Source organism: Aeromonas sp. QDB34 (assembly GCF_027705405.1).
Lineage (GTDB): Bacteria > Pseudomonadota > Gammaproteobacteria > Enterobacterales > Aeromonadaceae > Aeromonas > Aeromonas hydrophila.
In genome coordinates this window covers 565,848-623,518 of record NZ_JAPDBT010000001.1, presented here as the reverse complement: position 1 = coordinate 623,518, position 57,671 = coordinate 565,848, and the positions used below count along the sequence as shown (strand labels likewise).

Below are 57,671 nucleotides of genomic sequence, written 5' to 3'. Positions count from 1 at the left end.
GTGTCGCTAAAACGGGGGTGACTGGCCAGCGCACAGGCCAGTTGCCTGACATAGCCCTGGGTGCGCAAGATGTGATTGCCGGTCTCGGGGTCGCGGATCTCCGCCAGATGGGCGAGCGCCCGGATGGAGACTTGCTGGATGAGGTCGTTCTCGGTCATCCGGCGTGCCACCTCGGCCTCCAGCGCCGCGTTCTGATGCTGCAGGCCGTCGCGGGCCTGTTTGGCCTCCAGCTGGGTGCGTACCCGCGCCTGGACGATGGCCGGTTTGATGGGCTTGGTAATGTAGTCGGCGGCTCCCAGCGACAAGCCGTACTCCTCGCTCTGGGGGTCGGCGAGGGCGGTGAGCAGCACCACCGGAATGCGACTGGTGGCAGGGGTAATACGCAGCTGTTTGAGCACCTCATAGCCGTCCATGCCAGGCATCATCACATCCAGCAGGATGAGATCCGGGATTGTCTTGCCAGTGGCGATCCGCAGACACTTCTCCCCGCTCTGGGCGGCGAGCACCCGATAGGTGGGAGAGAGCAGGTCGGTCAGCACCATCAGATTTTCGGGTGAGTCATCGACAATCAGGATGGTGGCGGAGTGAGATGTAAACATAGGTCCTCCGTGACGTTGTCTCAGTGAATTCGAGTATAGAGTCAATTGTTACCAAGTAATAAGGACTTACCTCGATTTACCCCTTGATGAAGAGGCTTCCGGCCGGACGGCCCGGCAGGGAGCCTCTCTCTCAATCGACGTCCTGATGGCGACGCTGCGGCTTGCTTACAGGCTGCCATTTCCCCAGCAGGCGATGGCATCCCCTACCGAGAACTTGCCCTCCAGCAGGGCGCGGCCGAGGATGATCCCCTTGACCCCTGAACCCTTGAGCGCCTCGATGTCTTCGATGCCGCCAATGCCGCCGGAGGCCTGAAAACCGACGCTCGGATAACGGACGCAGAGATCCCGGTAGAGCTCGACGTTGGTGCCTGAGAGGGTGCCGTCACGGCTGATGTCGGTGCAGAGCACGTGCTTGAGCCCGGCGGGCAGAAAGCGCTCGATCAGCGCTTCTATGGTCACCCCGCTGTTCTCCTGCCAGCCGGCCACCGCGATATGGCGATTGCCCTGGGCATCAATGTTGACGTCCAGCGCCAGCACGATGCGCTCGGGGCCATATTTTTCCATCCAGCTGGCCACCAGATCCGGCGATTTGACGGCGGTGGAGCCGATCACCACCCGGCTGGCGCCGGCGGCCAAGAGGTCTGCCACATCCTGCTCGCTGCGCACGCCGCCCCCCACCTGCACCGGCGCTTCGGTGGCCGACAGCAGCTGGGCGATGAGGGGGAGCTGGCGCGCCTTGGCATCCTTGGCACCATCAAGGTCCACCAGGTGCAGTTGCACCGCCCCCTGGGAAACATATTCGTCGAAACGGGCCTGCGGGCTGTCGCTGTAGGCGGTCTTCTGGCCGTAGTCGCCCTGATAGAGCCTCACGACTTGGCCGTTAATCAGATCAATGGCTGGAATAATCATCCTTGTTACAGCTCCAAAAAGTTTTGCAGTAGGCGGGCACCGGCCGCGCCGGAGCGCTCCGGGTGAAATTGGGCGCCAAAGAAATTGCTGTGCTCTGCAACCCCGCCCACGATCGCGGTGAAAGGCTTGCCATAGTCACAGGTCGCCAGCGTTGCCTCGGTCACCTCCAGCGCATAGGAGTGCACGAAGTAGAAGTAGCTGCCGCTCGGGATCCCCTTGAGCAGAGGATGGCTCTCGTCGTGCTCAATCTGGTTCCAGCCCATGTGGGGCAGGCGCAAGTTGCCCACCTCCATCAGCTTGATCCTGCCCGGTACTATGCCAAGACAATCGATCAAGGCATGGGTTTTGCCATCGGCCGCCATGCTCTCTTCGGACGCCTCCGCCAGCATCTGCATGCCGAGGCAAAAACCCAGCAGCGGCTGCTTGGCGGCGCGAATGAGCGGCACCAGCCCCCGTTCGTTGAGATTCTTCATGGCGGCCACCGCGGTGCCGACGCCGGGCAGGATCAGCTTGTCCGCCTGCTCGATGTCGGCAGCCTCACGGGAGACCTGCGGCTGCACGCCGAGACGCTCGAATGCCATGCGCACCGAGGCCAGATTGGCACAGCCGGTGTCAATAATGACCAGCTTCTGCTTGCTCACATCCATCACAGCACTCCCTTGCTGGAGGGAAGCTCGCTCCCGTCCACCCGAATGGCCTGGCGCAGGGCGCGGCCAAAGCCCTTGAACAGCGCCTCCACCTGGTGGTGGGTGTTGCCGCTGCCCACCTTCATCTGCAGGGTGATGGCCATGGCGTCCGAGAGGGAGCGGAAGAAGTGGGGCACCATCTCGGTGGCCATCTCGCCCACGCTGTCGCGGCCAAAACCGCTCGGGCAGTCGAACACGAAGTAGGGGCGGCCGCTCAAGTCGAGCGCGGTGGCCACGTCCAGCTCGGTCAGCGAGGGGACCTGGGTGCTGTCATTGGCGCCGTCAACCAGGCGGGGGCGACCGTCGATCACCGCCTGCACCTCGTCCATCGCCAGCACGAAGCCGAAGCGTCCGATGCCGCGCTTGCTGCCAAGGGCCTGGCGCAGCGCCTGACCCAGGGCCAGTCCGACGTCTTCTACCGTGTGGTGATCGTCGATGTGCAGATCGCCGCTCACTTTGAGCTTGAGCCGAAAACCTGCGTGAGTCGCTATCTGATCCAGCATGTGATCAAAGAAGCCGATGCCGGTGGCGATCTGGTTGCCGCCGCTCTTGTCCAAGTCCACCGCAACCTGAATGCGGGTCTCCTTGGTGTAACGCTCCACCTCGGCCACGCGCCCCTTGGACAGCAGCTGATCACGGATGGCGAGCCAGTCGTGATCCTGCGGGTGGTAGCGAATACCGCGAATGCCCATGTTGTCGGCCAGCTGCAGATCGGTCTGTCTGTCACCAATCACGAAGGAGTTGGCAAAGTCGATGCGACCGGAGGCGAGATACTCCTTCACCAGCCCGAGGTGGGGTTTGCGGCAACTGCAGCCATCGGTGGGGAAGTGCGGGCAGATCAGCACCTGCTCCCAGTTCACCCCTTGTGATTCGAACAGGTGCATCATCAGGTCGTGGGGGGGCTGGAAGTTCTCCAGCGGCAGGCTGGCGGTGCCCAGCCCGTCCTGGTTGGTCACCATCACCAGCACGTAGCCGGCGGCCTGTAATTCGCGCAGCACCGGGATCACCATGGGCTCGAAGCGAAGCTTGGCGAGGGTGTCCACCTGCTTGTCGGTCACCGGCTCTTCAATCAGGGTGCCGTCGCGGTCGATAAACAAAAACGGGGTCTTCATCGCTACATCCTTGTCTTAAAAAGAGGGAGAGGGCAGGTCACGCAATACGGCCAGCACGGCATCCATCTCGCCCTGATAGCCGATGGTGACGCGAATGCTGTTGTCCAGGCCCGGCTTGCTGGAGAAATCCCGCAAGATGATGCCGGCGGCCTTCATGGCGGCAAAGATGGCGGCGCCATCCACAAAGCGCACCAGTACGAAGTTGCCCTTGTCCTCGAACACTTCCTTCACGCTGGGCAGGGTTGCCAGCGCGGCCTTGAAGGCGGCTTTTTGCTTGTTGAGCTCCACCACTCGCTCCTGCATCAGTTCCAGTCCCATGGGGGAGAGGGCCTGCGCCGCGATCTGGGCGATGGGCTCGGGGATGGGATAGGGAGCGATCACCTTGGCCAGCATGGCGATCACCTCGGGACCGGCCAGAGTAAAGCCGCAGCGGATCCCCGCCAGGGCAAAGGCCTTGGAGAGGGTGCGGGTCACCACCAGATTGGGGAAGCGGGTCAGCAGGTCTGCCACGGATGCCTCTGGGCAGAACTCGATATAGGCCTCGTCTACCACCACGATGGCGCGATCCCGGGCTTTTTCCAGCAGGGCGATGAGACCGTCGCGGCCCACTAGATCCCCGGTGGGGTTGTTGGGGGAGCAGAGGAACACCAGTTTCACGTCGGACAGGCGATCGGCAATGGCGGGCCAGTCTGGCTGGCGGCTGGCGGTCAGCGGCTGCTCGACGATGCCGACGCCACAGGTTTCGGCGCTGATTGCGTACATGCCGTAAGTGGGCGGGCAGATCAGGATCTGATCTTCACCCGCTTCGCAGAAGGTGCGGATCAAGAGCTCGATGGCCTCGTCGGCACCGCGGCTGACCAGCACCTGATCGGGATTGACCCCGGCGTAGGCGGCATAACCGTTCACCACCTCGGCCGGCTGGCACTCGGGGTAGCGGTTGAGACGGCTGCCCTCGATGGTGAAGGGATAGGCCTGCGGCGCCTCGTTGGCGTTGAGCCAGACGTGGCCCTTGCCGCCGATGCGGCGAGCGGATTGATAGGGGGTGAGGGCCCGCACCACGCGGCGCGCCAGGTTGGCAATGCTCATGACAAATCCTTCTGCTGTGCTGTTAGTTGGGGCGCGGCGGCCAGGGCGTTCAACCTGAGGGTGACGGCATTCTTGTGGCCATCGAGCCCTTCGGCCTCTGCGATGCGCTCGACGATGGGGCCAAGGCCGCGAATACCTTCGGCGCTCAGCTCCTGCACCGTGTAGCGGCGCTGATAATCGGCGAGGCCCAGGCTCGAGCAGGTGCGGGCATAGCCATAAGTGGGCAGGGTGTGGTTGGTACCGCTGGCGTAATCGCCGACCGACTCCGGCGTCCATGCCCCGAGGAAGATGGAGCCGGCATTCTCAAGCTGATCCAGTAGATCACGGGGAGCGCGGGTCTGCACGATCAGGTGCTCCGGTGCGTAGGCGTTGGAGATAGCGCAGGCTGCTGCCAGATCGTCACAGAGGATCACCAGACTGCTGCCGAGCGCCTGCGCGGCGATATCGCGCCGAGTCAGCTTGGCCAGCTGGCGTTTGATCTCGCCGTTGATGGCGTCGGCCAGCAGCGGCGAGGTGGTGACCAGCACTACCTGGCTGTCGGGGCCGTGCTCGGCCTGGGAGAGCAGATCCGCCGCCACGAAGGCGGGGTTGGCGCTCTCGTCGGCGATCACCAGCACCTCGGAGGGGCCGGCGGGCATATCGATGGCGGCGCCGCGCCAGTCGCGTGACACCTGGCCCTTTGCTTCGGTCACATAGGCGTTGCCCGGGCCGAAGATCTTGTCCACTTTGGGAATGGTCTCGGTGCCATAGGCCATGGCGGCGATGGCCTGGGCGCCGCCGATGGCGAACACCTTCTCGACCCCGCAGGCGCGGGCGGCGAACAGGATCTCGTCGCTGGCGGGGGACGGGGTGCAGAGCAGCACTTCACGGCAACCGGCCAAGCGGGCCGGAATGGCCAGCATCATCACGGTGGAGGGGAGCGGTGCGCTGCCCCCGGGTACGTAGAGGCCGACCCGGCTGATGGGCTGGGTGCGGAGCTCGCACACCACCCCGGGCTGAGTCTCCACCCGCACCACGGGTTGCACTTGGGCGGCGTGGAAGGTGCGAATGTTGGCGATGGCCGCCTCGATGGCGCCCTTGATGTCGTCATCGAGGCGCTCGCAGGCAGCCTCGATTTCGGCATCGCTCACTTGCAGTTGCTGGCGCGGAGCGCGCTCGAAGCGCTGGCTCAGCTCGCGCAGGGCCTCGTCGCCCCGGCTGCGCACCGCAGCGATGATCTCCCGTACCACGGCGCCGATGTCGGCTTCGTCACTCAGGGCCGGCCTGGTCAGCACGTCGGCCTGCTGGGCGGGGGAGAGGGTCTTCCAGATCAGGGTCTGCATGATGTCCCTTCCTTATTCCATCATTTTTTCGATGGGCAGCACCAGAATGGAGCTGGCACCCAGCGCCTTGAGCTGTTCCATGGTCTCCCAGAACAGGGTCTCGCTGGAGACGACGTGCAGCGCCACCTGGTTGGTCTCGCCCGCCAGCTGCATGATGGTGGGACGTTCGGCGCCCGGCAGCAAATCGGTGATGGCATCGAGCTTGTCCTTGGGCGCGTGCAGCATGATGTACTTGCTCTCGCGCGCCTGCTGCATCCCCTGAATGCGGGGCAGCAGGGTGTCGATGATCTTCTGCTTGGCATCGGACAAGGGGTTGGGCGCCTGTACCAGTACCGCCTTGGAGCGGTAGATCACTTCCACCTCTTTGAGGCCGTTGGCCTCAAGAGTCGCGCCGGTGGAGACCAGATCGCAGATGGCATCGGCCAGGCCCGCGCGGGGTGCTACTTCTACCGAGCCGCCCAGCATCACGCTCTTGAAACCGAGCCCTTTTTCGTCGAAGAAGCGCTTGAGCAGCCCCGGGTAGGAGGTGGCGATGCGCTTGCCGGCGAGGCTCTGTGGCCCGGTGTAGGTGACGTCGTCCGGTACCGCCAGGGAGAGGCGGCAGCCGCCGAAGTCGAGCTGCTTGAGGGTCTTGACCGCAAAGGGCTGGCCCTGGGAAGCGCGGATGAGCTGCACCTCTTCCAGCACGTTCTCGCCGATGATGCCAAGGTCGACCACCCCTTCCATCACCAGCCCCGGGATGTCGTCATCACGGACCCGCAGGATGTCGATGGGCATGTTCTCGACATGGGCGATGAGGCGCTGTTCGCGCAGGTTGATCTTGAGGCCGCAGCTCTTGAACAGGGCCTGGGAGTCTTGGCTCAGGCGACCGGATTTTTGCATGGCGATGCGCAGACGTTGTGTTTCCATTGCTCGATTTCCTTCTAGTCAAAAACGAAAAAGCCCTCGGAAGTCAGTGCTTCCGAGGGCTTATGAATCTTGCGGTCCTTTTGGAAGTCACCAGTTAAGTGTCTTCCAGCAGTCAACCTCCTGAAAGACTATTCGGGATGATGATGGTGGTGAGTCTTCAGGCTGGTGAACTGCATGTAATCAATCCTTTACAAATAAGATGTCGTAGTTGACGCCCGATTTAAACTACCTGCCTTGACGGAAAAAGCAACCTGAAAATGTGATTTGGTCGATTAAAGTTGAGAAAACGGTTTTCTGGTCGATAACTAGACAAGGTGAGCCAGAGGAGGCGACATCATGCCCAGTCAGGACCTGTTATTCCCCATTCTGCCCCGGGCACCGGCCGCCCCGAGCAGTGACGACATCAAGCGGGAAGTGACCCAGATCAGCCAGAAGCATCAGCTGCGCAAGACCAGCACCGACAACGGTGACTCCCAGCAGCGCCAGCAGCCCTATCCATCGGCCAAGCGTGATCAGCCAGCACCTGAAGAGGATGATCACAAACCGGATCCCGATCACCAGATCGATCTCTTCGTCTAGGCGCAGAATCAGTCCCGCTTTTGCCACACTTTTGGCATAATGCCCCCTTTTGCTGCGGGACGCCCTTTTGACCATCCAGACCCTGTTCAAGCCAGACGGCCCTCTGGCCAGCCATATCGACGGCTTCAAAGCCCGTGCCCCGCAACTGGAGATGGCCGAGGCGGTGGCGCGTGCCATCAAGGAGCATGGTCGCTTGCTGGTGGAGGCGGGCACCGGCACCGGCAAAACTTACGCCTACCTGGTGCCGGCGCTGGAATCCGGCAAACGGGTGGTGATCAGCACCGGCTCAAAGAACCTGCAGGAGCAGCTTTTCTACCGGGATCTCCCTACCATCACGGGGGCGCTCTCCTATACCCCGCCGGTGGCCCTGCTCAAGGGGCGCAGCAACTATCTGTGCATCGAGCGGATGAACCGGCTGCTCAGCGAATCCCACCTGCAAAAACCGGAAGTACTCAATGACCTGGTCAAGGTGAAGTCCTGGTCCACCGCCACCGACAACGGCGACGTGGGGGATATTCCGGGGCTGCAGGAGAACGCCGAGATCCTCGCGCACGTCACCAGCACCAATGAAAACTGCCTCGGTCGCGACTGTCCCTATTACGACGACTGCCATCTGGTGGTGGCTCGCCGCCGTGCCATGGATGCCCAGGTGGTGGTGATCAACCACCACCTCTTCTTCGCCGACATGGCGGTGAAAGACACGGGATTTGGCGAGCTGGTGCCCGAAGCGCAGGTCTACGTGTTTGACGAAGCGCACCAGTTGCCCGAGATCGCCACCAACTACTTCGGCAAATCGGTGGGCAGCCGCACCATTCTGGATCTGGCGCAAGATATCCAGCTCGCCTATCGGGCCGAGGCCCACGACATGGCCCAGCTCGGCAAGGCGGCCGACCGGCTCGCCATTGCCAGCCAGGATCTGCGGCTTGCCTTCGGGGTGGACGGTGGGCGCGGCAATACCCGTGACATGTTGCGCCAGCCGCTCTGGGGCCAGGCGCTGGCCCGCCTCAACGATGCCCTCGGACTCTGTTACGAGGTGTTGAAACTGGCGCTCGGGCGCGGCGAGCAGCTGGATCACTGTTTCGAGCGGATCAGTGAGCTGCGCACTCGGTTGGGAGAGGTATTGGCCATCAACCAGACCGGTTTCTCTTACTGGTACGACTGCTCGCGGCTGCACTTTACCCTCAACCTCACACCGCTGTCGGTGGCCGAGCGCTTTGGCGCCGAGGTGCTGCGCCCCGAGGTCGCCTGGGTGTTTACCTCGGCCACCCTGACGGTAGACATGCGCTTTGATCACTTCAAAGCCGAGCTGGGACTGGCCGGCAGTGCCGAGCTTATTCTCGACAGCCCGTTCGACTATAGCGAGCAGGCGCGGCTGTGCGTGCCGCGCTTTCTGCCTGAGCCCAATGCCTTTGGCCGTGGCGAGCAGCTGGCCAATTTGATGATCCCGCTCATCAACAAGACGCCGGGGGGCTGTTTCTTTCTCTGTACCAGCCATCAGGTGATGCGCCAGGTGGCCGAGGTGCTGCGCCGGGAGATCGGCCGTACCGTCCTGTTGCAGGGAGAGGACAACAAGCAGCGGCTGCTCAAGGAGTTCGTTGAGAATGGCCGCGCCGTGCTGGTGGCGACCAGCAGCTTCTGGGAGGGGATCGACGTGCGGGGAGCGGCGCTCTCCTGTGTTATCATCGACAAGCTGCCGTTTGCCAGTCCCGATGATCCGCAGCTTAAAGCGCGAGTGGATGACTGCAAGCTCAGGGGCGGCGATCCCTTCGCCGATATCCAGCTGCCGAAGGCGGTGATCGCCTTGAAACAGGGGGTAGGGCGGCTCATCCGTGACCGCGGTGATCACGGAGTATTGGTCATCTGTGATCCCCGCATGGTCAACAAGCCCTACGGCGCCACCTTTATCAAGAGTCTGCCCGCCATTCCACGGACCCGGGAGCTGGCGATGCTGGGAAATTTCTTCGAGCAGCAGGCGCTCGCCGGGCGGTGATCGCGTTTGCGCTGGCGCGGCCGCCAAGCCTTGCAACATTTTGAAAAACTGCTGGCACCGTCTGCTTGCAGATTATGTAATTGACTGATTTTATAGAGATTGGAAAGCATGAACGAGTTGAAGATCCTGGCCGTTGATACCGCCACCGAAGCCTGCTCCGCCGCCTTGCTGGTGGGGGAGCAGGTGTTCTCCCGCTGGGAGGAGGCGCCGCGGGATCACACCCGCAAGATCCTGCCCATGGTTCAGGCTGTGTTGGACGACGCCGGGATAACCTTGGATGAGCTCGATGCCATCGCTTTTGGTCGTGGTCCCGGCTCCTTTACCGGGGTGCGCATCGGCATCGGTGTGGCGCAGGGCCTGGCCTTTGGGGCCGGCGTGCCACTGATCGGCATCTCCACCCTGGCCGCCATGGCGCAAGGTGCCCATCGTCTGGATGGTGCCGAACAGGTGCTGACCGCCATCGATGCGCGGATGAACGAGGTCTATTTCGGCCGCTATGAGCTGGTCGATGGCCGCATGCAGCTGGTAGGCGACGAGGTGGTGAGCGACCCGGCCGCACTGGTGGAGGCGCGTGGCAAGCAGCCAGGCCGCTTCACCCGGGTGGGTACCGGCTTTGAGACCTATGGTGATGCGCTGTCTACACTGGCCGACGAGCTGGTAGCGAGTCAGGTACGTTTCCCGGCGGCAGAAGACATGCTGCCGCTGGCGCGCAGCGCCTGGCTGGCTGGTGAGGCGGTGGCGGTGGAGCGGGCGACCCCGGTCTATTTGCGTGACAAGGTGACCTGGAAGAAGCTGCCGGGTCGCGAATAAGGGCGGGAGTGGCAGGCATGTCGCTCACGCCGATGGGAACATGCCCCATTGCGGGTGGTTGACAGCCGGTTTCATCCGGCCAGAGGAGCGTGACATGTTGAAGCGTGCAATGGTGATCGGGGCCGCAGGGCTCTTGCTCGGTGCCTGCAGCTCGGTCCCGAAAGAGCTGGCCTATGAGCCCGCCAACCAGCTGGTGGCCTACCAGCCGGCCCTTGCCGGGTTGGAGGGCAAACCGGCCCGCTGGAGCGGGGTCATCTCGGCGGTACACAACAAGGCGGATCAGAGCATCATCGAGGTGGTCTATCTGCCGCTCAAGTCCAACGGGGTGCCGGAGCAGACCGAACAGAGTCCGGGCCGTTTTCTGGCCATCATGCAGGGTTTTGTCGACCCGACCCTCTATGCCAAGGGGCGCAGCCTGACGGTGCTCGGCACCATCGACAAGCCGCTCGACAGCCAGATAGGCGAGCACAAATACCGCTTCTCGGTGCTCAAGGTGACGGGCAGCAAGCTGTGGCCGCCGGTAAAGGAGGTAGAGGTTCGCTATGTGGATCCCTACTTCTACGACCCCTTCTATGATCCCTACTGGCCGAGACGGCCGCTGCGCCGCTAGGACCGGGAGTGAAGACCATGCTGCAGGAGCGCTTCCTGACCCTGGCCGATGGCCGTCGGGTGGCCTTGCTTGAGAGTCAGCCAGTGCCGGGTGAGCAGACCAGCAAACCCTTGCTGGTTGCGCTGCACGGCTGGCTCGACAACAGTGCGAGCTTTGTGCCCCTTGCTCCCTATCTGACCCACTTTCAGCTGGTCTGCATCGATCTGCCGGGGCACGGTCACTCGGATCACAAGAGCACGCCCTATGTCTTCGTCGACTGGCTGGATGATCTCTATCAGATCGCCCAAGCGGCGGGCTGGACGGCATTCACGCTGCTTGGCCACTCCCTCGGGGCCTTGATCGCTTCCGCCTATGCCGGGGTCTTTCCCGAGCAGGTGGAGCGACTCATCCTGCTGGAGGGGCTCGGGCCTCTGAGCCAACCCGACGAGGCGGTGCCGGAGCAACTGCGCCGCGCCATCCTGAATCGCAGTCGCACCCGTGAGCGAGCCTCCCTGGGCTTTGCGTCCATCGATGAAGCGGTGGCGGCGCGCTGCAAGTTGGCCGACATTGGCCCGGATTCGGCACGCCTCATCTGCGAGCGACAACTGGAAGCGCGGGCAGGGCGCTGGCACTGGCGCAGCGATCCCCGTTTGCGGGATCTTTCCCCCATGCGCATGAGCGAAGGGCAGGCCCAGGCGCTGATCCGGGCCATTACCTGTCCTGTGCTGTTTATCGCCGGTGCAGAGGGTTTTGCCAGCCTGCAGGCGCAGTGGCAACAGCGTCATGCCGCATTTGCCCACATAGAGCGGGTCGTTTTGGCGGGAAACCACCATTTTCATATGGAAAATTCGGCAGTGACCGCGGTTTGTATCGAAAAATTTTGTCAAATTCGGTAGAATCGACGGCTTTCAATAATTCCAGGTTTGTCTTCTCCCTCACATTTTTCCGTTGTTAATTTGCTGTTAATTGATGTTGCCCTATGTAAATATGGGCGGCATTAGAGTATGAGCTTAAAACAACTGCTTGAAATGGATGTGAACAGGGACGGAGGCAACACAGTGAGCGCACAGGTGCTAGTTATGCAGGAGAAGTTCGTGGAAAAAGTCTGGCTGAAGCGTTATCCAGAAGGGGTGCCCGCCGAGATCAATCCAGACCAATACAGCTCCCTGGTCGAAATGTTTGAAGAGTCGGTGAACGAATTCGCCGACCAGCCTGCCTTCGTCAACATGGGGCAGACCATTACCTACCGTCGCCTCGAAGAGCAGTCCCGCGCCTTTGCCGCCTACCTGCAAAACGAGCTCAAGCTCAGCCAGGGTGACAGGGTCGCCGTGATGATGCCCAACCTGCTGCAGTACCCCATCGCGGTGTTCGGCATCCTGCGTGCCGGCATGATAGTGGTCAACGTCAACCCGCTCTACACCCCGCGCGAGCTGGAGCATCAGCTCAAGGACTCCGGCGCCAAGGCCATCGTCATCGTCTCCAACTTTGCCCATACCCTGGAAAAAGTGGTCTACGACACCCCGGTCAAGCACGTGATCCTGACCCGCATGGGCGACAACCTGGGCCTGGCCAAGGGCACCCTGGTCAACTTCGTGGTGAAATACGTCAAGAAGCTGGTACCCAAATACAATCTGCCCCACGCCAGCACCATGCGCCAGGCGCTGGCCAAGGGCCGCTATCTGCAGTACATCAAGCCCGAGATCAACAACGACGATCTGGCCTTCCTGCAGTACACCGGCGGCACCACCGGCCTCTCCAAGGGGGCCATGCTGACCCACCGCAACATGATTGCCAACGTGGAGCAGTGCCTCGGCGTCTATGGCCCCATGCTGGAACGTGGCAAGGAGTTTGTGGTCACCGCACTGCCGCTCTACCACGTGTTTGCATTGACCGTGAACTGCCTGCTGTTCATGCGGATCGGCGGTTACAACCTGCTCATCAGCAACCCACGCGACATCCCGGGCTTTGTCAAAGAGATCAGAAAGTATCCCTTTACCTGCATCACCGGGGTCAACACCCTGTTCAATGCGCTGGTCAACAACGGTGAGTTCCAGTCGATGGACTTCTCCCGCCTGAAGCTGACCATCGGTGGCGGCATGGCGGTGCAGCGGGCGGTGGCCGAACAGTGGAAAGGGCTGACCGATACGCCGCTGCTGGAAGGCTATGGCCTGACCGAATGTTCGCCGCTGGTGAGCGTCTGCCCCTATGATCTGCTCGACTACAACGGCTCCATCGGCCTGCCGGTCTGCTCCACCGACATTCGTCTGGTGGATGATGCAGGTCAGGTGATCCACGAGCTTGGCAAACCCGGCGAGATGCAGGTGCGCGGCCCGCAGGTGATGAGCGGTTACTGGCAGCGGCCGGAAGCCACCGCCGAGGTGATGCAGGATGGCTGGCTCTGTACCGGTGACATCGCGGTGTGCGACGAGCAGGGCTTCTTCAAGATCGTCGATCGCAAGAAGGACATGATCCTGGTCTCCGGCTTCAACGTCTATCCGAACGAAATTGAAGACGTGGTGGCGCTGCATCCGAAAGTGCTGGAAGTGGCCGCCGTCGGCGTGCCGCACAAGATCTCCGGCGAGCTGGTGAAGATCTTCGTGGTCAAGAAAGATGCAAAGCTGCAGGAAGACGAGATTATTGCTCACTGCCGCAAACATCTGACTGCCTATAAGGTACCGAAACTGGTAGAATTTCGTGACGAACTTCCCAAGACCAATGTGGGCAAGATCCTGCGCCGCGTGCTGCGCGACGAGGAGATTGCCAAGCAGTAACCGGCGTGGCGCTGCCAAGCAGCCTGCCGTCGTTATGCAAAACCGTGGGTCAGCCCACGGTTTTTTCTTTTGGCCCTGATCAACGCGCAGGCACAGATGCACTATCAACTCATTTCACAGCAAGCCGAACTGGAGCAGTATCTCGCCTCCCTGGCCGACGTTCCCCTGGCCATCGATACTGAATTCGTTCGCACCCGCACCTACTATCCCCAGCTGGGCCTGTTCCAGATCTATGACGGTGAGCATCTGGCACTGCTGGATCCGCTGACGCTGGATCTCTCCTCCCTCTGGCAACGGCTTGGCCGGGCAGGGCAGATCGCCATCTTGCACGCCTCCGGTGAAGATCTGGAGCTGATCCAGCATCAGGCGGGCCATCTGCCCAACCAAATGCACGACACCCAGCTGGCCGCCGCCTTCCTGGGTTACGGGGTATCGGTCGGTTTTGGCGCCCTGGTCAACGAGTTTCTCGCGGTGGAGCTGGAAAAGGATCAGGCCCGCACCGACTGGCTGGCGCGCCCGCTGACTCCCCGTCAGCTCGAGTACGCAGCGGCCGACGTGTTTTATCTGCTGCCACTCTACGAGAAGGTGATGGCCAAGCTGCATGAAAGCGGCAAGTTCGCCTGGTTCGAGCAGGAGTGTCAGAACCACTCCGCCCGCAAGACCCAGACCAGCGATCCCCGCCAGGCCTATCTCGACATCGTCAATGCCTGGCAACTGGGGCGCCGTGAGCTGGCGATCCTGCGTGAACTGGCCGCCTGGCGTCAGCAGGAGGCGGTGCGCCGTGATCTGGCCCTCAACTTCGTGGTCAAAGAGCTGCACCTGTTCAAGGTGGCGGAGCGCAGACCCACCTCCCTGCGCGATCTGAACGAGCTGGGGCTGGCCCCCATCGAGATCAAGATCCACGGCAAGCGGATGCTCGACATCGTGGCCGCGGCCCAGCAGAGCGATCCCGACAGCTGGCCCGAGCCCATTCGTCGGCTGGTGGACTACCCCCAGTACAAGGCCGAGCTCAAGCGCATCAAGGGGATGGTGGAAGAGAAGGCCAAGGCCAGCAACATTCCGCCCGAGCTGGTGGCCAGCAAGAAGATCATTCACCAGTACTTCACCTGGAGCTGGCGCATGAGCGATGAAGAGCGCGCCCGGGCCGACAAGCCGATGCTGCTGCAAGGCTGGCGCCATGAACTGGTTGGCCATTTGCTGGCACAGTGATCACAAGATAAAAAAGGGGCCCTTGGGGCCCCTTTTTTTGCCGGTGTTACTGCAGCGGATAGCGGTAGCGAGCCAGGATCTGCCCGTACTCCGGGCTTTGCAGCAGGGTCCGGATCGCCTCATCAAGCCGTTGCAACTGCTGCGGCGTGGTGGTGCGACGACTCAACATCAGGTGGACCGGGGTCTGCTGGATGTCGAGCAGGGTGGTCAGCTGATCGAGGGGGAGCCCGGCCAGATTGAGCTGCTGCAATCCCATGGGGTCCATGACAACCCCCTGGATCCGGCCAGCCAGCAGCAGCTTGATCAGCGGCTCCATTTTGAGCCTTACCAGCAGTCGCTGCTGCATCTGGGGTGACTGCATGAAGGTGCGAAAATCGGTGCCGTAATCAAAATCACGCAGCAAGCCGATGGTGAAGTCCGGTCGGGAGAGCAAGTCGGAGAGCTGGGTTATCTCCTGCCAGCGCCCCTTGTCCTGACGGCGGATGAGCAGCACTGTCTCTTCATTGCGATAGGGCAGGGTAAAGCGGGCATACAGGTCGCGCTCGGCGGTCTGGTTGGCGGACATGGTCAGTTGGATGGTGCCGAATTCCAGCTCGCGCAGCACGCGGGCCCAGGGCATCTCGCTGTAGTTGGCGTGAAACCCAGCCCGGTTGAAGATGGCTTCCAGCAGGTCGATATCCAGCCCCTGCAGTTGCTGCTGTTCGTCGCGAAAGCTGAACGGGTGCCAGCTTGACCAGCCTACCAGCAACGACTCTTGCGCCCAGGCGGAGCAGCACAAACACCATAACAACAAGACTCTGTACACGGAGATGTCCCTGTTCAGCGTGGTTGTTGTTGATTATTGAATAGAAATGTCGGGCTGACCAGCCCGTAGGAGAGGATGCACGGACGTGCATCCCTCAGAGTTCGTGGGCGTGGAATCCCTTGCGATAGCGGGCTTCGCAGTGTGGGCAGCGTTGCAGGGTCGGGTCCTGTTCCAGCTGTTCGATGGCCAGCGGCTCCTCGCAGTCGGAACAGAGGCCATAGAGGCCCAGATCCATCTGACAGAGGGCGGCATCGATGCGCTTGAGGCGAGCCACGCTCTGCTCCACCTTGGGCAAATCGAGGCGGCTGGTCAGATCAACCAGTTGATCCCGCTCGCAGTGATCCACCTTCTCTGCCCACTCGTCACGCCGACAGGCTTTGAGCTGACCGATCAGCTCTTCTCTTACTTGCGCCCAGTCAGTCAGCAGGCGATCACGCCACACGGCCAACTGAGCTTGCGTCATTTCACACACACTAGCCCCCAACAGACGAATTACGAATCTGGGGCAGTATAGGGAAGCGACAGGATTATCAAGATGATATGCGTCAAGTAAAGGACGGTTAGATCACAGTTTTCGACGCCTGCAGCAAGGCATCCCGGATGGGATGGGTCTCCTTGAGTACCCGTATTTCCCCAAACAGCCGATCCGCCTCGGGATACTCCCGCTTGAGATAGCTGAACCACTGCTTGATCCGGCTCGGGTAGTAGTCCGCCTTCTCGCTCGCCAAGTCCTGCTCGGTGTAGCTCACCATCAGCTGCAGCACCTCGGCCCAGCTCATGTGGGCACAGCCGGTCTTCATCACGTTGGCCAGATTGGGCAGAGAGATGGCGCCGCGGCCTACCATCAGGGTGTCGCAGCCGGAGACTTGGGCGCAGGCGAGGGCATCCGCATGATCCCAGATCTCGCCGTTGGCGGTGACGGGAATGGGCAGGGCACGGCGAATGGCGTCCACATACTCCCAGTGGGCCGGCGCCTTGTAGCCTTCGCGCTTGGTGCGGGCGTGCACGGCCAGCTCGTTGGCGCCGCCTTGATGAACGGCATGAGCGTTTTCCAGATAGAGCTCCTTGTCATCGTAGCCGAGGCGGATCTTGGCACTCACCGGCAGATGAGCAGGCACCGCTCCGCGCACCGCCTTGACGATGCGATAGATGGTGTCGGGCTCTTTGAGCAGCACGGCGCCCCCCTTGCTCTTGTTGACCGTGGGGGCAGGGCAGCCGAAGTTGAGATCGACACCAGGGGAGCCGAGTTCGATGGCCCGCAGCGCGTTTTCGGCCAGCCATTCGGGGTGCTGGCCCAGCAGTTGTACCCGCACCGGGGTGCCGGCCCGGGTCTTGCCGTCCTGTTTGAGCTCGGGGCAGAGGCGATGGAACACCTTGGCCGGCAGCAGCTGATCGACCACCCGGATGAATTCGCTGACGCAGAGGTCGTAATCGTTGACGGAGGTGAGCACCTCCCGCATCAAGTGATCCAGCACCCCCTGCATGGGGGCCAAAATAACGCGCATAACCGGTTCCGAAGGGCAAACAGAGAAAAAAGAGCGCAGATTGTAGTGGTAACGGGGCAGGTTGTCAGCCGTCATGCCACGGGAATGGGCAGGTTCAGGCCATGACTGGTGTGCAAGCAGCGCAATTCAGGGCATCAATTGCCGTGATAATGGGAATCGTTGTCAACATGGGGACGGATCCTGTTAGGATGACTCAAGGGCATGCAAGAGGGGCTGCGATGAAACGTTGGTGTTTGATGGGGTTGGGCTGGCTGGCATTCGTGACCGGCATCATCGGCATCGTGCTGCCCCTGTTGCCGACCACGCCCTTCATGCTGCTGGCGGCGGCCCTGTTTGCCCGCTCGTCCCCTCGCTTTCATCGCTGGCTGCTGGCGCACCCCTGGTTCGGGCCGCCCATTGCCGACTGGCAGCAGTATCGCGGCATTCGCCGCCATGCGCGGCGGCGTGCCATCCTCTTCATTCTGCTCTCCTTCTCGGTGTCGCTGGCGGTGGTCCCCCTGCTGTGGGTCAGGCTGCTGCTCATTGCCATAATGGTGATCCTGCTCACCTGGTTAATGCGTCTGCCGGTGCTGGAGCCAGTTGCAATGGAGAAGTGAAGTCCCTAAGCTATTGCGGCAATAATGCTATGGAGTCGGCCTGTCATTTTTGCGTGACGGGCCTTTTTATTTCCCGCTGGCGGGAAGCTGAGAGAAACGACCATCTGCGTCGAAAAACAAACGGTCAAACCATGAATCCGGAAACCCTGAAATTTATCGAAGCGAGCATCAAGACCATTCCCGACTATCCGAAGCCGGGCATCCTGTTTCGCGACATCACCAGCCTGATCGAGAATGCCGATGCCTTCAAGGCCACCATCGATCTGCTGGCCAATCACTATCGTGATCAAGGGATCACCAAGATTGTCGGTACCGAAGCGCGCGGCTTCATCTTCGGCGCGCCGGTAGCCTACGCCATGGGTCTGGGCTTCGTGCCGGTTCGCAAGCCGGGCAAGCTGCCCCGCGCCGTCATCGAAGAGTCCTATGCCCTCGAATACGGCACCGACACCCTGCAACTGCACACCGACGCCATCGTGCCCGGTGACAAGGTGCTGGTCGTGGACGATCTGCTGGCCACCGGCGGCACCGTCGATGCTACCGTCAAGCTCATTCGCCGCGCTGGCGGTGAAGTGGTTGATGCCGCCTTCATCATCTCCCTGCCGTCCCTCGGTGGTGATGCCCGCCTGACTGCCGCCGGCGTCAAGGTGGTTTCTCTGGTCGAACTGCCGGGCGAATAAGCCTTCAGTCTCACCAAGCAGGCAGGTCTCGTCAGCCTTGCCTGCGTCCAGACCGGTGCCCGTACGGGCATCGGTTTGAAATTCAAGCGATCCCTCCCGCCCTGGCCGATAGCCGATACAGCCCGCCCCGCATTTGTGTTAGCATCCAGCCTCAATGCCTTGTCATCCCTGCATCGAGATCTATGAGCTATCAGGTTCTGGCGCGTAAATGGCGCCCCCATACGTTTGAACAAGTGGTAGGCCAGCATCATGTGCTGACCGCCTTGACCAACGCCCTGGATCAGGGACGGCTGCATCACGCCTATCTGCTGAGCGGCACCCGCGGGGTCGGCAAGACCACCATCGCCCGCATCCTGGCCAAGAGCCTCAACTGCGAGCAGGGGATCAGCAGCCACCCGTGCGGGGTGTGCGACACCTGCCGCGAGATCGATCAGGGCAACTTCGTCGACCTGCTGGAGATTGATGCGGCGTCGCGCACCAAGGTGGAAGATACCCGCGAACTGCTCGACAACGTGCAGTACCGACCGGCCCGTGGCCGCTTCAAGGTCTATCTCATCGACGAAGTGCACATGTTGTCGCGCCACAGCTTCAACGCGCTGCTGAAAACCCTGGAAGAGCCGCCCCCCTATGTGAAGTTCCTGCTGGCCACCACGGATCCGCAGAAGCTGCCGATCACCATCCTCTCGCGCTGCCTGCAGTTTCATCTGAAGAGTCTGGATCAGACCCAGATCGCCAAGCAGCTCGAATGGGTGCTGGATCAGGAGGGGCAACCCTTTGAACCGCGCGCCCTGTTGGCGCTGGCCAAGGCGGCCGACGGCAGCATGCGCGATGCCCTGAGTCTGACCGATCAGGCGCTGGCTCACGGCAATGGCAGCGTGCGCCTCGATAGCGTGCTGGCCATGCTGGGTACGCTCGATCATCGCCATCTGCACCAGCTGCTGGAGGCGGTGCTGCGCCAGGATGCACCGGCCACCATGGCCAAGATCACCGAAATTGCCACCCTGGGCCCCGACTTTGATCAGCTGCACGCCGAGCTGGAAGGCTTGCTCCATCGCATCGCCATGGCGCAGCTGCTGCCGGCGACTGTGCAGGAGCAGGGGGCGGACGCCGATGCCCTGCTGCAGCTGGCCCAGGCCATGAGCCCGGAAGAGGTGCAACTCTGCTATCAAATCGTGCTGGGCGGCCGTAAAGACTTGCCTTGGGCACCGGATGGCCGCACCGCGCTGGAGATGACCTGCCTGCGGATGCTGGCCTTCTCGCCCCGGCGTGAAGTACTGCACCCCGCCAGCCTGACGGCGCTACCCCCCGCCATGGGAGGGTTGGCGACAGAGGCGAGAAGTGGCGCAGCGGCGCCGGGAAAGCCCCAGGGGGCTGAGCCGGCCCCGGCTGCCAGTGCAGCGCCACAGGCTTCGTCTGCGGTTGCAGCCGCCGCGCCTGCCGCGACTATTGCCCCTGTGGTGATGGCCGAGCCAGCTGCTGTCGAGCCAGCTTTGGAGAGACAGGATAACGGCGCCGAGCTGGATCCGCTGTTTGCCGAGCAGGATGAGTTGCTGCGCGAGGCCGAGCAGATGGGCTACGAGGCGGGGACGTTGCCGGCCGCGTCCGGCGACCTGCCGGCAGAGCCGTCTGTGGCACCCCCTTCAGTGCCTGTCATGGCCGAGTCCAAGCCCGAATCAATCCCGCAGGCCGAGGTGGTGGCCGACGCAGAGGCCGTTCCCTCGACGGTCTCCAGCATGCAAAGCCTGCTTGGCAAGCGCAATCTGCTGCGCAGTCGTCTGCGCAGCGAACCGTCGGCGGCGACCACCTCTGTGCGCACGGCCCCCGCCAAACCAGCAACGGTGATGCAACCTGCCGCCGCCACGCCAGCCCCGGCTTTCGAGCCGCAACCGGCGCGGGTTGATGGGCAAGGGCAGGCGTCTGCCCGGCCAGCCCCGCAGACGGGGTATGACGACTTGCCGCCGCTCGATGCCTATGAAGAGAGCGGCAGCGACTACGAAGAGTATTTGAGCCAAGGTTTCAGCGATGCGTTTGCCAGCGCACCTCTGCCGGAGCGGACTGCCGAGGCTTTGTCGCCGGCGCCTGTTCCCGCGGCCGTGGCACGTCCTCAGTCAGACGATCTACCGCCCTGGGATCTGGACGGTAGTGCATCTCGGCAGGTTAGCGCTGCGCCTGTTGCGGCTCCTGTGACGGTCCCTCGCGAGGTCGTTGCCAGCGAGCCGGTGCCTGCGGTCTCGGTGATGGAGACCATCGACTGGGACGAGCTGGAGGGTGACAACCAGCCGCAAGCGGGAGAAGTGGCGGCCAGATTGATCCCGTCCTCCCTGCTGAACAGCTGTGGCGATCCCTGGGCCGAGCTGATTGCCCGCACCGGTGTCGGTGGTCGGCTGCGTCAGCTGGCCATCAACTCGGTCATGAGCCAGCAGGGGGACAAGGTGCTGTTGACCCTCAAACCGGAGCAGCGCCATCTGATTAGCGACAGGGCGCGCGCCGATCTGGCCGAGATCATCGGCCCCGAGCTGGGGCAACCGGTGCAGGTGGAGGTCACGCTGGGCAACGTGCCTAAGCAGGAAACGCCGCTGGAAATAGAGCACCGCCTCTATCTCGGGGTGCGTGAGCAGGTCACCCGGGATCTGGAGCAGGATCCCAACGTGCAATTTTTGCAGCAGCGATTTGGCGCCGTGCTTCACCACGACAGCATAGAGCCGCTGAGTCGCTGACAAACACCATGCCGGGCCTGGTGCCCGGTTGAAAAATGGTTTGGCTGTCCCCACTTAGGACGGGTAAACCCACGGCCCGGCGCTGGATGCCGGATTTCAAGACGAGAGACGACATATGTTTGGTAAAGGTGGAATGGGGAACCTGATGAAACAGGCCCAACAGATGCAAGAGCGCATGCAGAAGATGCAAGAGCAGCTTGCCCAGATGGAAGTGGTTGGTGAAGCCGGCGCTGGCATGGTCAAGGTCACCATGGCCGGCAGCCACAGCGTGCGCCGCATCGAGATCGACCCGAGCCTGATGGAAGATGACAAAGAGATGCTGGAAGATCTGGTGGCCGCAGCCGTCAACGATGCCGTGCGTCGCGTGGAAGAGCAGAACAAGAGCAAGATGGGCGAACTGACTGGCGGCATGCAACTGCCCCCCGGCTTCAAGATGCCGTTCTAAGCTCGGCCTGGCAGAGCGCGCCGTACCGCGTTTCTTGCGGATGACGGCGTGACCAGACAACACAGCGGATACAGAGATGTATCCGCTGTGTTTTTTTATCCGTTTTGCAAGGCGATAGCCGGTCTGGTTTGGTCGTCTGCTGGCGCGCAACTGTGAAGTGCTACCCCAGCTATGCAGGAGGGTACTCTCAAGGAAGGCAGCGTCCCTTCACCCAATAGATGGCTCGGGCATCCTTGTCCACCCTGGGGTGGCCTGTCGCCAGCAGCCGGTAAGGCTGCTCTGCCAGCAGTTGGGCCAGCTGAAAATGCGGGTCATCCTGGTTGATGAGCAGGCTGGTATAGACAGGGTCCTGGCAGGTCAAAATAGCATTGAGGCGGGCCTTGTCGACATTGGTTATTTGCCAGTTTCCATATACCGAGAATAATCCGCGTTCGGTTTCACCAAATTGCCAGCCGGCAATATTGGTGCGTTGTTTTATCGGTATTTTAAACAAGAAGTGCTGGGTGTCATCTTTCATATTCTTGGCAGCATCAATGGCGGGGTAGGCCAGAATAAACGTCAGCATAAACATAATACCGGCTGCGCTGGCCAGCAAGGTTGCGCCGTGTATTTCGCGCCAGCGCCACAACTGTTCTACCGCAAAGATAAGCAATATGGCCGCAAATACATGCCGCCAACCCAGCGTACTGATGACCCTGAGCACGTTATCGGGTATTTCCAGCGGCAACAGCGGCAGATAAAAGGGGGTCATCAGCAGCGCCAGTGCAAACAGGAACATGAACAAGGTCCAGCCACGGCCATAACCATTGAGCCAGCGAGGCCAGCAGACGCTCAGTTGGCCGATCATCAGGGCAAAGACCGGCATCAGTGGAAAGAGGTAGAGAGTCCGCTTGGTGGAGGCGATGCTGAGCAGCAGCAGGGTGCCCAGCGCCCAGCTCAGCAGAAACAGGCGGGAGGCACTCCACTGCTTCTGCCTGAGGGTCTGCCAGCACCAGAGCAGCACCAGGGGCAGCCAGGGCAGGGTGTATTCGGCCAGCCCGCCAAGATAAAAGAGGTATTCGCCGGGCTTGATGTGACCGAGTTCGGCCGAGCTGCCCGTCAACCTGCCCACCTGATTTTGCCAGAACCACTGCTGCCAGAGCGACTCCCCCTCGGGATGCTGCCACAGGGCCAGCAGCCAGCCGGCGATGGGGGCGACAAACAGGAGGGTCATGCCGAGGTGTTGCATCACGAAGCGGCCTCCCTCCTGGTGTGCAAGATGGCGTTTGAGTGCCGGCAAAAACAGCGCCAGCCAGCCGAAGAAGAGGGTGATGGGGCCGATGGGGCCCTTGACCAGAAAGCAGAGGGAGAGCCCAAGCCCCGCACACCAGAGCATGTGCTGGCGATCCGCCAGATACCATTCGGCAAATGCCCACATGGTGAAGGCGACGAAAAAGGCGAGGCTGGTATCGACCCGGATCCAGTGGCTGTTCATGATGAAGCCCTCCATGGTACCCAGAGCGATCACCGACCAGAGGGCGGCAGTGCTGGAACCCAGTACCCGCCTGGCCAGCAGGCCGGTGAACAGCAGGGTTGCCATGGCCCACAGAGCCCCCACCAGACGCAGCGCCACCGTGATGCCGAGGTTGTCGTGCAGCAGGGCAAGAAAGGGAATGGTGAGGATGTAATAGAGGGGCGGCTTTTCGATGAAGCTGCTGCCACCCAGCGTCGGGATGGCCAGTTCACGGCTGGTGAACATCTCCCAGGCGATGGCTGCCTCGCGAGGCTCGTCGGGCGTCCACAACTGGTGCCCAAACTGACCCATCAGGGTGATGGCCAACACCATCAGCAATAATCCGTACAGATGCGTATTCGGGGCTGTGCTAGTGGGCTGCATGAGGTCCTCTCGGCAGGCAAGGCTGCGCTTTGATAACGAACGGACTGACATCCGTGGTCTGAGAATGGGTCATGGTAATATCCATATTGATAAAGGCTCACCACACTAAAAAATCGATGTTCAATCTAGTATCACATATTCTGATGAATACTAATGAACAAGTTGTTACCAAATATTGCTTAAGAGGTTCACCTTTATTTTGGTGAGACATTTTGTCTTGCTTTGCTACTTGCAACATAAATGCATTGATTGCTTCACTTATTTTTTTATCTGTAGTCAGCAATGTGCTTGACGAGCCATGGATAAACATACCGGCCATATATTGATACCGCTTCTATGTTTTTATTTTTCATATCGGTTTTCTGGAGCTCGATATGCGCGACTCCTGATGGAAGGTGCACCAGGTATCGAGGCAATGGCGAAGGTAGGCAGAGCAGATGCATTGCGTTGGGATCTTTGCTTGACTGGAGACGTCAACAGCAAGTGAGGTGATAGCGTTTTTTGGATGTGCTCATTCTGCAGTCAGATCACCGCCAGCTGATCCACGGTGACCAAGACGTTGAGGATGCTGGTGGGGACGAAGGTCGAGATGAAGCGCTTCGAGTTGCCGAGAGTACCTTGCTGGTTGCCCGCAGATCTTTGGACAAGTTGCAGCCGATACGTGCGAATGGCGGAGTGCGTTGCGCCGGCGGCAGGCCCAGAATAACTGGGGCAACGGCCCGGCTGGCGGGATGATTTTGTCGCTGCAGTGCAACTTGTCGCAACAAAGGATGCAAGAGGAATGCTTTTGCGCACAATTGACCAGTGGTACTGGCCTGTTGCCTTGTTGCAGACAGAACCAACATCAGCGACAAAGATCATATAAAACATTAACTTGGATTTAAGATTTTCGCTTTCGAAGACGCTTATGTCGTTTCATCATTACTATTTATGGATCAGTTATAAAACCTTTGTTCATTTGACTACTTTTCGCGTTTCTCATTGCAGAGTAAGATGCCACTTCAATAAAAATAAGAATTAGGAGTTCGGGTGTGAAGGCATTAGTAAAAGAAAGGGTATCGCCCTATATAAGCCAGTTATATGAGTGCGGTATTAATGATTCTGACATTAAGTTGGTGGTGGATCAGTTCCGCTCCGACGTGTCGGGCAGCTCGTCGCTGTTCTTGTTGCGCGATGATGACAAGAGTGACGGCATCAAGCTCTTCGCGAGCGGCTTGACTGAGGCCCAGCAGCAGTTCTACGTCCAGCACCATCGCCAAGATGTGTGGTTCAATCACTATCTGGACAAGGGCTGCCAAGGGATCGTCAGCGCCAACACGCTGTCCAACTCGGCGGGTCTGCTGGCCAGCTTCGGCGCCCAGTTCGCGGCCGGTGGTGTCTGCCGGGTGAAGGGGCGGGGACTTAGCAGCCTGTGTACCTACCGGGCGGCCACCCAGGATGATTTCAGCGCCCAGGAAATATCTTCCCTTGGCGAAGTTTATTCTGGCCTCGCGGCCTGGAGCCAACATTATTGGAACCTGCTGGCCCTGGAAACCCAGAACTATCAGCTGCAACAGCTGGTAAAAAACCACAATAAACCCAGCGCCATCGTGGATGACAAAGGGCATATTCATTATTCCAACGTGGCCTTCAATCGTATTGCCGACGAGAACGTGGAGTTGCGGGCAGGCAATGGTATTTTCTCGCTGCAAAATAAGGAGCAGCAACGCCAGTTCAAAGAGATATTGAATGGCTTTGCCTATCTGCTGCCCGGTGCCAGCGCTTATATGTCCATTCCCCGTCAGCCCAATCTGCGGCCGTTGCTGATCCAGTGCACCCTGATGAGCGGTCTTAACCGCTTCGAGCGGTATGTGGAAGTGGTGCTGCGGGATCCCGAACACTCCTTCAACCCCGACATCGAAGCGCTGGCCAGTCTCTATCCGCTTACCATCGGTGAGAAAGAGTTGCTGGTGCTGATGAGCAAGGGCTACAGCAGCAACGACATCGCCGAGCTGCGCGGCGTCAAGGTGGAAACCGTGCGCTCGACCCTGAAGGGGGTCTTCAAGAAGACCGATTGCCACAGCCAGAACGAGCTCTTGCTGTTGCTGCAATCCATCTCCTGATCCATGCAAGCTATGCTTGGAGTGAGCCGGACATAGTGCCCGGCTCGCGCCTCCCGGCCGGGAGGCAGGTTGGGGGAATGCACGATGGAATCACTCAAAGCAAAGGATTACATGCAGACTCGGCCCATCACCTTCAGCGCGGAGATGATGGTGCAGGCGGCGGTGGAAAAATTTCTCAACAGCCGTCAGCTTGGCGGCCCCGTGGTGGATGGGCGGGGTCATCTGATTGGCTGGGTCTCCGAGCAGGACTGCATCGCCGTCATGTTGAAAGAAGCCTACCACTGCGAACAGGTGGCCCAGGTCAGGGACGTGATGCGCAAGGAGGTGTTGGCCGTCGGCCCTGATACCAGCATCCTGGAGCTGGCCGAGATGATGATGGGGCAAAAACCCAAGATCTACCCGGTGGTGGAAGAGGGACATCTGCTCGGGGTCATCAGTCGCCACGACGTGATGCAGGCCATCCACGCCCAGCTGGGAGCCTGCTTCGTGCGCAAGGCGCGGGCCTGAGCCCGCTTGATGGGGCACTGTTGTCATCCAAAGAGCAGGCATCTGGCCTGCTCTTTCTTATGGTGATGGTGAGTCCGTCATGAAGAACTGGCTACCCGGATAACGTCTCTTTCATCACCCTCGCGGCCGCTTTAAGGCTTGCACCCTCCGGTCTCGCTCTTTAGGATCTCTCCCAGCTATCGATATGGCCCTCTTGCCGGGCACTCTTTTAAGGAATTCGTACCTTGTCTCTCTCTATCGAGGCGCTGCGCCGCCGTCTCTCTGCCTGCATGAATCTCGACGCCCGCCGTCTCTCCAGCCGTCTGCACGGAGCCAAGAAGCTGCCCGATGGCAAACAGGTGGCCGTGCTTGAGACCATCGCCGCCGATCTGGATGCGGCACAGGCGCGTTATCAGTCCCGTCTGGCGGGCGTACCCAAGGTCACCTATCCTGACAACCTGCCGGTCAGCCAGAAGCAGGCGGAGATCGCCAAAGCCATTGAAGAGCATCAAGTGGTGATCATCGCCGGTGAAACCGGCTCGGGCAAAACCACCCAGATCCCCAAGATCTGTCTGGCGCTCGGGCGCGGGGTGAAGGGCTTTATCGGCCACACCCAGCCGCGTCGTCTGGCGGCCCGTACCGTGGCGGCCCGTATTGCCGAGGAGATGGAGTCCGAACTCGGCCACTACGTGGGCTACAAGGTGCGCTTTACCGATCAGGTGAGTGAGCAGACTCACATCAAGCTGATGACCGACGGTATTCTGCTGGCGGAGATCCAGAACGACCGGATGCTTACCCAGTACGACACCATCATCATCGATGAGGCCCACGAGCGCAGCCTCAACATCGATTTCATCCTAGGTTACTTGAAGCAGCTGCTGCCAAAGCGCCCCGATCTCAAGGTGATCATCACCTCCGCCACCATAGACCCGCAGCGTTTCTCCCGCCATTTCAACAAGGCGCCGGTGATCGAGGTTTCCGGTCGCACTTACCCGGTGGAGGTGCGCTACCGTCCGCTCACCAGTGATAAAAGTGAAGGGCTGGAGGAGCGCGACGAGCTGCAGGGGATCTTCGATGCAGTGGAAGAGCTGGCCCGCGAGGGGCTGGGGGACATCCTCATCTTCATGAACGGCGAGCGGGAGATCCGCGATACCGCCGATGCCCTGCGCAAGCTCAACCTGCGCGACACCGAGGTGCTGCCGCTCTACGCCCGCCTCTCCAACGCAGAGCAGAACAAGGTGTTCCAGCAACACGCCGGGCGGCGCATCGTGCTCGCCACCAACGTGGCGGAAACCTCGTTGACGGTGCCGGGCATTCGCTACGTCATCGATCCGGGCACCGCCCGCATCAGTCGCTACTCCTGGCGCACCAAGGTGCAGCGCCTGCCCATCGAGCCGGTCTCCCAGGCCAGCGCCAACCAGCGTAAGGGTCGCTGCGGCCGGGTGGCGGACGGCATCTGTATCCGCCTCTACTCGGAAGAGGATTTCAACGGCCGTCCGGCCTTTACCGATCCGGAGATCCTGCGCACCAACCTGGCCTCCGTCATCTTGCAGATGCTGGCGCTCGGCCTTGGCAACATGGAGGCCTTCCCCTTCGTCGAGCCGCCAGAGTCGCGCCATATCAAGGATGGCCTGACCCTATTGAAAGAGCTGGAAGCGGTGCGCGAGCTGCCCGCCACCGGCGATCGCGAAGCGAAACTGCAGCTGACCGAGACCGGTCGCCAGCTCTCGCGCATTCCCCTTGATCCGCGTCTGGCGAAGATGGTGATCAGTGCGGCGCAGACCGGCTGTCTGAGCGAGGTGATGGTGATCACCGCGGCCCTCAGCATTCAGGATCCCCGCGAACGGCCCATGGAGAAGAAGCAGGCCGCCGACGAGCAGCACCGGCGCTTTGAGGACAAGGATTCCGACTTCCTCGCCTTCGTTAACCTCTGGAACTATCTGAAAGAGCAGCAGGATGCCCTGGGCAGCAACCCGTTCCGCCGCATGTGCCAGAAGGAGTTTCTCTCCTACCTGCGGGTGCGCGAGTGGCAGGACATTCACTTACAGCTGCGTCAGACCGTCAAAGAGCTTGGTTTTAAAGCCAACCATGAACCGGCGGATTTCAAGACGGTGCACTGCGCGCTGCTGACCGGCCTCTTGAGCCACATCGGCAACAAGGATCTGGAAAAGCCCGAATTCCTTGGCGCCCGTAATGGCCGCTTCCACCTGTTCCCGGCCTCGGGTCTGTTCAAGAAGCCGCCCAAGTGGGTGATGGCCGCCGAGCTGGTGGAGACCTCGCGCCTCTATGCTCGCATCAACGCCAAGATTGAACCCGAGTGGGTGGAGCCGCTGGCAGGCCACCTCATCAAGCTGCATCACAGCGACCCCCACTGGTCGAAGAAAAACGGCGCCGTGATGGCCAAGGAGAAGGTGACCCTTTATGGTCTGACCCTGGTCAACGAGCGCACCATCAACTTCAGCCGTATCGACCCGGCGCTGTGCCGTGAGCTGTTTATCCGCCGCGCCCTGGTGGAGGGGGATTTCGAGACCCGTCACCGCTTCTTCAGTGACAACCGCAAGCTCTTGGCCGAGGTGGAGGCGCTGGAGCACAAGTCCCGTCGGCGCGACATTCTGGTGGATGACGAGGATCTGTTCCGCTTCTACGATGCCCGTTTGCCAGAGGAGGTGATCTCCGCCCGCCATTTCGACAAGTGGTGGAAAGAGGCGCAAAAGCAGGACGCCGAGCTGCTCAACTTCGAGAAAGAGATGTTGATGAAGGGGGATGCGGCCCACATCAGCGATCTTGACTACCCCAACTTCTGGCAGCAGGGGCGCCTCAAGCTCAAGTTGACCTACCAGTTCGAGCCGGGGGAGGCGGCGGATGGCGTGACCCTGCATATTCCGTTGCCGCTCCTGAACCAGGTGGAGGTGAAGGGGTTCGAGTGGTTGATCCCGGGGCTGCGCCACGAGCTGTTGGTGGCCCTCATCAAGTCGATGCCAAAGCCGATGCGCAAGAATTTCGTGCCTGCACCCAACTATGCCGATGCACTGCTTGCCAGCATCAACCCCGAGCAAGGGCCGCTGCTGGACGAGATGGAGCGCCAGCTGCGCCGCATGACCGGCGTGACCGTGCCCCGTGAATCCTGGGACTGGAATGCAGTGCCCGATCACCTGAAGCTCACCTTCCGGGTGGTGGACGACAAACACAAGAAGGTAGCGGAAGGGAAAGACCTGGAGGCCTTGAAAGAGTCGCTGCGCGGCAAGGTGCAGGAAACCCTGTCACAAGTGGCGGACGATGATATCGAGCAGTCCGGTCTCACCCTGTGGAGCTTTGGCGAGCTGCCGCAAGAGTACAGTCAGAAGCGGGGCGGGTTTGAGGTGAAAGCCTATCCGGTGTTGGTAGACGAGAAGGATTCGGTCGCCATCCAGCTGGTGGAGAGCCCGGTGGTGCAGCAGCAGCTGATGTGGGCCGGACAGCGCCGGCTGGTACTGCTCAACGTGCCATCGCCCATCAAGTACCTGCAGGAGAAGTTGCCCAACAAGGCCAAGCTGGGGCTCTATTTCAACCCGTTTGGCAAGGTGGCCGAGCTTATCGATGACTGCATCGCCTGCGGCTGTGACAAGCTGATTGAGCAGCACGGCGGCATGGCGTGGGACGAGGCCGGTTTCGAGGCGCTCAAGGAGTATGTTCGCGCCGAGCTCAACGATGCGGTGGTGGAGGTGGCCAAGCAGGTGGAAGCCGTGCTGACCCTGTCCCATGAGATCAAGAAACGGCTCAAGGGCAAGATGCAGCTCGACACCGCCTTTGCCATGTCGGATATCCAGCAGCAGCTCGGCAACCTCATCCACAAGGGCTTTGTCACCGAGACCGGCTGGCAGCGGCTGCCTGACTTGCTGCGCTACCTGCGGGCCATCGAGCGGCGCCTGGAGAAGCTCGCCATCGATCCCAACCGGGATCGGGTCTACATGCTCAAGGTGCACAGTGTGGAGTCGGAGTACAAGGCGCTGCTGGCCAAGATCCCCAAATTCCAGCTTATTCCCACCGAGGTGGCCAATATTCGCTGGATGATTGAAGAGCTGCGGGTATCGTTTTTTGCCCAGAATCTGGGAACTCCCTATCCGGTGTCGGATAAACGGGTGCTGAACGCTATCGCTCAGTGCTAATCTGCTGTAAAGGAGAGGGGCCGGTGCCGTGTTGCCGGCCGGTTGGACGCTGACGGAGGAGCAAGGATGCTTGGAATCTGGTTAGGGATGGCGATGGTCAACATCAGTGGCTATCAACCCATTGCCGAGCAAACCTGGGTGCAACTGAACCCGGAATACTACCCGCTGCAACGCACTCCGCCCGCCATGTTCGTGGCCTGGCGGGGCAATCAATTTCCCACCCTGGAACTCAAGAAGAAGAAGGGGCGCTGGCAGGTGCTGTTTCCGGCCAGGCTGGTGCCCCCATTCGATCTGTTCGAAGGGGAGGCCGAGCTCTCCAAGGCCTATCTGGCCAGGTTAAGGCGCATTGACGAGGCGGCCTACGGGCTGGCACCCGTTGCGGTTCCCCCTTACCAGCACCATGCGCAGCAAGAGGTGGCCACCCTTGGTGTGCCCTTCATGGCCGAGTTTGCCGCGCCGCAGCGACCAGGTCAGCCCCGTAGCAATAGTACAGAGGATGCCGAGCCCCTGCTGGCCGTTCTGAATCTGCGAGCAGCGGACTGGCAAGCGCCTGCGACGCTGCTTGCTCAAGCTAGTGAGGCGCAGGATCCCGCGCTGGTGTCACTGGCGAGCGAGCCGACCGGCAGTACCCTCACGCTGGCGGCGCCAGCGGCGGGCGGCAAACGGGTATGTCATCAGGTCGCGGCGGGGGAGACGCTCTGGCGCATCGCTGCCATGTTGGCCCAGAGCCGAACCGTGACGGGGGCGGCGGGAGATACCTACAGCTATCTGCTGGCCATCGTCGATGACAATCGGGCGCTGATGGGCAACGGCATTCGGGTGAAGGCCGGAGACACCCTGTATTGTCCGGCGCCACAGACTCTGGCCCGCTTCGATGCCCTGAGCCCGGCCCAGCGGCAGCAGCGCTTTGCCCGGTTGGAGCAGGGGCGTTAAGGTCTCTTGTCACTGTTCGGGGCCCGTGATAGTATGCGCCCTCGTTTTGCGAGGTGCTGACCGGTCGCAGTCAACACCATACATTCATCTATATGAGATAAACATTATGTCTTTCGTATTCCAAGCTGAAGTCCGTTCTGACCTGGGGAAAGGTGCGAGCCGCCGCCTGCGTCATGCTGACCAAGTTCCTGCCATCGTTTATGGTGCAGGCAAAGAAGCCCAATCCATCACCGTTGACCACAAGAAATTCATCCTGGCCCAAGAAAAGCCGGAATTCTACGAGTCTGTACTGACTCTGGTTATCAACGGCGAAGAAGTTAACGTGAAAGTGAAGGCTATCCAGCGTCACCCGGTACGTTACAAGCTGGTTCACCTGGACTTCGTTCGCGTCTAATCGACAACGAACGTTCCAGTAAAGAGGCCACCCAATTGGGTGGCCTCTTTGTTTTTACAGCATTTTTCCCCGATAAAAATAAAATACTCAAATAGCACTGTTAGTCTTTACTTGTAGGCATGATTGACAGCAACACACCAACTGTGATGCTCTGGCATCTACAAAGTATTCGAACAAGTCTAAATACGGGGTAATGTTGACCGTGATGAAGGGAATCATACGGGGATATTTCCTGCTGTTCACACCCATTCTGGTACTGGTTTTGGTGGGTGGGTATCTGCTGGGTGACGCACTGATCGAGCGTGAGCTCTACCGTGTACGCAGCGATGAGAGCACCTTCCTGTCGCTCGCCAGCGGTCGTCTCGACGACGAACTGGCGGTGCCGCTGCGCCATGTGCGCAGCATGTCTGAAGAACCCATCCTGCTCGAGGCGGCGGGTCGCAACGAGCGTGACAACATTGCCGCCCAGTTTACCGTGTTGATGAACCGCAATCCTGACTATGCCCAGGTGCGTTGGCTGGCGCCCGATGGCATGGAGTTGGTGCGCTTCAATCGTCAGGGCCAGCATCTGCAGCGCGTGCCTGATGACCAGCTGCAAAACAAAAAGGATCGTTACTATTTCCGCGATGCCATGGCGCTGCCCTGGGAGCGGATCTACGTCTCGCCGCTCGATCTCAACGTCGAGCAGGGGGTGATCGATCGCCCCTTCAATCCCATGATCCGTATTGCCAAGCGCCTGCGCCTGGGGGATCGCGATCTGGGTTTGCTGCTCATCAATGTGCAGGCCGGCCGTATGCTCAAGGTATTCGCCAACAGCAGTGGCAGGGCCGCCGATCACACCATGCTGCTCAATCAGGATGGCTATTGGCTGCGCAGCCCGGATCCGGCACAAGAGTGGGGCTTCATGCTCGAGCGTCCGGACCTCACCTTGAAGCAGTTTTCTCCCCAGGCCTGGCAGGCATTCCTGGGTGCTTCGAGCGGCCAGGTTGAGCTCGCCGACGGTCTGTGGAGCTGGACCACGCTGTACCCGGCACTGAATCACGATCAGCTGGCCTGGAAAGCTGCCTCCATGGTGCCACGCAGCGAGCTGCAGGCCATTCGCACTCACATCTGGGGGAGCATCTCGGCCACTTGTGCCATCTTGCTGTTGCTGTTCGGCGCCGCAGTAGCCTCGCTGGTGCTCAGCCGGCATCGGGAGCAGCTGGCGCAGCAGGAGGCGGCCAGGCTGGCGCGGGTCAAAGGGGATTTCATCGCCAACATGAGCCACGAGATCCGTACCCCCATGAACGCTATCATGGGGCTGGCCTACCTGCTCGAACAGGGGGGGCTCGACGATGGCCAGCGTGCCCTGGTACGCAAGATCCATCAGGCCGGGCAGGCTCTGCTCGGGATCATCAACGACATCCTCGATTTCTCCAAGATTGAATCGGGCCGGCTCGAGCTCGAGCAGGTGCCATTCAGCCTGGAAGAGGTGCTCGATCATGTGGCGGCCATCATGTCCACCTGCGTTGGCAACAAGCACCTCGAGCTGGTGGTGAGCAGCGCCCCCGAACAGGCCGCCCACCTGGTCGGGGACGCCCTGCGCCTCGAGCAGGTATTGCTCAACTTGACCGGCAACGCCATCAAGTTCACCGAGCGCGGGGAGGTGGAAGTCAAGGTTGAGCTGGAAGCCGAGCAAGACGGCATGGCCACTTTGCTGTTTCGGGTGCGTGACACCGGGATCGGCATTCCGCCCGAGCAGCAGGCCAACATCTTCAATGCCTTCTCCCAGGCCGACTCCTCCACCAGCCGCCGTTTTGGGGGAACCGGGCTTGGCCTGACCATCAGTCGCCGTCTGGTGAACCTGATGGGGGGCGACATCGGCGTCACCAGCGAACTGGGCAAGGGGAGCGAGTTCTGGTTCCGTGTCCGGCTGGAGCAGGTAGAGCGGCCCGAGGCTTTCCACGAGCGGTTGCAGCACGTCTCGCTGCTTATCGCCGACGATAACCAGGTGACCCGCGACACCCTGTCGATGACGGTGGGCTCCCTCGGCTGGCAGTCACGGGTGGTGGAGTCGGGCGAGCAGGCCTTGCACCATCTGCTGCGGCAGGGGGAGCGTTTCGACGTGATCCTGCTCGACTGGATCATGCCGGGTATGGACGGTCTCGAGACCTGCGTGGCCATTCGCCAAGCCTTCGAGCAGCAGGATCGCTCGCCCATCATCATCATGGCAACGGCCTATTCCCAGGAAGAGTTGATGCGCCGCCCCGGCTCGGAGCAGGTGGATCTGGTGCTGCACAAGCCGGTCACCGGCTCCAGCCTCTACAACGCGGTGGCACGCCTCATCCATGAGAAACGCGAGCATGTGGATCTGCTGGAGAGCGGCCAGCGCCGTCTGCGCCTGCCTGGCGTTCAGATACTGCTGGTCGATGACAGCGACATCAACCTGGAGGTGGCAACCCGCCTGCTGCAGCGGGAGGGGGCCGAGGTGCTCACCGCCATCGACGGGGAGCGGGCCCTGGCCTGTCTTGCCGACTCGGCGCAGCGTATCGATCTGGTGCTCATGGACGTGCAGATGCCGGTGATGGATGGCTACGAGGCGACCCGTCGCCTGCGTCAGCTGCCGGGGCACAAGGAGACGCCCGTGCTGGCACTCACCGCCGGGGTGTTCAAGGACCAACGCGAGGCGGCGCTGGCCTGCGGCATGAACGATTTCATCGCCAAGCCGCTGGACGTGGAGCAGCTCATCGCGACCCTGTTGCGTTACCTGCCTGATAGCGTGGTGCCGCTCACGATCAACGACGTGCCACCTGCCGTGGAGCCGGTGGCCGGCATTGACATCGATACCGGGCTTCGCAACTGGGGCGAGGCCTCCGTCTATCTCAAATACCTGCGCCGATTCCGCGATGACTACATGACGGTCGGTACCGTGCTGCCGGACTACATCGCCCAGCACGAGACTGATGCGGCCGCGAGCCTGACACACAAGCTCAAGGGGGTGGCGGGCAGTCTGTCGCTCACCGATGTGGCGCGCATCAGTGCAGAATTGAATGAGGCCATCGAGCAGGGGGGAGACACCAGTCAGCTGATGGCTCCGTTCCTTGAGGCGCTGGAACGGGCGCAGCAGGCCATCGACCTCTATGCCGGGCGCGAGCCGGGGGCCGTCAGCTCCCCGTTGGCGCAGGGTGAAGCGCAGGAGGTGTGCCTACACGCCCTGCGTGAGGCCCTTATGAGCGAGGATCTGGAACTGATTGAGCCGGCGTTGGGCCAGGCCAAGAGTTACTTGCCTGCTGAGCTGGTGAGCGAGATCAGTGCGGCCCTGGAGCTGTTCGACATCCAGCTCGCGACCTGCAAGCTGGAGGGGTATCTGGACAATCGGGAGGCACCTGGATCATGAATCGACCGCGCGTGTTGATCATCGACGACGAGCCGAGCAACCTCGGGCTGTTGCGGCAAATCCTCAAGGAGGAGTACAGCCTCTTTTTTGCCAAGGGCGGCGAAGAGGGGTTGGCCGCCGTGGCGCGCCACGAACCGGCCCTGATCCTGCTTGACGTGCGCATGCCTGACATGGACGGCTACGAGGTGTGCCGCAGGCTCAAGGCCGATCCGGCCCATGCCGGGATCCCGGTGCTGTTCATCACGGCGAGCGACAACCCGGACAGTGAGAGCCAGGGGTTCGAAGCGGGCGGGGTGGATTACATTTACAAGCCGGTCTGCCCAAGCACGGTGCGCGCCCGGGTGCGTACCCACCTCTCGCTGGTGCGTCTCGATCAGCTCGAACGCAGCTACCGCACCGCCATCGTGATGCTGAGCGAGGCGGGCCACTACAACGACACCGACACCGGGGTACATATCTGGCGTATGGCTGCCTACGCCAGAGCCCTGGCCGATGCGGCAGGCTGGAGTGCGGATCAGTCCGAGTTGCTGGAGCTGGCGGCCCCCATGCACGACATGGGCAAGATTGGGATCCCCGATCACATCCTCAAGAAGCCCGGTCCTCTCACCGAAGAGGAGTGGGCCATCATGCGCACTCATCCGCGCATCGGTTACGAAATCTTGAAGCGCTCAGACGGGCTCATCTTCCGCATGGCGGCGGAGATTGCCCTGCATCACCACGAAAAGTGGGATGGCTCGGGTTACCCCGCAGGAGAGACGGGCGAAGGGATCCCCGAGGCGTCGCGGATAGTGGCCATCGCCGATGTGTTTGATGCCCTGAGCGTGCGTCGCCCTTACAAGGAGCCCTGGCCGTTGGAGCAGGTGCTGGCGACGATGCGTGACGGTGCCGGCCAGCACTTTGATCCCCGGCTGCTCGCCTGTTTTCTCGAGATCATGCCGGAGATCTTGCGCCTCAAGGCCCAGTGGGACACCCGCGAGGAGCGGGGGATCACCAGATAGGTTGTGTCAGGTAGGGATTGCTTGCCTGCTCGCGGCCGAACGTCGAGCTGGGACCGTGGCCGGGGATGAAGACGATGTCATCGCCAAGGGGCAGCAGGGTCTCGGTGATCGACTTGATCAGCGTCCCGTGATCGCCACGGGGAAAGTCGGTCCGACCTATGCTGCCGGCAAACAGCACGTCGCCCACCCAGGCAAGCCGCTCGGTTTGAGAGAGCAGCACCACATGGCCCGGGGTGTGGCCAGGACAGAAGTACACCTCCAGCTCGCATTGACCCACCTTTACCTTGTCACCTTGCTCAAGCCAGTGATCCGGCGTGAACGCGGAGGTATGGGCGAAGCCGAACATCTGGCTCTGCTGGGGCAGCATGTCGAGCCAGAACGCATCTTCTTTGTGGGGGCCGGTGATGGCCACCCCGGTTTTCTCTCGCAACTCGGCAGCGGCACCCACGTGATCCAGATGACCGTGAGTCAGCAGGATATGGGTCAGGGTCAGCCCGCGTTTGGCGATGGCGGTCAGCAGCTTGTCTGCTTCGCCGCCCGGATCGATGAGGGCGGCCTGATGGGTCTCGTCACACCAGATGAGGGAGCAGTTCTGGGCAAACTGGGTGACTGGGATCACCTCGAATTTCAACATATGGGGTCCTCTTGATGGGCCGCTGATTCAGGCGTGCTGCTTGGCAAAGAAGTCGAGGCAAGCCTGCTTGTCACCCTGGAAGAGGATGCGCTCGCGCTTGTTGCCAAGCTGGTAGAGATACATGGGGTCGTAGTAGCGGGTCAACAGCAGGGTGATCCAGGCCAGGTGCAGCGAGGTATCACCGCTGCTGGCCTGCTCGGTGAGCGCACTCTGCATCAGGGCGTCCAGCTCGCGGTGGGCCTGATCGCCAAGCCGGCGTTTGAGTCTGGCCAGTGCATCGGTGAGGTAGGCGGCAAACAGCGGCCAGCCCTCTTCGGCGCCAAACATCGCCTGATAGCGCAGCCAGAGATCGTGCACATAGTCCTGGCGGATCTGTTCGGCGCGCTCTTCTTGCGGCACCTCGACCACCACCAGCGGCGCCTGGCTCATGGCATCGAACAGTGGATTGGGCAGGCAGCAGCGGCCGATGAGACGGCTCTCGTCTTCCACCACGAACGCTTGCTCGCCCTGATGGCGACGCTTGAGCAGCTCGATGGCCAGGTTGTTTTCAAAGTTGATGTTGCTGGGCTGGCCGCCGGGTAGCTGGCCAAACGACGACCCCCTGTGATGGGCATGGCCTTCCAGATCCAGCGCCTGGGCCACCTCGGCCAGCATGTGGGTCTTGCCGGAGCCGGTCATGCCGGTCAGCACGGTCCATTGGCACTCTGCCGCCGCCCCATCGAGCGTGTCGATGAGGAAGCGGCGCAGATCCTTGTAGCCGCCAGCGATCCGCGGGCGGGTCACCCCAGCTTCATGCAGCCACTGCTGCACCGTTTGCGAGCGCAGGCCGCCGCGAAAGCAGTAGAGCACGGCATCCGGCTGCCGGCGCAGCTGGGCCAGCCAGCCCTCGAGGCGTTCGGTCCGCACCGTGCCACCGACCAGTTGATGGCCCAGTGCAATGGCGGCCGCCTGCCCCTGCTGCTTGAAGCAGGTACCGACCTGGGCCCGCTCATCATCCGTCATCAATGGCAGATTGGTCGAGCAGGGGAAGGCCCCCTCCTTGAACTCGATGGGAGCGCGCAGGTCGATGAGCGGAACGTCATCCAGAAAAATCCGGGCGTAATCCGTGGCCAGTGGCAGTGCACTCATTGGACAACCTCGATGAACTGGTTGCCGGTGCGGGCCTGCAGCTGGCCGATGGGGGAGAGGGTCAGCCCTGCCTGTGCGGCAATGGCGAGGAGCTCGGCTTCACTTTCTTTACCGACGGCTACCAGCAGGCCGCCGCTGGTCTGCGGGTCGCACAGGATGTTGCGGGTACGGTCATCCATGGCGTCCAGCTTGTCGCCATAGGAGTCGAAGTTGCGCAGGGTACCGCCCGGTACGCAGCCCTCACTCAGGTAGTAATCCACCTCATCCAGCAGCGGCAGCGCCTTGAAGTCCAGACGGGCACTGACGCCGGAACCTTCGCACATCTCCAGCAGATGGCCAGCCAAACCAAAGCCGGTCACGTCGGTCATGGCATGCACACCGGGCAGTTCGGCAAAGCGCTGGCCAATCTTGTTGAGGGTGCACATGGCGTTGGGGGCCAGTTGCTCGTGCTCGGGTTTGAGCTTGCCCTTCTTCTGGGCGGTGGTGAGGATACCGATGCCGAGAGGTTTGGTCAGATAGAGGGTGTCGCCCACCTTGGCGGTGTCGTTCTGCTTGATGGCATTGAGCGGCACGATACCGTTCACCGCGAGGCCGAAGATGGGCTCGGGGGCATCGATGCTGTGGCCGCCGGCCAGAGAAATACCCGCTTCGTGACACACCTGACGGCCGCCGTCGATTACCTGCTGGGCCACTTCCGGCGCCAGGGTGTTGATGGGCCAGCCGAGGATGGCGATGGCGACGATGGGTTTGCCGCCCATGGCGTAGATGTCGCTGATGGCGTTGGTGGCGGCGATGCGGCCGAAGGTGAAGGGATCATCGACGATGGGCATGAAGAAGTCGGTGGTGGAGACGATACCCTGACCGTTGCCGATATCGACCACGGCCGCGTCATCCTTGCTGCTGTTGCCAACCACCAGCGTCGGGTCGTCAAAGCCCGGGATCTGGCTCTTGAGAATGGTGTCGAGCACCTTGGGAGAGATTTTGCAGCCGCAGCCAGCGCCGTGGCTGTATTGGGTCAGACGAATGGAAGACATACTTTCCCCTTGTGTGTGCAAACTTGTGTGTACAAATAAGTGCAGCGGCTTTGTGGAGCCGTCAAATGTGCGCGTATGCGCGCGAAATTCGGGTGGCCTTGGCTGGCTTTGAGCGCAGCGATGTCAGGCAGCCGTGCAAGGCAGTCTGGCAGGACGGGGGAGGAGAGGCGACAGATGCGCCGGCGCAGCCCCGCCAAGGGCCACAGGACGGGCCATTATGCCACAAATGGCCGCTCTGGTTCGAACTGGAATTCACACAAAGCGCAGGGAATTGGCGGGTTTAGAGGAAAGGGTCAGCCTTCGCCATGACTCTGACAAGGCTCTCCCCAATGTAGCCCCGAAGGCAAGCCATGCTGCCATCGGGGCCATCTTTTGGTGGGGAACTTAGCCGGCTTGCTCCATCACCGGCTGGCGAGTCTTGCCGAGCCGGCGCAGGCGCCGTTGCAGCGGCCGCTCCAGCAGGGTGTAGCTCAGCGACGAGAGTCCGATCAGCACCGCCAGCATCAACATGGTGGCCAACACACCCAGCAAGGGGTTGGTCTGGGCGTACCACCACTCGGTGAGCCCTGGCGCCAGATAGTGGACAAGTTCGCAGCCGGTGAGCAACACCAGGGCGTGCAGCAGGTAGATGGAGTAGGAGAGATCCCCCAGCCAGTTGGTGACGCGGTTATCCAGCAGGCGCAGCAGCGGGCTCTGGCGATCGCCCTGGCAGGTGGCAATCCAGATCAGCAACACGTAGGCGCTGATCAGCAGCAGGGTCAGCTGCGGCGTCATGGTGAACTGCATCAGCGTGAAGGGGAGCAGAAAGGCGAGCAGCAGCGGCAGATCCCGCTGCATCATGGGCCACTGGCGGGCGGCCTTCACCTTCGGCAGCAGCCAGAGGCCGAGCACGAATTCACTCACCCCGCGCCCGATGGCCAGCGCACCGCTGGTGACATCCAGGGTACCCCGGCTGTGCACGATAAAGGCCAGCACCGTCAGGGCCAGCAAGGGGGCGAGGTTGCTCCAGCGGCTGCGGGTGACGGCGAGGGGAATGAGCAATGGGAACAGCAGATAGCTGATCCACTCAACGCTCAGCGACCAGGCGGCGAAGTTCCAGGTCAACCCGTGATCGGTCACCACCTGCAGCAGCAACAGGCTGCTTGGCAGCGCCTCGGCCGGGGTAAAGGGCGAGCCGAAAGGAGGCATTCCTTCCCACTCCCACATCTTGAACAGGGGGCCGGCGTAGAAGCCAATCCCATGATGGGCCTTGTAGAGCTCCCAGCCCACCAGCAGCAGCAGAGTCACCAGATAGAGGGGATAAACCCGGGTCAGCCGCAGCCAGAGGAAGCGGCCATAACCGATAGTGCGGGGCGTGCGGGCGAAGGCCTTCCCGTAGACGTGGGCCAGCACCAGTCCGCTCAAAATAAAGAACAGATCAACCCAGAGGTAGCCGTTCTCGATGAGTTGGGTGTGGCCGGCGATCGATTCCATCCACTGGGGAAAGAGCAGCAAGCGGGCGTGGAACAGCACCACCATCAGGGCAGCGATGCCCCGCAGCGGCGTCAACAGCGGCAATGATTGATTCATGACGGGATCCTTGATGATGTTCAGCTTGGCCTGACATCGATTTTTGTTGTGGTGCCGCTCATCAACCCTGATGAGTCGGCTGCCCCGGCTTGGCGGCCACAGGCGGGATCACCCTACCTAAAAGAGAGCCATACGGGTGTGATTTTCGTCATGAATGCGCATTTATCATCCAAAAACCAGCAAGGGATCAGTGCTGCAGCGAAGGTGAAGAGGGGATCTAGACTAGGGAAGTCATCCATCAGCGTGCGAGGAGCCTCCCGATGAAACTCTATGCCCATCCTTTCTCATCCTACAGCCAGAAGGTGCTGATCGCCCTCTACGAGAATGCCACCCCGTTCGAATACCGGAATCTCGAAGAGCCGGCGGCCAACGCCGAACTTGCCGCCCTCTGGCCACTCAAGCGCTTTCCCGTGCTGCTGGATGACGGTCGCTGCATCCTCGAGAGCAGCACCATCGTCGCCCATCTGCAGGCGCACCACCCGGGCCCCGTCTGCCTGATCCCGCCTGGTGATGCGGGCCTGGAGGTGCATATGCTGGATCGCGTCTTCGATAACTATGTGATGACGCCGATGCAAAAAGTGGTGCTGGATGCGCTGCGCCCGGTCGCGGATCGCGACCGTTATGGCGTAGCGGAGGCCCGCGAGCTGCTCGATCAGATCTACCCCTGGCTCGATCAGCGGCTGGCAGGACGCCACTGGATTGCCGGCGCTGGCTTCACGCTGGCCGATTGCGCCGCCGCCCCCTCGCTCTTCTACGCCGACTGGGCCCACGAGATCCCCGTTGGCTATGGTCGCCTGCGTGCCTATCGCGCCCGGCTGCTTAGCCATCCCTCCATCGTGCGGGTGGTGGAGGAGGCCAGGCCATTTCGGCACTACTTCCCGCTGGGCGCGCCGGCGCGTGATTGAGCGGGATGATTTGTTGCGGGCGGGACATTGCCGCCCCGGACAATGTGCGAGGCGGACAGGGCATGGCGGGATCAACCGCAGGGGAAAACAGCATTATGCGCTCAGGTGAGTGAGTATGCGTTTGTGACTGATATTTTCCCGAGGAATTTTTAATATTGATGCGTAACATTTCATGTTTTTGCATAAAACAAATGCCGGGCATGTCTCTGCTGGCGGGTTGTGTATGCCATGCCAGGGGTGAAAGAGAGATGAGAAGCGGGCTAACGAGGCGGCAATTCCAGATTGAGGATGGCTGCAGTCAGTCGAAGAGGATTGTTGGGGGCACCCATCGCTGCTGGTGGCAGAGTCAGGGTGAGGTTATCTCTTTGGCGGCCGCATAAAAAAAGCCCGCTTTGAGCGCGGGCTTTTTGATGGTTTGCCGGACCCAGTTCTGGCCCGGATCTGGAGCCGGGGAGAAGGGGTGGCCAGCGCTGGTCTGCTCGGCTTAGCGGGCGCGCACCACCAGCCCCTTGAGGTAGAAGCCTTCCGGATAGGCGGTGCCGATGGGGTGATCGGAGGCCTGGGACAAGAGCTCCAGGATCTGGGCGTCGCGGCCGGCATCGAGCGCCGCATCGGCCACTATCTTCTGGAACAGGCTCTGTTCCATCAGGCCGGAGCAGGAGTAGGTCAGCAGCACGCCACCCGGCGCCAGCAGCTGGAACGCCAGCATGTTGATGTCCTTGTAGCCACGACAGGCGCCTAGCAGTTGGGCCTTGCTCTCGGCAAACTTGGGCGGATCCAGCACGATGACGTCGAACTTCTCGCCCTTCTCGCGGTATTCACGCAGCAGCTTGAACACGTCGTGACGGACGAACTGGGTGTTGCTGGTATCCAGCCCGTTCAGTTCGGCGTTCTGGCGGGCGATATCCAGCGCATTCTGGGAAAGATCGACGTTGACCACTTCCTTGGCGCCGCCCTTGAGGGCGTAGACGCCAAAACCACCGGTGTAGCAGAAACAGTTGAGCACCCGCTTGCCTTCGGTGTACTTGGCGGCAGCCTGGCGGTTGTCCCGTTGATCCAGATAGAAACCGGTCTTGTGGCCGTTGCGAATGTCCACCAGGATCTTGACTCCGCCATTCTCCTCGATCACCACCGGCTCGGTCGGGGTCTCGCCATAGATTACGCCGGTGCGCTCTTTCAGCCCTTCCTTCTTGCGTACCGCCACGTCGGAGCGCTCATAGATGCTGCACTCGGGGTAGAGGGTACGCAGCGCTTGGGTGATCAACTCGCGCTGGAACTCGGCCCCGGCGGAGAGAATTTGGCACACCAGAAAATCGGCATAGCGGTCGATGGTCAGACCCGGCAGGCCGTCGGATTCGGCGGCGCAGAGGCGATAGCCGGTGAGGCCCTGACGCTTGATGAGCCCGTCGCGGGACTCCTGGGCGTATTTGAGGCGACGGATGAAGAAGTCGAGATCGACGGTTTCATCTTTGTCGAAGGTCCAGACCCGGGCACGGATCTGGGAGCTGCCGGACCAGGCACCGCGGGCGAGCCACTTGCCATCCTGGGTGTAGATCTCGACGGTATCGCCATCGATGGGGTTGCCCTGTACCCGCTCGATCCCCTTGGAGAAGATCCAGGGGTGGCGACGCAGCAGGGATTTTTCGCGGCCTTTGACGAGATAGATGGAAGCGCTCATGGGGGTTGCCAGATGGTCAAAAGAAAAGGGGCCACATTCTATGTGGCCCGCTGGCAAAACTCAAACAACCTTGGCAATAGCGTCAGGCTCTGGGAGCTTGTTAATCAGATTTTTAGCCCTTTCAATGCCTGTGCCAGCTCGGTGGCGGTGGCCTTGAGGCCGGCGGTGCCGGCCACCGAGGCGCTGGCGGACTCTTCCACCTGGCCCGCTTCGTGGCGCACCTGATCCAGATTGCGGGTGATCTCCTCGGCCACCGAGCTCTGCTGCTCGCTGGAGGTGGCGATCTGGGTGCTCATCTCCAGCACCGCATCGCTGTGGTTGCTGAGTTTGTCGATGTCGAGCCCCACTTCGCTGATCAAGGCCTGGCTGCTGGCGGCGCGACCTACGGTTTTCTCCATGATGTCGTTCAGCGCGCCGGTACCGGCCTGCAGCTCTTCGATCATCTGCTGGATCTCCACCGTGGCCTGCTGGGTGCGGCTGGCGAGGGTGCGTACCTCGTCGGCCACCACCGCGAAGCCGCGACCCTGCTCGCCGGCGCGGGCTGCCTCGATGGCGGCATTGAGGGCCAGCAGGTTGGTCTGCTGGGAGATGGCGTTGATGACATTGACCACTTCGTTGATGCGATTGGCATTGTGGGTCAGCCGTTCCACCGCGCCGGAGGCGTTGCCGATCTCGTCGGCCAGGGTACGGATGGCGGCGATGGTGCGAGATACCCGGGCGGCGCCGTTGGCTGCCTCTTCGCTCGACTGGCGGGTCTGCTGCAGAGTGTCGTTGGCGTTGCGGGCCACTTCGCGGATGGCGGCGGACATCTGCTCCATGGCGGCGGCCAGGGAGTCCATGTGCTGGCGCTGGGAGCGGGCCATGCTCTCACCCTCGCTGGCGTGATCGCGAAACTCGTCGGCGGCCAGGGTGAGCGCCTCGGCGGACTCTTCCACCAGTTGCACTATCTTGTGTTGGCGGTCGGTGAACCTGTCGATGCTGCCTGCCAGAATGGAGAACTCGTCGCGCACCGGGAAGAAGTTGAGGCGAAAGGTGAGATCGCCATCCGCCACGGTCTGCAGCGCCTTGTTGGTGGAGTAGAGCGCACCGGAGACAAAGGTCATCAGGTAGTGGGTGACCAGCGCCAGCAGGGCAGCCAGCACGGCGATGATGGTGAGCGTGGTACCCTGACCATCCCACATGGAGTAGCGGGAGGCATCCAGAGTACCGGTGATGACCCCGGCTTGACCGGCGCTGGCGCCATATCGATAGATGTCGCCCTGCTGGGTTAACCCTGTGTTGCCGGTCGGGCTCAGGGTGAGCTCGGCCGGCAGGGTGAGACCGGCGTGCTGGCTCGATAGCTGGGCGCTCAGTTCGACCCGCTGCTTGAGCTGATCCAGGCGCAGCTGCATCTGTTGCTGGTGACCGTCTGCCAGCAGATACCAGCTGAGAAAGGCGATGAACAGCAGCGGGCACCAGAAGGTGATGAGAAATTTTTCGCTGATCGTGAGGTGAATGAGATAACGGTCAACCCACCGAAACTTTACTTCTTTCATAATGGTATTGCGTCCTGCAAGGGGATGAGAGTGTCGCGCTCATTATCGCCTTGGGGGGAAATTTCTTAAGGGGAAGGTGTGAGAAATGGGAGAGCAATCGTTTGTCGTGCGAGTGTGGGGCCTGGTTCAGGGGGTGGGGTTTCGTTACTTCACCCGGGAGCGGGCGCTGCAACTGGGACTGCGGGGCCACGCCTACAACCTGGAAGATGGCTCGGTGGAGATCCTCATCTGCGGGCCGGAGCAGAGCGTGCAAATGATGCTGGGTTGGCTGGAGCGCGGGCCGCGTACCGCCGAGGTGACCCGGATGGAGTATGAAGCGGCGCCGCCACCCAAGGGGAGCGGCTTTCATACCAATTGAGCGCCTTGCCACGCCAATGACGCCGAACCGCCATGAAAAACGGGAGCCACACAGGCTCCCGTTTGCATTGATGGCACTCTGAGTCAGCCGGCCTGGGCGGCATCGGCGATGGCCTGGGTCTTGGCCAGCACCGCCTGCAGGGCGGGGCGTTTGGCCAGACGATCCCGATAGGCCGCCAGCTTGGGTGGAATGGTCTGCTCGAAGCGGGTGGCCCACATCAGGGTATGGGCCAGCAGCAGATCGGCGATGGTTACCTGCTCACCCAGCAGGTAACCCTGCTCGGGCACCCAGGATTCGGCGATGGCCGCCGCCTTGTCGAACTCCCACTTGGCGGTGGGGAAGATGGCCGGCAGGCGCTGGGCCTCGGGCAGGGCGAAGCGGTGCTTGCCGATGGTCCACAGCGGCTGCTCCAGCTCGCAGGTGATGAAACTGACCCACTGGGCGTGCAGCGCCGAGGCCTGGGTCCCTCTGGCCGGCAGCCAGTTCGGGCCATATACCTCGGCCAGGTACTGCATGATGGCGGCGGATTCGGTCAGCACGAACTCCCCGTCCTTGAGCACCGGCATCTTGCCGCTCGGGTTGAGGGTCAGAAACCAGTCGCTGCGGTTCTCGCCCTTGGCGAAGTCGAGAAACTGGAACTGCCATGCCACGTCCAGCTCTTCCAGTAACCAGGATACGCGCAGGGCCCGGCTGACGGGGGTGCCATATAAGGTGATCATGCTTGCTCCTTGCCTGATGAAGGGGGCCATGGGCCCGAAGTGAATCGCCAGTCTAGGCAAATTACCCAGGTGCAACAAGCACCGAAAGGGTGAAGCGCGCACCACCCAGGGCGGTTAGTGGGGAGAGGAAAGAGGGAAGAGGGAAGAGGGGAAATAAAAAGGGAGGCCGCAGGCCTCCCTTGATTGCTTGATGACCGGGCTGCGTTTACTTGACGCGCATGCCGGGCTGGGCGCCGTCCTGCGGCTCCAGGATCCAGAGATCCTTGCCGCCCGGGCCAGCCGCCAGCACCATGCCTTCAGACATGCCAAAGCGCATCTTGCGCGGGGCCAGGTTGGCCACCATCACGGTCAGTTTGCCTTCCAGATCTTCCGGGTTGTAGGCGGACTTGATGCCGGCAAACACCTGACGGGTCTCACCGCCGATATCCAACTGCAGCTTGAGCAGTTTGTCCGCTTCCGGTACCGCTTCGGCCTTCTTGATCAGCGCTACCCGCAGGTCAATCTTGGCAAAGTCGTCGTAGCTGATGGTCTCGCTGATGGGATCGTCTACCAGCGGGCCGCTCGCTTTCGGTGCCTGCTCCTTGGCCAGATCTTCCTTGGACGCGTCGATCATGGCTTCGATTTTGGCCGGCTCGATACGGGAGAACAGCGCCTTGAACGGGGCAAGCTGATGGTTGGTTAGCGGCTGGGCGACACCGTCCCAGCTGAGGGTTTCCCCCAGGAAGGCTTCGGCACGCTCGGCCAGCAGCGGCATCACCGGCTTCAAGTAGGCCATCAGCACCCGGAACAGGTTGATGCCGACGGAGCAGACCGCCTGCAGCTCGGCGTCAGCGCCTTCCTGCTTGGCGATGACCCAGGGAGCCTTGTCATCCACGTAGCGGTTGGCCTTGTCGGCCAGCGCCATGATCTCGCGGATGGCGCGGCTGAACTCGCGGCTCTCGTAGGCCTCGGCGATGGCAGTGCGGGCGTTGGCGAACTCGGCGTACAGCTCGGGCTCGGCACAGGTTGCCGCTAGCTTGCCGTCGAAACGCTTGGCGATGAAACCGGCGTTGCGGGAAGCGAGGTTGACCAGCTTGTTGACCACGTCGGCGTTGACGCGGGCGACGAAGTCATCGAGGTTCAAGTCCAGATCGTCGATGCGGCTGTTGAGCTTGGCGGCGTAGTAGTAACGCAGGCACTCCGGATCCAGATGGTTGAGATAGGTGGAAGCCTTGATGAAGGTGCCCTTGGACTTGGACATCTTGGCACCGTTGACGGTCACGTAGCCGTGCACATTGACCTTGGTCGGCTTGCGGAAACCGGCGCCTTCCAGCATGGACGGCCAGAACAGGCAGTGGAAGTAGGCGATGTCCTTGCCGATGAAGTGGTAGAGCTCGGCCTCGGAGTCCGCCTTCCAGTAGCTGTCGAAATCGATGTCGCCGCGCTTGTTGCACAGGTTCTTGAACGACGCCATGTAACCGATGGGGGCGTCCAGCCAGACGTAGAAGTACTTGCCCGGGGCGCCGGGAATTTCGAACCCGAAGTAGGGGGCGTCACGGGTGATGTCCCACTGCTGCAGGCCGCTTTCGAACCACTCCTGCATCTTGTTAGCCATCTCCTCCTGGATGGCGCCAGAGCCGCGCACCCACTCTGCCAGCCATTTTTCAAACTGCGGCAGATCGAAGAAGAAGTGTTCGGAGTCCTTCATCACAGGAGTGGCGCCGGAGACGGCGGATTTCGGATCGATCAGCTCGGTCGGGCTGTAGGTGGCGCCGCAGCTGTCGCAGTTGTCGCCATACTGCTCCGGGGACTTGCACTTGGGACAGGTGCCCTTGACGAAGCGGTCCGGCAGGAACATGGACTTTTCCGGATCGAACAGCTGGGAGATGGTGCGGCTCTTGATCTTGCCGCCGGCCTGCAGACGGCCGTAGATCAGCTCCGCCAGCTCGCGGTTCTCGTCGCTGTGGGTGGAGTGATAGTTGTCAAAACTGATGTTGAACCCGGCGAAGTCGGCCTGGTGCTCCTTGGAGACGGCCGCGATCATCTCTTCCGGGGTGATCCCCAGCTGTTGGGCCTTGAGCATGATCGGGGTGCCGTGGGCATCGTCGGCACAGACAAAGTGCACCTGGTGACCGCGCATTCGCTGATAACGAACCCAGATATCGGCCTGGATGTGTTCCAGCATGTGGCCAAGATGGATGGAGCCATTGGCATAGGGAAGGGCGCAGGTTACCAGCATTGTACGAGGATCAGTTGCCATATAGTCGTTCTTGATGTGCTTGTTGGGATGATAGAGTGCCGTGCATGTTACCCGAATTGGGGGTAGCCTGCCTAGGGTTGTGGCTCGTCCGCCCTGCCGGCACACGCTGGTCGACCAGCAGGCAAGCCACTGATTTGTGTGCGGTAACCGTTCACCTCAAGATAAAGACAAGATAATGAGGAGTTAATGGTGATTGATTCAGTAAAACAGATCCTCGCCGAATTTAAGCCAACTGGCTGGGGCAAGGATCTGGTGGCTGCCGGCTTCGTGCGCAGCATCGACAAACAGGGCTCGACGCTGACCATCAAGCTGGTGCTGCCCTTTGCAGGCCACTCCCTGTTTGAGCAGATCAAGCAGGAGTTTGACGCCCGCCTGCGCAGCGCCAGCGGCGCCACCCGTATCGACTGGGTGGGCGAAATCGAGGTGGCCAGCCTGCCGCGAGCGCAAGGACTGGCGGCAGTGCAGGGCATTCGCAACATCATCGTGGTCGCCTCCGGCAAGGGCGGGGTGGGCAAGTCCACCACCGCGGTCAACCTGGCGCTGGCGCTGCAAAAAGAGGGGGCGCGGGTCGCCATTCTGGATGCGGACATCTATGGCCCCTCCATTCCGACCATGACCGGGACCTTGAAGGAGCGCCCCGTCAGCCATGACGGCAAGCTGATGGAGCCGGTGATGGCTTGCGGCCTCAAGAGCAACAGCATCGGTTATCTGGTGGCCGAGCAGGATGCCACCATCTGGCGTGGCCCCATGGCGAGCAAGGCGCTGGCCCAGATCCTCCACGAGACCCGCTGGGGTGAAGTGGACTATCTGGTGGTGGACATGCCGCCGGGTACCGGCGACATCCAGCTGACCCTGGCCCAGCAGGTGCCGACCACGGCGGCGGTGATCGTCACCACGCCGCAGGACGTGGCGCTGGCGGATGCCCGCAAGGGACTGGCCATGTTCAACAAGGTCAGCGTGCCGGTGCTCGGCATCATCGAAAACATGAGTTACCACGTCTGCAGCGCCTGTGGTCATCATGAGCCGCTGTTCGGTACCGGTGGTGGCCAGAAGATGGCGGAACAGTACCAGGTGGCGCTGCTTGGCCAGCTGCCGCTGCACATCGATATTCGCCAACACATGGACGATGGCTGTCCGACCGTGTTCGGCGCCCCGACCGGGGAGCTGGCAGAGGCCTATCTGAAACTGGCTCGTCGGGTGGGAGCTGAACTCTATTTCAGCGGTAAACCGATTGCGACCCCCCTCTATGCCATGGCGCTGGATGAATAATCGGCGGTCGACCGCCTGGGGTGGATTTGAGGGTGGGCATGGCTCACCCTTTTTTATATAATGGATCGGTTTAAACCATCCCCACTGCTCTTCTCTTTAGGTATTTTCAATGTCTGATACTCAACATTCGTGTGTGATCATCGGTATTGCTGGTGCATCCGCTTCCGGCAAGAGTCTTATAGCCCAAACCATCTATGAAGAGCTGGTGGCCGAGCTGGGAGCCGGTCAGATTGGCGTGATCACCGAAGATTGCTACTACCGCGATCAGACCCACCTGACCATGGAAGAGCGGGTCAAAACCAACTATGACCACCCCAACGCACTGGATCACGACCTGCTGGTCCAGCACCTGAGCCAGCTGGTACAAGGTGATGCGGTCAATATTCCCCAATACTCCTATACCGAACATACCCGCATGAGTGAAGTGACCCCGTTCGCACCGCGCCGGGTGATCATTCTGGAAGGGATCCTGCTGCTCACCGACAGCCGCTTGCGGGATCTGATGGATGCCTCCATCTTCATGGATACGCCGCTCGACATCTGCCTGCTGCGCCGTCTGGTGCGTGACGTGCAGGAGCGTGGCCGGACTATGGATTCGGTGCTCAAGCAGTACCAGAAGACGGTTCGCCCCATGTTCCTGCAGTTTATCGAGCCTTCCAAGCAGTACGCGGACGTGATCGTCCCCCGTGGTGGCAAGAACCGCATCGCCATCGATATGCTCAAGGCGCGTATTCGCCACATGTTGATTGGTTGAGAGATATCAAGCCGGGTGATGCCCGGCTTTTTTAAATGAACAATTTGTCAGGAGAGTCGCCCAATGCGTCTTTGTGATACCGATATCGAACGTCATCTGGATGAAGGCAAGATCGTCATTGAGCCCAGACCCGGTATTGAACGGATCAGCGGCGTCAGCGTCGACGTGCTGCTGGGCAACGAGTTTCGGGTGTTTCGCGATCACACCGCCCCCTATATCGATCTGAGCGGCCCCAGCAGCGAAATGGCCGACGCCATCGATCGGGTGATGAGCGATGAAATCCATGTGCCGGATGGCGAAGCCTTCTATCTGCACCCGGGTCAGCTGGCCCTGGCGGTGACCTACGAATCGGTCACCCTGCCGGCCGACATCGTGGGCTGGCTGGATGGCCGCTCGTCCCTGGCCCGCCTCGGGTTGATGGTGCACGTGACCGCGCACCGCATCGATCCGGGCTGGTCCGGTCGCATCGTGCTGGAGTTCTACAACGGCGGTAAGCTGCCGCTGGCGTTGCGCCCCAAGATGAAGATCGGTGCGCTGAACTTCGAGATGCTCTCCGGTGTGGCGGCGCGTCCCTATAACAAACGGGAAAACGCCAAGTACAAGAGCCAGCAAGGGGCGGTTGCCAGTCGCATCAATCAGGACTGAGATCGGATCGACAGTCGAGCCGTCGGCAATGTGTTAAAAGAGGGCGCCGCTGGCGCCCTTCTCCATTTGCTTCGGCAGATTGATGTGGCGAAGAGGGTAGGGCGAGGGAGTGATCTTGCCTGCCATTTGTACAAACAGGGCGATATGGTCGGTCGAAAATTGACGGAGCCGAGGTCGGTGAGAGTGATCTCTGCGGCATACCGATGATGAATTGTTCCCGTTTGGAGACTGTTTTTGTCAGGCAAGGTCTGTTTAATTAATCTGTGAAAAGCCGCATGGTGACTGGCTCTAAGCTATTTACAGACGGAATGCTCTTTTTTTTTCTTACTGAAATATTTCAACAACGGGTATGGCGTTACCAGCCTTCTGGCATAATCCGCCGCAACTCATAAACAGGTTCGTTTTTTATGTTTGAAATGTTTAGTGGTTTGGGTTTGTGGTGGTCAATCGGTTTGGTATTGGCCGTTTTTTTTGTGTTGGCCTATGAATTCATCAACGGCTTTCACGATACCGCCAACGCGGTAGCAACGGTTATCTATACCAAGGCGATGCCGGCACACATGGCAGTAGTGGCCTCCGGTCTGTTCAACTTTGCCGGGGTCATGATGGGTGGTCTGGGGGTGGCTTATGCCATTGTCCACCTGCTGCCCATCGATCTGCTGCTGGGGATGGACTCCACTCAGGGTCTGATCATGGTGTTCTCCCTGCTGTTTTCCGCCATCGTGTGGAATCTGGGTACCTGGTTCTTCGGGATCCCGGCGTCCAGCTCGCATACGCTGATCGGCTCCATTCTGGGGGTAGGCGGCGCCTATGCCTGGATCAGCCATCAACCGCTGCAGGAAGGCATCAACGTCGCGAAAGCCATCGACATCATGCTTTCCCTCATCATCTCTCCCACCGTCGGTTTCATCATCGCCGCACTGCTGCTGTTCGCCATGAAACGCGTCTGGCAGGGCAGCAAGATCCACAAGACCCCGGAAGAGCGTCTGCTGGTGGATGGCAAGAAGCATCCGCCGTTCTGGGCGCGTCTTACTCTGGTGGCGTCTGCCATGGGCGTGAGCTTTGTGCACGGTTCCAACGATGGCCAGAAGGGCATCGGTCTGGTGATGCTGGTGCTGATCTGCATGGCTCCTGCCTATTTCGCACTGGACATGAACAGCCGCTCCTATGATCTGGATCGCACCCAGGATGCCAATCAGCGCATCATGGAGATCTATCAGCGCAACCATGAGCAGGTTTCCAAAGTAGTGAACTTCAGTGTGCCTGCCCAGGCCCAGGAAGAGTTGATGACCCACTGTGCTGCCGATGGTGCCCTGCAGGCCATGGCCACGCTGGACAATCGTCTTGCCCAGGTGCGGACCTATGAAGAGATGGACCTGACCGACCGCCGTGAAGTGCGCCGTCTGCTGCTGTGTATCGACGATACCGCTCGCAAGGTGTCCAAGCTGCCGCTGCCGGCCAAAGAGCTGACAGACCTTGCCAAATGGCGCAAGGATCTGACTGCCACTGCCGAATATGCACCGACCTGGGTCATCGTCTCCATCGCGCTGGCGCTGGGTTGTGGCACCATGGTGGGCTGGCGTCGCATCGTCTACACCGTAGGCGAGAAGATTGGTTCCTCCGGCATGACCTATAGCCAGGGGATCGCCGCCCAGATCACCGCTGCCGCCTCCATCGGCGTGGCCAGCTTGACCGGGATGCCGGTATCGACCACCCACATCCTCTCCTCTGCGGTAGCGGGGACCATGGTGGCCAACAAGTCGGGCCTGCAGAGCCAGACCATCAAGACCATCCTGATGGCCTGGGTACTGACCCTGCCGCTGACCATGCTGCTCTCTGGTGGTCTGTTCCTGATCAGCCATCATCTGTTTAGCTGATAGCAGATACCAAAAGCATGTTGAGAAAGGGCCCTTGTGGCCCTTTTTTCATGGCCTTAAAAACGTGCGTGTGATGTCAGGCTCCTACCCGCCGGGTTTCCAGCCTGACCATCCTTTATATGCCATCAAACTAATTTTTCCATCGAATCAATTACTTCTCTTACCCACTAAGATCATCCCCACCCGTCAACTTGTATTCAAGATAGAGGGCGATGGCCGATTGGGCGTCTTTTGCGGTTTTTCCCCTGCTAGGGTGCAGCGATAGCCATGGAGTTGCTCGGCTAAGGTCGGCGCCTGCTATCTCATGGCACATGACGGCCTAAATTAGCAGATGGGATTAGCTGTGTTGACCGCGGTGGAAGAGGGCTCTTTGCCTACGCCGCTTGGCGGTATGTCTAAATTGCCGAAAGGATGGAAGGTCGAATGGTCAACCGATGCCGGCTGATAGAGGCATACACACTTCAAACCGACTTCGAGATGAGGTCATGCAGTTCAGGCCGTCAAGGATATATACACACTACGCGATATTTGTATCTGTGCCGGCTCTTATCTTATCCAGCCCGCCTAAACCAAGAGCCATACAGTCGCAGCAGCAGGAAGACAAACAAGGAGTGTGGATTGAGCCGCAGCGAGCCAATGGCTGTGGTTATTCAATATGATGAGAGAGACTTGGGGCTCTAAGTGCTAGTAGGTTGGTCGTGGCGTGGTAAAGGGACGGGCAATCGAGACGAGCTGACGGTGCTATGCCGCACCTAAAAAAAGAGCCACACAATGTGTGGCTCTTTTTGTCAGACTAGCGAGTCATCAAGGACGACCGGCCGGGCTGGTTGCAACGTTGACGGCAGCGGTGCTGCCGCCATGGCGACCTGAGCTTGCCACTTCACTGCGCACCAGCGGCGCATGATCAACCGGCTCGCGTACCGGCAGGGCAGGGGCTGCAGCCGGAGTTGCCATCGGAGCAGAGGCCTTGCGGGCACCGGCCAGCAGGCCACCACCGCGTTTGACTTGCTTGGCCACAGGGGCTGCTACGGCAGCGGCTACCGGAGCCTCGTCAGCGATGACAGGCTCAGCGACCGCAGCTGGCTGTTCAACTACCAGAGGGGCAGCCTCGGCTACAACCACTACTGGAGCCGCTTCTTCAACTGCCGGTGCAGCAGGTGCAGCTTCAACCACGGCAGTCTCGATGGCCGGAGCCTCGACAGCAACGGCTTCCGCAATGACCGGGGCAGCAACTTCTGCAACCACTGGCTCGTTTTCTACCGCTACCTGGGCTTCTTCAGCAACTACCGCTTCGGTTACTACTGGCTCTGCGGCCATGACTTCAGCCTGCTCGTGAGCCTCGGCCACAACGGCTTCAGGCACGACATGCTCGGTCAGTGCAGCAGAGGCCTGCAGGGCGGCGGCAACCGCTTCAGCACTTGGGATGGTGATGACAGGAACTGCCGGCTCTTCCACTTTCACCTGGGCGGCATCTGCCTGGGCAGCAGCAGTCAGGGTAGGGGTAGCGCCTTCGGCAGACTGCTCTTCATCTTCACGCTGGCTGCGGGCATCTTCATTGATGCGCTTGCGACGTTGGCCTTCGATACGCTGATTGCGCGGCGTACGACGGGAACGACGCTGGCCTTCAGCCTGCTCATCGTGCTGCTCTACTGCGTCGGAGGCCTCTTCGGCAACAACCGGAGCATCGGCGGGCAGGGCGGCAACGTCGCTGGCCGGGGCATCGACCCGGATCTGCTTGCGCAGTTGACGGCGTTCGCGGCGCTCAGCCACTTTCTGCTCTTTTTCCAGACGCGGCTCGTCGTTGACCATGGTGGTGGTATCGACAGTTTCTACCGCTTCAACGACCACTTCGGCACGAGGTTCACGCGGAGCACGGGGCTCACGAGCCGGGCGCGGGGCGCGGGGTTCGCGTTCCTGACGCGGCTCACGAGCCTCGCGAGGTTCACGTTCCATGCGCTGTTCACGCACTTCGCCACGGGCTTCACGCTCCTGACGCGGCTCACGCTCTTTGCGGGGACGACGGTTGCGGCTTTCACCGCCTTCACGGTTGGCACCCGCTTCCCGCTTCTCTGCGGTATCGGCAGGGCTGCGGTTACCACGGTTGTCATCACGACGACCACGCTGACCACGGCTGCGGGTTTCATCGCGCTGATGACGATGACCCTCATCCTTGCGTGCTTCGCGCTGGGCTGCCGGTTTGTCGGCAGGAGCCTTCACGTCGGCAGGGGCGGTGTCGGAACCGAACAAGCCGGAGATGGCTTTGAACAGTTTGCCAAACAGACCAGCTTCGGGCGCGGCCGGTGCAGCAGCAGGAGCAACGACCGGGGCCGGCGCGGCGGGGGCCGGCTGGGGCGCCTGGACAAAACCTTGCAGCAGCGGTTGTTCGCGCTCGATCACCTGAGCCTGCTTCGGCTGGTAGACCGGCTTGGCAATCTCGGTTTTCAGCTCGTAGCTGGCCGCTTCCGGGATCTCGTTCTGACGGATGCGGGTTACTTCGTAGTGCGGGGTTTCCAGATGCTGGTTTGGAATGATGTAGACACGCACATCATTGCGCTGCTCCAGGCTGGCGATGGAGGCACGCTTCTCGTTGAGCAGATAGGCGGCAACATCGACTGGCACCTGACCGTGAACCTGCTCGGTGTTGTCCTTCATGGCCTCTTCTTCGATGAGACGCAGAATGGACAGCGCCAGTGATTCGTTGTCACGGATCACACCCTGGCCCTGGCAACGAGGGCAGATATGGCTGCTGGACTCGTTGAGGGAGGGACGCAGACGCTGGCGAGACATCTCCAGCAGACCGAAACGGGAGATCCGGCCCAGCTGGATGCGGGCACGGTCCTGATGCACCGCTTCACGCAGACGGTTTTCCACTTCGCGCTGATGACGAACCGGGGTCATGTCGATGAAGTCGATGACGATCAGGCCACCCAGGTCGCGCAGACGCAATTGACGGGCAATTTCGTCGGCCGCTTCCAGGTTGGTTTGCAGCGCCGTCTCTTCGATATCGCCGCCCTTGGTGGCGCGGGAGGAGTTGATATCGATGGAGGTCAGTGCTTCGGTCGGATCGATGACGATGCTGCCGCCGGAGGGCAGACGCACTTCACGCTGGAAGGCCGACTCGATCTGGCTCTCGATCTGGAAGTGGTTGAACAGGGCAACTTCACCCTTGTACAGCTTCACGCGATTGAGGAAATCGGGACGAACCAGCTCGATATGCGCCTTGGCACGCTCGAAGATGACCGGGTTGTCGATCAGGATCTCGCCGACATCGCGACGCAGGTAGTCACGGATGGCACGCACGATGACGTTGCTTTCCTGATGGATCAGCACCGGTGCAGAGCGGCTCTGTGACGCCTTGTGGATGGAATCCCAGTGGTTGAGCAGAACGTTCAGATCCCATTCCAGCTCTTCCGGGGATTTACCCACACCGGCGGTACGCACGATGAGGCCCATGCCGTCCGGCACGGTCAGGCCGCTCAGGGCTTCTTTCAGTTCAGTCCGTTCATCACCTTCGATACGGCGGGAGATGCCGCCGGCGCGAGGATTGTTCGGCATCAGTACCAGGTAGCTGCCGGCCAGACTGATAAAGGTGGTGAGGGCTGCACCCTTGGTGCCACGCTCTTCCTTGTCGATCTGGACGATCACTTCCTGGCCTTCGCGGACCACTTCTTTGATGTTGGGACGACCCTGATAGGAGTAACCGGAGGGGAAGTAATTGCGGGCGATTTCCTTTAACGGCAGGAAACCGTGGCGCTCGGCGCCATAGTCGACAAAAGCAGCTTCAAGACTGGGTTCTACGCGGGTGATTTTGCCCTTGTAAATGTTCGCTTTTTTCTGCTCGTGTCCCGGACTTTCAATATCCAGATCGTAGAGCTGTTGTCCGTCAACCAGCGCTACGCGCAACTCTTCTTCCTGAGTCGCGTTGATTAGCATTCTTTTCATTGAGTTCTCGTTATTTTGTCATTTTGATTTCCTCCACAGGATCCTGCCGGCGCCGGCCTCGGGTCTTCAGCATACTGGGGCAACCTCCCGGTTGGGGTATGCATGAGGCGCAAACTAAGGGCACTCTGGTCCGGCCTTCTCGAGAAGGCATGAAAAGGATACCGGTGTGGAGACAAATTAGCGGTTCTGTTTGCGTTCTCCATGCGCTGTACCTCGCACCCGGGAACCGTCATGTTCTTGTATACACGGTGTTTCGGGATTGGGTGGCATAAATTTTGGCCACTTAGTACAAGGCTTGAACACAATGACAAAACCTTGTTTATTATCCCATTTAAACCACTTTTATAGCAAGGCGCCATTTTTCAACAAAGCATGCAGCCAAGGGCCGCCGGCAGTGTTAAAATCCGCGCCATGACACAGATACATCAACAAGTGCAGCTGCTCACCATCGAAGCTGAGCATGAAGGGCAGCGCATCGACAATTTTCTCAAGACTCAGCTAAAGGGCGTCCCCAAGAGCCTGATCTATCGCATCCTTCGCAAAGGGGAAGTGCGCGTCAACAAAAAGCGCATCAAACCGGAATACAAACTCTGCACTGGCGACGAGGTACGGGTCCCCCCCGTGCGGGTTGCCGAAAAGAACGAATTGCCCTCGGCCAATCTCGGCAGCATCCAGCGTCTGGAGAGCCAGATCCTGTTTGAAGATGACGCCATGATCGTGCTGAACAAGCCGTCCGGCATGGCGGTACACGGCGGCAGCGGCCTGAGCTTTGGCGTGATTGAAGGGCTGCGCGCCCTGCGCCCGGAAGCCCGTTTCCTCGAACTGGTGCATCGGCTCGATCGCGACACCTCCGGCGTACTGCTGGTTGCCAAGAAGCGCAGCGCCCTGCGCAGCCTGCATGAGCAGCTGCGGGTCAAGACCATGCGCAAGCAGTACCTGGCGTTGGTGCGTGGCCAGTGGCAGCCTCACGTCAAGGTGGTCAATGCGCCGCTGCGCAAGAATGACCTGCAATCCGGCGAGCGGGTAGTGCGGGTCAGCAGCGATGGCAAACCCTCCGAAACGCGTTTCCGGATTGCCCGTCAGTTTGCCGAGGCCACCCTGGTGGAGTGCAGCCCGATCACCGGTCGTACCCACCAGATCCGGGTGCATACTCAGCATGCGGGTCACCCCATCGCCTGTGATGACAAGTATGGAGAAGCCGCATTTGACGATAAAATGCGCAGCCAGGGGCTGAAACGACTGTTTTTGCATGCCTGGAAGCTGAGCTTCATCCATCCGGCCGATGGCCGCGAGATGCAGGTGGAAGCCCCGCTGGCCCCCGAACTCGACGACGTCCTGAACAAGTTAGCTCGCTGATGCAGACCATCCGGCTCGCCATCTTCGACTGGGACGGTACCCTGATGGACTCGGTGGGCCGGATTGTTGCCTGTGTGGCGCACGCGGCTGGCGATTGCGGCGAGCTCGTGCCCACCGCCGTCGAGACGCACCAGATCATCGGTCTCAGTCTGGAGGTCGGTATCCCCCGGCTGTTTTCCCTGGAGCAGGGGAGTGAACGAGCCAACGCCCTGATCGCCCGTTATCGCCACCATTACGTGCATGACAGTACACCTAGCCCGTTGTTTGCTGGGGCAAGGGAGCTGCTGCAGCATTGGCATGAACAAGGGGTGGCCCTGGCGGTCGCCACCGGCAAGTCCCGGCGTGGATTGGACCGGGTATTGGATGAAACCGGGTTGCGGCCGCTCTTTGCCGCCACACGTGG

Annotated in this window: 47 protein-coding genes and 1 other annotated feature (2 of these 48 cut by a window edge); of the genes, 26 read left to right on the top strand and 21 right to left on the bottom strand. The window is 60.9% G+C overall.

Going from position 1 to position 57,671, the window contains the following annotated elements:
* The 7 genes from OKC29_RS02800 to hisG all read right to left on the bottom strand — a co-directional run.
* Nucleotides 1–599, bottom strand: partial view of a response regulator gene (locus OKC29_RS02800; RefSeq protein WP_073350372.1) — the 5' portion only. Its footprint begins 511 nt before the window's first position; the window shows 599 of its 1,110 coding nt (coding positions 1–599); it begins with the start codon at nt 597–599; the stop codon falls past the left edge of the window.
* Nucleotides 600–764: 165 nt separating this feature from the next.
* A complete protein-coding gene (hisA, locus tag OKC29_RS02795; RefSeq protein ID WP_073350370.1) occupies nt 765–1,508 on the bottom strand; it encodes a 1-(5-phosphoribosyl)-5-[(5-phosphoribosylamino)methylideneamino]imidazole-4-carboxamide isomerase in 744 nt (247 codons plus the stop codon).
* Nucleotides 1,509–1,513: 5 nt separating this feature from the next.
* On the bottom strand, nt 1,514–2,155 hold the full coding sequence (hisH, locus tag OKC29_RS02790) for an imidazole glycerol phosphate synthase subunit HisH (RefSeq protein ID WP_073350368.1): 642 nt from the start codon (nt 2,153–2,155) through the stop codon (nt 1,514–1,516).
* Entirely contained in the window at nt 2,155–3,306 is a 1,152-nt protein-coding gene (gene hisB, locus OKC29_RS02785) for a bifunctional histidinol-phosphatase/imidazoleglycerol-phosphate dehydratase HisB (protein WP_073350366.1), read from the bottom strand. Before hisB ends, hisH begins: the two co-directional genes overlap by 1 nt.
* A gap of 15 nt (nt 3,307–3,321) precedes the next feature.
* Nucleotides 3,322–4,392 carry a histidinol-phosphate transaminase gene (hisC, locus tag OKC29_RS02780; protein WP_073350364.1) on the bottom strand — a complete coding sequence of 357 codons (1,071 nt, stop codon included), beginning with the start codon at nt 4,390–4,392 and terminating at the stop codon, nt 3,322–3,324.
* The gene (gene hisD / locus OKC29_RS02775; protein WP_073350362.1) at nt 4,389–5,714 is read right to left on the bottom strand and encodes a histidinol dehydrogenase; all 1,326 of its coding nucleotides are present in this window, start codon (nt 5,712–5,714) and stop codon (nt 4,389–4,391) included. The genes hisC and hisD overlap by 4 nt, the downstream gene beginning before the upstream one ends.
* A gap of 12 nt (nt 5,715–5,726) precedes the next feature.
* Entirely contained in the window at nt 5,727–6,623 is an 897-nt protein-coding gene (gene hisG, locus OKC29_RS02770; RefSeq protein WP_017408376.1) for an ATP phosphoribosyltransferase, read from the bottom strand.
* A 24-nt stretch (nt 6,624–6,647) separates the two neighbouring features.
* Nucleotides 6,648–6,776: a sequence feature (His leader region), on the bottom strand.
* A gap of 183 nt (nt 6,777–6,959) precedes the next feature.
* Between hisG and OKC29_RS02765 the strand changes: the two genes are divergently transcribed.
* The 7 genes from OKC29_RS02765 (at nt 6,960) to rnd (ending at nt 14,571) form a co-directional block, all read left to right on the top strand.
* Nucleotides 6,960–7,202, top strand: a complete 243-nt coding sequence (locus OKC29_RS02765) for a hypothetical protein (RefSeq protein ID WP_011706055.1) — start codon at nt 6,960–6,962, stop codon at nt 7,200–7,202.
* A gap of 67 nt (nt 7,203–7,269) precedes the next feature.
* Nucleotides 7,270–9,192 carry an ATP-dependent DNA helicase gene (locus tag OKC29_RS02760; protein WP_073350360.1) on the top strand — a complete coding sequence of 641 codons (1,923 nt, stop codon included), beginning with the start codon at nt 7,270–7,272 and terminating at the stop codon, nt 9,190–9,192.
* Nucleotides 9,193–9,300: 108 nt separating this feature from the next.
* A complete protein-coding gene (gene tsaB, locus OKC29_RS02755; protein WP_162275690.1) occupies nt 9,301–10,002 on the top strand; it encodes a tRNA (adenosine(37)-N6)-threonylcarbamoyltransferase complex dimerization subunit type 1 TsaB in 702 nt (233 codons plus the stop codon).
* A gap of 94 nt (nt 10,003–10,096) precedes the next feature.
* Nucleotides 10,097–10,612 (top strand): Slp family lipoprotein, encoded by a 516-nt coding sequence (locus OKC29_RS02750; protein WP_073350358.1) that lies wholly within the window; start codon nt 10,097–10,099, stop codon nt 10,610–10,612.
* A gap of 17 nt (nt 10,613–10,629) precedes the next feature.
* Nucleotides 10,630–11,487, top strand: coding sequence for an alpha/beta fold hydrolase (locus OKC29_RS02745; protein WP_073350356.1), 858 nt, complete (start codon nt 10,630–10,632; stop codon nt 11,485–11,487).
* Nucleotides 11,488–11,685: 198 nt separating this feature from the next.
* Entirely contained in the window at nt 11,686–13,362 is a 1,677-nt protein-coding gene (fadD, locus tag OKC29_RS02740; RefSeq protein WP_073352452.1) for a long-chain-fatty-acid--CoA ligase FadD, read from the top strand.
* Between the two features lie 96 nt (nt 13,363–13,458).
* Nucleotides 13,459–14,571 carry a ribonuclease D gene (rnd, locus tag OKC29_RS02735; protein ID WP_174892443.1) on the top strand — a complete coding sequence of 371 codons (1,113 nt, stop codon included), beginning with the start codon at nt 13,459–13,461 and terminating at the stop codon, nt 14,569–14,571.
* Nucleotides 14,572–14,617: 46 nt separating this feature from the next.
* Here the strand turns inward: rnd and OKC29_RS02730 are convergent, their stop codons facing one another.
* From OKC29_RS02730 to dusC, 3 genes are all read right to left on the bottom strand, one after another.
* Entirely contained in the window at nt 14,618–15,376 is a 759-nt protein-coding gene (locus OKC29_RS02730) for a substrate-binding periplasmic protein (RefSeq protein ID WP_017408381.1), read from the bottom strand.
* A gap of 94 nt (nt 15,377–15,470) precedes the next feature.
* Nucleotides 15,471–15,839 (bottom strand): TraR/DksA family transcriptional regulator, encoded by a 369-nt coding sequence (locus tag OKC29_RS02725; RefSeq protein WP_073350354.1) that lies wholly within the window; start codon nt 15,837–15,839, stop codon nt 15,471–15,473.
* A 97-nt stretch (nt 15,840–15,936) separates the two neighbouring features.
* Entirely contained in the window at nt 15,937–16,881 is a 945-nt protein-coding gene (dusC, locus tag OKC29_RS02720) for a tRNA dihydrouridine(16) synthase DusC (RefSeq protein WP_073350352.1), read from the bottom strand.
* A gap of 218 nt (nt 16,882–17,099) precedes the next feature.
* On the opposite strand from dusC, the gene OKC29_RS02715 reads away from it, so the two are divergent.
* The 4 genes from OKC29_RS02715 to OKC29_RS02700 all read left to right on the top strand — a co-directional run bounded on the left by OKC29_RS02715 (nt 17,100) and on the right by OKC29_RS02700 (nt 21,316).
* Entirely contained in the window at nt 17,100–17,477 is a 378-nt protein-coding gene (locus OKC29_RS02715; protein ID WP_011706066.1) for a YbaN family protein, read from the top strand.
* Nucleotides 17,478–17,608: 131 nt separating this feature from the next.
* Entirely contained in the window at nt 17,609–18,154 is a 546-nt protein-coding gene (gene apt, locus OKC29_RS02710) for an adenine phosphoribosyltransferase (RefSeq protein WP_016350746.1), read from the top strand.
* Nucleotides 18,155–18,336: 182 nt separating this feature from the next.
* Nucleotides 18,337–20,871 carry a DNA polymerase III subunit gamma/tau gene (gene dnaX / locus OKC29_RS02705; protein WP_073350348.1) on the top strand — a complete coding sequence of 845 codons (2,535 nt, stop codon included), beginning with the start codon at nt 18,337–18,339 and terminating at the stop codon, nt 20,869–20,871.
* 115 nt (nt 20,872–20,986) lie between these two features.
* Entirely contained in the window at nt 20,987–21,316 is a 330-nt protein-coding gene (locus OKC29_RS02700) for a YbaB/EbfC family nucleoid-associated protein (protein ID WP_011706069.1), read from the top strand.
* A gap of 187 nt (nt 21,317–21,503) precedes the next feature.
* On the opposite strand, the gene OKC29_RS02695 is transcribed toward OKC29_RS02700, so the two are convergent.
* Nucleotides 21,504–23,192, bottom strand: a complete 1,689-nt coding sequence (locus tag OKC29_RS02695) for an ArnT family glycosyltransferase (RefSeq protein ID WP_073350346.1) — start codon at nt 23,190–23,192, stop codon at nt 21,504–21,506.
* A gap of 522 nt (nt 23,193–23,714) precedes the next feature.
* Complete coding sequence (locus OKC29_RS02690) at nt 23,715–24,053, bottom strand: hypothetical protein (protein WP_123785020.1); 339 nt, start codon at nt 24,051–24,053, stop codon at nt 23,715–23,717.
* Nucleotides 24,054–24,223: 170 nt separating this feature from the next.
* Between OKC29_RS02690 and OKC29_RS02685 the strand changes: the two genes are divergently transcribed.
* The 7 genes from OKC29_RS02685 (at nt 24,224) to OKC29_RS02655 (ending at nt 35,626) form a co-directional block, all read left to right on the top strand.
* Nucleotides 24,224–25,294 (top strand): helix-turn-helix transcriptional regulator, encoded by a 1,071-nt coding sequence (locus OKC29_RS02685; protein WP_011706072.1) that lies wholly within the window; start codon nt 24,224–24,226, stop codon nt 25,292–25,294.
* A gap of 84 nt (nt 25,295–25,378) precedes the next feature.
* Nucleotides 25,379–25,801, top strand: coding sequence for a CBS domain-containing protein (locus OKC29_RS02680; RefSeq protein ID WP_017408387.1), 423 nt, complete (start codon nt 25,379–25,381; stop codon nt 25,799–25,801).
* Nucleotides 25,802–26,025: 224 nt separating this feature from the next.
* The gene (gene hrpA / locus OKC29_RS02675) at nt 26,026–29,925 is read left to right on the top strand and encodes an ATP-dependent RNA helicase HrpA (RefSeq protein WP_073350344.1); all 3,900 of its coding nucleotides are present in this window, start codon (nt 26,026–26,028) and stop codon (nt 29,923–29,925) included.
* Between the two features lie 66 nt (nt 29,926–29,991).
* Nucleotides 29,992–30,858, top strand: coding sequence for a hypothetical protein (locus tag OKC29_RS02670; protein WP_073350342.1), 867 nt, complete (start codon nt 29,992–29,994; stop codon nt 30,856–30,858).
* Between the two features lie 106 nt (nt 30,859–30,964).
* Nucleotides 30,965–31,252: a 50S ribosomal protein L25 gene (gene rplY / locus OKC29_RS02665; RefSeq protein ID WP_024945378.1), complete on the top strand. Its 288-nt coding sequence runs from the start codon at nt 30,965–30,967 to the stop codon at nt 31,250–31,252.
* 205 nt (nt 31,253–31,457) lie between these two features.
* A complete protein-coding gene (locus OKC29_RS02660) occupies nt 31,458–34,628 on the top strand; it encodes a hybrid sensor histidine kinase/response regulator (protein WP_162275688.1) in 3,171 nt (1,056 codons plus the stop codon).
* The gene (locus OKC29_RS02655) at nt 34,625–35,626 is read left to right on the top strand and encodes a response regulator (RefSeq protein ID WP_011706078.1); all 1,002 of its coding nucleotides are present in this window, start codon (nt 34,625–34,627) and stop codon (nt 35,624–35,626) included. The genes OKC29_RS02660 and OKC29_RS02655 overlap by 4 nt, the downstream gene beginning before the upstream one ends.
* Here OKC29_RS02655 and OKC29_RS02650 read toward each other — a convergent pair.
* From OKC29_RS02650 to OKC29_RS02635, 4 genes are all read right to left on the bottom strand, one after another.
* Nucleotides 35,616–36,260 (bottom strand): MBL fold metallo-hydrolase, encoded by a 645-nt coding sequence (locus OKC29_RS02650; RefSeq protein WP_073350338.1) that lies wholly within the window; start codon nt 36,258–36,260, stop codon nt 35,616–35,618. The two genes, OKC29_RS02655 and OKC29_RS02650, sit on opposite strands and share 11 nt — an antisense overlap.
* A gap of 27 nt (nt 36,261–36,287) precedes the next feature.
* Nucleotides 36,288–37,388, bottom strand: a complete 1,101-nt coding sequence (mnmH, locus tag OKC29_RS02645) for a tRNA 2-selenouridine(34) synthase MnmH (protein WP_073350336.1) — start codon at nt 37,386–37,388, stop codon at nt 36,288–36,290.
* Nucleotides 37,385–38,422 carry a selenide, water dikinase SelD gene (selD, locus tag OKC29_RS02640; RefSeq protein ID WP_073350334.1) on the bottom strand — a complete coding sequence of 346 codons (1,038 nt, stop codon included), beginning with the start codon at nt 38,420–38,422 and terminating at the stop codon, nt 37,385–37,387. The genes mnmH and selD overlap by 4 nt, the downstream gene beginning before the upstream one ends.
* A 384-nt stretch (nt 38,423–38,806) precedes the next feature.
* Nucleotides 38,807–39,991, bottom strand: coding sequence for an acyltransferase family protein (locus OKC29_RS02635; RefSeq protein ID WP_073350332.1), 1,185 nt, complete (start codon nt 39,989–39,991; stop codon nt 38,807–38,809).
* A gap of 260 nt (nt 39,992–40,251) precedes the next feature.
* Here OKC29_RS02635 and OKC29_RS02630 point away from each other — a divergent pair, with 260 nt between their 5' ends.
* Entirely contained in the window at nt 40,252–40,896 is a 645-nt protein-coding gene (locus tag OKC29_RS02630) for a glutathione S-transferase family protein (protein WP_073350330.1), read from the top strand.
* A gap of 484 nt (nt 40,897–41,380) precedes the next feature.
* On the opposite strand, the gene OKC29_RS02625 is transcribed toward OKC29_RS02630, so the two are convergent.
* The gene (locus OKC29_RS02625; protein WP_029300865.1) at nt 41,381–42,574 is read right to left on the bottom strand and encodes a class I SAM-dependent methyltransferase; all 1,194 of its coding nucleotides are present in this window, start codon (nt 42,572–42,574) and stop codon (nt 41,381–41,383) included.
* Nucleotides 42,575–42,678: 104 nt separating this feature from the next.
* Nucleotides 42,679–44,109, bottom strand: a complete 1,431-nt coding sequence (locus OKC29_RS02620; RefSeq protein WP_049049569.1) for a methyl-accepting chemotaxis protein — start codon at nt 44,107–44,109, stop codon at nt 42,679–42,681.
* 85 nt (nt 44,110–44,194) lie between these two features.
* Here OKC29_RS02620 and OKC29_RS02615 point away from each other — a divergent pair, with 85 nt between their 5' ends.
* A complete protein-coding gene (locus OKC29_RS02615) occupies nt 44,195–44,467 on the top strand; it encodes an acylphosphatase (protein WP_016350729.1) in 273 nt (90 codons plus the stop codon).
* A gap of 83 nt (nt 44,468–44,550) precedes the next feature.
* Here OKC29_RS02615 and OKC29_RS02610 read toward each other — a convergent pair whose 3' ends face one another.
* Complete coding sequence (locus OKC29_RS02610) at nt 44,551–45,186, bottom strand: glutathione S-transferase family protein (RefSeq protein WP_010633965.1); 636 nt, start codon at nt 45,184–45,186, stop codon at nt 44,551–44,553.
* A gap of 205 nt (nt 45,187–45,391) precedes the next feature.
* The gene (gene metG, locus OKC29_RS02605) at nt 45,392–47,425 is read right to left on the bottom strand and encodes a methionine--tRNA ligase (RefSeq protein WP_049049572.1); all 2,034 of its coding nucleotides are present in this window, start codon (nt 47,423–47,425) and stop codon (nt 45,392–45,394) included.
* Nucleotides 47,426–47,611: 186 nt separating this feature from the next.
* Here metG and apbC point away from each other — a divergent pair, with 186 nt between their 5' ends.
* From apbC to OKC29_RS02585, 4 genes are all read left to right on the top strand, one after another.
* On the top strand, nt 47,612–48,694 hold the full coding sequence (apbC, locus tag OKC29_RS02600; protein ID WP_182859869.1) for an iron-sulfur cluster carrier protein ApbC: 1,083 nt from the start codon (nt 47,612–47,614) through the stop codon (nt 48,692–48,694).
* 109 nt (nt 48,695–48,803) lie between these two features.
* Nucleotides 48,804–49,448, top strand: coding sequence for a uridine kinase (gene udk / locus OKC29_RS02595; RefSeq protein WP_011706091.1), 645 nt, complete (start codon nt 48,804–48,806; stop codon nt 49,446–49,448).
* Nucleotides 49,449–49,511: 63 nt separating this feature from the next.
* Nucleotides 49,512–50,093 (top strand): dCTP deaminase, encoded by a 582-nt coding sequence (gene dcd / locus OKC29_RS02590; protein WP_011706092.1) that lies wholly within the window; start codon nt 49,512–49,514, stop codon nt 50,091–50,093.
* A 407-nt stretch (nt 50,094–50,500) separates the two neighbouring features.
* Nucleotides 50,501–51,970 (top strand): inorganic phosphate transporter, encoded by a 1,470-nt coding sequence (locus OKC29_RS02585; protein WP_011706094.1) that lies wholly within the window; start codon nt 50,501–50,503, stop codon nt 51,968–51,970.
* A gap of 804 nt (nt 51,971–52,774) precedes the next feature.
* Here the strand turns inward: OKC29_RS02585 and rne are convergent.
* A complete protein-coding gene (gene rne, locus OKC29_RS02580; RefSeq protein WP_182859870.1) occupies nt 52,775–55,912 on the bottom strand; it encodes a ribonuclease E in 3,138 nt (1,045 codons plus the stop codon).
* A 411-nt stretch (nt 55,913–56,323) separates the two neighbouring features.
* On the opposite strand from rne, the gene rluC reads away from it, so the two are divergent.
* Complete coding sequence (rluC, locus tag OKC29_RS02575; RefSeq protein ID WP_232091002.1) at nt 56,324–57,268, top strand: 23S rRNA pseudouridine(955/2504/2580) synthase RluC; 945 nt, start codon at nt 56,324–56,326, stop codon at nt 57,266–57,268.
* On the top strand, nt 57,268–57,671 hold the 5' portion of the coding sequence (locus OKC29_RS02570; RefSeq protein ID WP_182859872.1) for an HAD family hydrolase. It continues 244 nt past the right edge of the window; the window shows 404 of its 648 coding nt (coding positions 1–404); the start codon lies at nt 57,268–57,270; its stop codon lies beyond the right edge, outside the window. Before rluC ends, OKC29_RS02570 begins: the two co-directional genes overlap by 1 nt.

What these genes read in the sequence shown, in the direction of transcription:
- hisA (WP_073350370.1), bottom strand. Translation starts at nt 1,508, where the DNA reads ATGATTATTCCAGCCATTGATCTGATTAACGGCCAAGTCGTGAGGCTC.
- hisH (WP_073350368.1), bottom strand. Translation starts at nt 2,155, where the DNA reads ATGGATGTGAGCAAGCAGAAGCTGGTCATTATTGACACCGGCTGTGCC.
- hisB (WP_073350366.1), bottom strand. Translation starts at nt 3,306, where the DNA reads ATGAAGACCCCGTTTTTGTTTATCGACCGCGACGGCACCCTGATTGAA.
- hisC (WP_073350364.1), bottom strand. Translation starts at nt 4,392, where the DNA reads ATGAGCATTGCCAACCTGGCGCGCCGCGTGGTGCGGGCCCTCACCCCC.
- hisD (WP_073350362.1), bottom strand. Translation starts at nt 5,714, where the DNA reads ATGCAGACCCTGATCTGGAAGACCCTCTCCCCCGCCCAGCAGGCCGAC.
- hisG (WP_017408376.1), bottom strand. Translation starts at nt 6,623, where the DNA reads ATGGAAACACAACGTCTGCGCATCGCCATGCAAAAATCCGGTCGCCTG.
- OKC29_RS02765 (WP_011706055.1), top strand. Translation starts at nt 6,960, where the DNA reads ATGCCCAGTCAGGACCTGTTATTCCCCATTCTGCCCCGGGCACCGGCC.
- tsaB (WP_162275690.1), top strand. Translation starts at nt 9,301, where the DNA reads ATGAACGAGTTGAAGATCCTGGCCGTTGATACCGCCACCGAAGCCTGC.
- OKC29_RS02750 (WP_073350358.1), top strand. Translation starts at nt 10,097, where the DNA reads ATGTTGAAGCGTGCAATGGTGATCGGGGCCGCAGGGCTCTTGCTCGGT.
- OKC29_RS02745 (WP_073350356.1), top strand. Translation starts at nt 10,630, where the DNA reads ATGCTGCAGGAGCGCTTCCTGACCCTGGCCGATGGCCGTCGGGTGGCC.
- rnd (WP_174892443.1), top strand. Translation starts at nt 13,459, where the DNA reads ATGCACTATCAACTCATTTCACAGCAAGCCGAACTGGAGCAGTATCTC.
- OKC29_RS02725 (WP_073350354.1), bottom strand. Translation starts at nt 15,839, where the DNA reads ATGACGCAAGCTCAGTTGGCCGTGTGGCGTGATCGCCTGCTGACTGAC.
- dusC (WP_073350352.1), bottom strand. Translation starts at nt 16,881, where the DNA reads ATGCGCGTTATTTTGGCCCCCATGCAGGGGGTGCTGGATCACTTGATG.
- OKC29_RS02715 (WP_011706066.1), top strand. Translation starts at nt 17,100, where the DNA reads ATGAAACGTTGGTGTTTGATGGGGTTGGGCTGGCTGGCATTCGTGACC.
- apt (WP_016350746.1), top strand. Translation starts at nt 17,609, where the DNA reads ATGAATCCGGAAACCCTGAAATTTATCGAAGCGAGCATCAAGACCATT.
- dnaX (WP_073350348.1), top strand. Translation starts at nt 18,337, where the DNA reads ATGAGCTATCAGGTTCTGGCGCGTAAATGGCGCCCCCATACGTTTGAA.
- OKC29_RS02700 (WP_011706069.1), top strand. Translation starts at nt 20,987, where the DNA reads ATGTTTGGTAAAGGTGGAATGGGGAACCTGATGAAACAGGCCCAACAG.
- OKC29_RS02695 (WP_073350346.1), bottom strand. Translation starts at nt 23,192, where the DNA reads ATGCAGCCCACTAGCACAGCCCCGAATACGCATCTGTACGGATTATTG.
- OKC29_RS02690 (WP_123785020.1), bottom strand. Translation starts at nt 24,053, where the DNA reads ATGATCTTTGTCGCTGATGTTGGTTCTGTCTGCAACAAGGCAACAGGC.
- OKC29_RS02680 (WP_017408387.1), top strand. Translation starts at nt 25,379, where the DNA reads ATGGAATCACTCAAAGCAAAGGATTACATGCAGACTCGGCCCATCACC.
- OKC29_RS02670 (WP_073350342.1), top strand. Translation starts at nt 29,992, where the DNA reads ATGCTTGGAATCTGGTTAGGGATGGCGATGGTCAACATCAGTGGCTAT.
- rplY (WP_024945378.1), top strand. Translation starts at nt 30,965, where the DNA reads ATGTCTTTCGTATTCCAAGCTGAAGTCCGTTCTGACCTGGGGAAAGGT.
- OKC29_RS02660 (WP_162275688.1), top strand. Translation starts at nt 31,458, where the DNA reads ATGAAGGGAATCATACGGGGATATTTCCTGCTGTTCACACCCATTCTG.
- OKC29_RS02655 (WP_011706078.1), top strand. Translation starts at nt 34,625, where the DNA reads ATGAATCGACCGCGCGTGTTGATCATCGACGACGAGCCGAGCAACCTC.
- OKC29_RS02650 (WP_073350338.1), bottom strand. Translation starts at nt 36,260, where the DNA reads ATGTTGAAATTCGAGGTGATCCCAGTCACCCAGTTTGCCCAGAACTGC.
- mnmH (WP_073350336.1), bottom strand. Translation starts at nt 37,388, where the DNA reads ATGAGTGCACTGCCACTGGCCACGGATTACGCCCGGATTTTTCTGGAT.
- selD (WP_073350334.1), bottom strand. Translation starts at nt 38,422, where the DNA reads ATGTCTTCCATTCGTCTGACCCAATACAGCCACGGCGCTGGCTGCGGC.
- OKC29_RS02635 (WP_073350332.1), bottom strand. Translation starts at nt 39,991, where the DNA reads ATGAATCAATCATTGCCGCTGTTGACGCCGCTGCGGGGCATCGCTGCC.
- OKC29_RS02630 (WP_073350330.1), top strand. Translation starts at nt 40,252, where the DNA reads ATGAAACTCTATGCCCATCCTTTCTCATCCTACAGCCAGAAGGTGCTG.
- OKC29_RS02625 (WP_029300865.1), bottom strand. Translation starts at nt 42,574, where the DNA reads ATGAGCGCTTCCATCTATCTCGTCAAAGGCCGCGAAAAATCCCTGCTG.
- OKC29_RS02620 (WP_049049569.1), bottom strand. Translation starts at nt 44,109, where the DNA reads ATGAAAGAAGTAAAGTTTCGGTGGGTTGACCGTTATCTCATTCACCTC.
- OKC29_RS02615 (WP_016350729.1), top strand. Translation starts at nt 44,195, where the DNA reads ATGGGAGAGCAATCGTTTGTCGTGCGAGTGTGGGGCCTGGTTCAGGGG.
- OKC29_RS02610 (WP_010633965.1), bottom strand. Translation starts at nt 45,186, where the DNA reads ATGATCACCTTATATGGCACCCCCGTCAGCCGGGCCCTGCGCGTATCC.
- metG (WP_049049572.1), bottom strand. Translation starts at nt 47,425, where the DNA reads ATGGCAACTGATCCTCGTACAATGCTGGTAACCTGCGCCCTTCCCTAT.
- apbC (WP_182859869.1), top strand. Translation starts at nt 47,612, where the DNA reads ATGGTGATTGATTCAGTAAAACAGATCCTCGCCGAATTTAAGCCAACT.
- udk (WP_011706091.1), top strand. Translation starts at nt 48,804, where the DNA reads ATGTCTGATACTCAACATTCGTGTGTGATCATCGGTATTGCTGGTGCA.
- dcd (WP_011706092.1), top strand. Translation starts at nt 49,512, where the DNA reads ATGCGTCTTTGTGATACCGATATCGAACGTCATCTGGATGAAGGCAAG.
- OKC29_RS02585 (WP_011706094.1), top strand. Translation starts at nt 50,501, where the DNA reads ATGTTTGAAATGTTTAGTGGTTTGGGTTTGTGGTGGTCAATCGGTTTG.
- rne (WP_182859870.1), bottom strand. Translation starts at nt 55,912, where the DNA reads ATGAAAAGAATGCTAATCAACGCGACTCAGGAAGAAGAGTTGCGCGTA.
- rluC (WP_232091002.1), top strand. Translation starts at nt 56,324, where the DNA reads ATGACACAGATACATCAACAAGTGCAGCTGCTCACCATCGAAGCTGAG.